Annotated in this window: 44 protein-coding genes, 1 rRNA gene and 1 pseudogene (1 of these 46 running past the window's edge); 12 read left to right on the forward strand and 34 right to left on the reverse strand. The window is 73.2% G+C overall.

From position 1 onward, the window contains the following. The 4 genes from BM076_RS27900 to thyX all read right to left on the reverse strand — a co-directional run. A 16S ribosomal RNA gene (locus BM076_RS27900) occupies positions 1 to 79 on the reverse strand; the annotation flags it as partial. Between the two features lie 380 nt (positions 80 to 459). After that, positions 460 to 2,145, reverse strand: a complete 1,686-nt coding sequence (locus BM076_RS27905) for a ribonuclease J (protein WP_093716503.1) — start codon at positions 2,143 to 2,145, stop codon at positions 460 to 462. Between the two features lie 165 nt (positions 2,146 to 2,310). Next, the gene (gene dapA, locus BM076_RS27910) at positions 2,311 to 3,210 is read right to left on the reverse strand and encodes a 4-hydroxy-tetrahydrodipicolinate synthase (protein ID WP_093716504.1); all 900 of its coding nucleotides are present in this window, start codon (positions 3,208 to 3,210) and stop codon (positions 2,311 to 2,313) included. A 188-nt stretch (positions 3,211 to 3,398) separates the two neighbouring features. Beyond that, entirely contained in the window at positions 3,399 to 4,139 is a 741-nt protein-coding gene (gene thyX, locus BM076_RS27915; RefSeq protein ID WP_093716615.1) for an FAD-dependent thymidylate synthase, read from the reverse strand. A 198-nt stretch (positions 4,140 to 4,337) separates the two neighbouring features. Here thyX and BM076_RS27920 point away from each other — a divergent pair, with 198 nt between their 5' ends. Continuing rightward, a complete protein-coding gene (locus BM076_RS27920; protein WP_093716505.1) occupies positions 4,338 to 4,883 on the forward strand; it encodes a hypothetical protein in 546 nt (181 codons plus the stop codon). A gap of 81 nt (positions 4,884 to 4,964) precedes the next feature. On the opposite strand, the gene BM076_RS27925 is transcribed toward BM076_RS27920, so the two are convergent. The 6 genes and pseudogenes from BM076_RS27925 to BM076_RS27950 all read right to left on the reverse strand — a co-directional run. After that, positions 4,965 to 5,441 (reverse strand): tetratricopeptide repeat protein, encoded by a 477-nt coding sequence (locus tag BM076_RS27925; protein WP_093716506.1) that lies wholly within the window; start codon positions 5,439 to 5,441, stop codon positions 4,965 to 4,967. Between the two features lie 25 nt (positions 5,442 to 5,466). After that, the gene (dapB, locus tag BM076_RS27930; protein ID WP_093716507.1) at positions 5,467 to 6,222 is read right to left on the reverse strand and encodes a 4-hydroxy-tetrahydrodipicolinate reductase; all 756 of its coding nucleotides are present in this window, start codon (positions 6,220 to 6,222) and stop codon (positions 5,467 to 5,469) included. 93 nt (positions 6,223 to 6,315) lie between these two features. After that, positions 6,316 to 7,692, reverse strand: coding sequence for a M16 family metallopeptidase (locus BM076_RS27935; protein WP_093716508.1), 1,377 nt, complete (start codon positions 7,690 to 7,692; stop codon positions 6,316 to 6,318). After that, on the reverse strand, positions 7,689 to 9,914 hold the full coding sequence (locus BM076_RS27940; RefSeq protein ID WP_093716509.1) for a polyribonucleotide nucleotidyltransferase: 2,226 nt from the start codon (positions 9,912 to 9,914) through the stop codon (positions 7,689 to 7,691). Before BM076_RS27940 ends, BM076_RS27935 begins: the two co-directional genes overlap by 4 nt. 297 nt (positions 9,915 to 10,211) lie before the next feature. Next, positions 10,212 to 10,499: a 30S ribosomal protein S15 gene (rpsO, locus tag BM076_RS27945; RefSeq protein WP_033173003.1), complete on the reverse strand. Its 288-nt coding sequence runs from the start codon at positions 10,497 to 10,499 to the stop codon at positions 10,212 to 10,214. 203 nt (positions 10,500 to 10,702) lie between these two features. Beyond that, positions 10,703 to 10,942: pseudogene (locus BM076_RS27950) on the reverse strand (phosphotransferase-like protein); the annotation flags it as partial. A gap of 260 nt (positions 10,943 to 11,202) precedes the next feature. On the opposite strand from BM076_RS27950, the gene BM076_RS27955 reads away from it, so the two are divergent. From BM076_RS27955 to BM076_RS27975, 5 genes are all read left to right on the forward strand, one after another. Further along, complete coding sequence (locus BM076_RS27955) at positions 11,203 to 14,874, forward strand: SCO5717 family growth-regulating ATPase (protein ID WP_245796448.1); 3,672 nt, start codon at positions 11,203 to 11,205, stop codon at positions 14,872 to 14,874. Between the two features lie 262 nt (positions 14,875 to 15,136). Beyond that, the gene (locus tag BM076_RS27960; protein ID WP_093716511.1) at positions 15,137 to 16,066 is read left to right on the forward strand and encodes an ABC transporter ATP-binding protein; all 930 of its coding nucleotides are present in this window, start codon (positions 15,137 to 15,139) and stop codon (positions 16,064 to 16,066) included. Next, the gene (locus tag BM076_RS27965; protein ID WP_093716512.1) at positions 16,063 to 16,896 is read left to right on the forward strand and encodes an ABC transporter permease; all 834 of its coding nucleotides are present in this window, start codon (positions 16,063 to 16,065) and stop codon (positions 16,894 to 16,896) included. The genes BM076_RS27960 and BM076_RS27965 overlap by 4 nt, the downstream gene beginning before the upstream one ends. Before the next feature lie 7 nt (positions 16,897 to 16,903). Next, complete coding sequence (locus BM076_RS27970) at positions 16,904 to 18,166, forward strand: sensor histidine kinase (protein WP_093716513.1); 1,263 nt, start codon at positions 16,904 to 16,906, stop codon at positions 18,164 to 18,166. Next, a complete protein-coding gene (locus tag BM076_RS27975) occupies positions 18,163 to 18,870 on the forward strand; it encodes a response regulator (RefSeq protein WP_265737117.1) in 708 nt (235 codons plus the stop codon). The genes BM076_RS27970 and BM076_RS27975 overlap by 4 nt, the downstream gene beginning before the upstream one ends. 46 nt (positions 18,871 to 18,916) lie before the next feature. On the opposite strand, the gene BM076_RS27980 is transcribed toward BM076_RS27975, so the two are convergent. From BM076_RS27980 to rimP, 13 genes are all read right to left on the reverse strand, one after another. Next, complete coding sequence (locus BM076_RS27980) at positions 18,917 to 19,480, reverse strand: DinB family protein (protein WP_093716514.1); 564 nt, start codon at positions 19,478 to 19,480, stop codon at positions 18,917 to 18,919. 58 nt (positions 19,481 to 19,538) lie between these two features. Further along, positions 19,539 to 20,552: a bifunctional riboflavin kinase/FAD synthetase gene (locus tag BM076_RS27985; protein WP_093716515.1), complete on the reverse strand. Its 1,014-nt coding sequence runs from the start codon at positions 20,550 to 20,552 to the stop codon at positions 19,539 to 19,541. Between the two features lie 192 nt (positions 20,553 to 20,744). Beyond that, on the reverse strand, positions 20,745 to 21,470 hold the full coding sequence (locus tag BM076_RS27990) for a phosphatase domain-containing putative toxin (RefSeq protein WP_177246654.1): 726 nt from the start codon (positions 21,468 to 21,470) through the stop codon (positions 20,745 to 20,747). Between the two features lie 229 nt (positions 21,471 to 21,699). Further along, positions 21,700 to 22,638: a hypothetical protein gene (locus tag BM076_RS27995; protein ID WP_093716619.1), complete on the reverse strand. Its 939-nt coding sequence runs from the start codon at positions 22,636 to 22,638 to the stop codon at positions 21,700 to 21,702. Continuing rightward, positions 22,635 to 24,992, reverse strand: coding sequence for a PEP/pyruvate-binding domain-containing protein (locus tag BM076_RS28000; protein ID WP_245796450.1), 2,358 nt, complete (start codon positions 24,990 to 24,992; stop codon positions 22,635 to 22,637). The genes BM076_RS27995 and BM076_RS28000 overlap by 4 nt, the downstream gene beginning before the upstream one ends. A 254-nt stretch (positions 24,993 to 25,246) precedes the next feature. After that, positions 25,247 to 29,377, reverse strand: coding sequence for a serine protease (locus BM076_RS37695; RefSeq protein WP_245796452.1), 4,131 nt, complete (start codon positions 29,375 to 29,377; stop codon positions 25,247 to 25,249). 256 nt (positions 29,378 to 29,633) lie between these two features. Beyond that, entirely contained in the window at positions 29,634 to 30,530 is an 897-nt protein-coding gene (gene truB, locus BM076_RS28015; RefSeq protein ID WP_093716516.1) for a tRNA pseudouridine(55) synthase TruB, read from the reverse strand. Further along, the gene (gene rbfA / locus BM076_RS28020) at positions 30,527 to 31,063 is read right to left on the reverse strand and encodes a 30S ribosome-binding factor RbfA (RefSeq protein WP_093716517.1); all 537 of its coding nucleotides are present in this window, start codon (positions 31,061 to 31,063) and stop codon (positions 30,527 to 30,529) included. The genes truB and rbfA overlap by 4 nt, the downstream gene beginning before the upstream one ends. 34 nt (positions 31,064 to 31,097) lie before the next feature. Then, complete coding sequence (locus BM076_RS28025; RefSeq protein ID WP_093716518.1) at positions 31,098 to 31,391, reverse strand: DUF503 domain-containing protein; 294 nt, start codon at positions 31,389 to 31,391, stop codon at positions 31,098 to 31,100. 129 nt (positions 31,392 to 31,520) lie between these two features. Beyond that, positions 31,521 to 34,622 carry a translation initiation factor IF-2 gene (infB, locus tag BM076_RS28030; RefSeq protein WP_093716519.1) on the reverse strand — a complete coding sequence of 1,034 codons (3,102 nt, stop codon included), beginning with the start codon at positions 34,620 to 34,622 and terminating at the stop codon, positions 31,521 to 31,523. A gap of 161 nt (positions 34,623 to 34,783) precedes the next feature. Then, the gene (locus BM076_RS28035; RefSeq protein ID WP_093716520.1) at positions 34,784 to 35,062 is read right to left on the reverse strand and encodes a YlxR family protein; all 279 of its coding nucleotides are present in this window, start codon (positions 35,060 to 35,062) and stop codon (positions 34,784 to 34,786) included. 150 nt (positions 35,063 to 35,212) lie between these two features. After that, complete coding sequence (nusA, locus tag BM076_RS28040; RefSeq protein ID WP_093716521.1) at positions 35,213 to 36,208, reverse strand: transcription termination factor NusA; 996 nt, start codon at positions 36,206 to 36,208, stop codon at positions 35,213 to 35,215. A 2-nt stretch (positions 36,209 to 36,210) separates the two neighbouring features. Beyond that, positions 36,211 to 36,789 (reverse strand): ribosome maturation factor RimP, encoded by a 579-nt coding sequence (rimP, locus tag BM076_RS28045; protein ID WP_093716522.1) that lies wholly within the window; start codon positions 36,787 to 36,789, stop codon positions 36,211 to 36,213. 147 nt (positions 36,790 to 36,936) lie between these two features. On the opposite strand from rimP, the gene BM076_RS28050 reads away from it, so the two are divergent. From BM076_RS28050 to BM076_RS28060, 3 genes are all read left to right on the forward strand, one after another. Beyond that, positions 36,937 to 37,530, forward strand: coding sequence for a hypothetical protein (locus BM076_RS28050; protein WP_177246655.1), 594 nt, complete (start codon positions 36,937 to 36,939; stop codon positions 37,528 to 37,530). A gap of 70 nt (positions 37,531 to 37,600) precedes the next feature. Further along, entirely contained in the window at positions 37,601 to 38,074 is a 474-nt protein-coding gene (locus BM076_RS28055) for a ferritin-like domain-containing protein (RefSeq protein WP_093716523.1), read from the forward strand. 40 nt (positions 38,075 to 38,114) lie between these two features. Continuing rightward, positions 38,115 to 39,059: an aminoglycoside phosphotransferase family protein gene (locus tag BM076_RS28060; protein ID WP_093716524.1), complete on the forward strand. Its 945-nt coding sequence runs from the start codon at positions 38,115 to 38,117 to the stop codon at positions 39,057 to 39,059. A gap of 29 nt (positions 39,060 to 39,088) precedes the next feature. On the opposite strand, the gene BM076_RS28065 is transcribed toward BM076_RS28060, so the two are convergent. The 8 genes from BM076_RS28065 to BM076_RS28100 form a co-directional block, all read right to left on the reverse strand. Then, positions 39,089 to 40,810, reverse strand: coding sequence for a proline--tRNA ligase (locus BM076_RS28065; RefSeq protein WP_093716525.1), 1,722 nt, complete (start codon positions 40,808 to 40,810; stop codon positions 39,089 to 39,091). 114 nt (positions 40,811 to 40,924) lie between these two features. Beyond that, positions 40,925 to 41,458, reverse strand: a complete 534-nt coding sequence (locus tag BM076_RS28070; protein WP_093716526.1) for a GNAT family N-acetyltransferase — start codon at positions 41,456 to 41,458, stop codon at positions 40,925 to 40,927. Positions 41,459 to 41,601: 143 nt separating this feature from the next. Then, positions 41,602 to 42,447: a GNAT family N-acetyltransferase gene (locus BM076_RS28075; protein ID WP_093716527.1), complete on the reverse strand. Its 846-nt coding sequence runs from the start codon at positions 42,445 to 42,447 to the stop codon at positions 41,602 to 41,604. 121 nt (positions 42,448 to 42,568) lie between these two features. Then, a complete protein-coding gene (gene ispG, locus BM076_RS28080; protein WP_093716528.1) occupies positions 42,569 to 43,723 on the reverse strand; it encodes a flavodoxin-dependent (E)-4-hydroxy-3-methylbut-2-enyl-diphosphate synthase in 1,155 nt (384 codons plus the stop codon). A 101-nt stretch (positions 43,724 to 43,824) separates the two neighbouring features. Continuing rightward, complete coding sequence (locus BM076_RS28085; RefSeq protein ID WP_093716529.1) at positions 43,825 to 45,141, reverse strand: M50 family metallopeptidase; 1,317 nt, start codon at positions 45,139 to 45,141, stop codon at positions 43,825 to 43,827. Further along, complete coding sequence (gene dxr, locus BM076_RS28090) at positions 45,138 to 46,424, reverse strand: 1-deoxy-D-xylulose-5-phosphate reductoisomerase (protein WP_093716530.1); 1,287 nt, start codon at positions 46,422 to 46,424, stop codon at positions 45,138 to 45,140. The genes BM076_RS28085 and dxr overlap by 4 nt, the downstream gene beginning before the upstream one ends. 158 nt (positions 46,425 to 46,582) lie before the next feature. Further along, positions 46,583 to 48,523, reverse strand: coding sequence for an acyl-CoA dehydrogenase family protein (locus tag BM076_RS28095; protein ID WP_093716531.1), 1,941 nt, complete (start codon positions 48,521 to 48,523; stop codon positions 46,583 to 46,585). 183 nt (positions 48,524 to 48,706) lie between these two features. Continuing rightward, a complete protein-coding gene (locus BM076_RS28100) occupies positions 48,707 to 50,167 on the reverse strand; it encodes an aldehyde dehydrogenase family protein (protein WP_093716532.1) in 1,461 nt (486 codons plus the stop codon). A 212-nt stretch (positions 50,168 to 50,379) separates the two neighbouring features. Between BM076_RS28100 and BM076_RS28105 the strand changes: the two genes are divergently transcribed. Then, positions 50,380 to 50,859 carry a CU044_2847 family protein gene (locus BM076_RS28105; protein WP_143120662.1) on the forward strand — a complete coding sequence of 160 codons (480 nt, stop codon included), beginning with the start codon at positions 50,380 to 50,382 and terminating at the stop codon, positions 50,857 to 50,859. A gap of 7 nt (positions 50,860 to 50,866) precedes the next feature. On the opposite strand, the gene BM076_RS28110 is transcribed toward BM076_RS28105, so the two are convergent. Next, a complete protein-coding gene (locus BM076_RS28110) occupies positions 50,867 to 52,411 on the reverse strand; it encodes a PucR family transcriptional regulator (protein WP_093716534.1) in 1,545 nt (514 codons plus the stop codon). A 121-nt stretch (positions 52,412 to 52,532) separates the two neighbouring features. After that, entirely contained in the window at positions 52,533 to 54,911 is a 2,379-nt protein-coding gene (locus BM076_RS28115; protein ID WP_093716535.1) for a type IV secretory system conjugative DNA transfer family protein, read from the reverse strand. A gap of 314 nt (positions 54,912 to 55,225) precedes the next feature. On the opposite strand from BM076_RS28115, the gene gabT reads away from it, so the two are divergent. Both gabT and BM076_RS28125 read left to right on the forward strand, forming a co-directional pair. Further along, the gene (gabT, locus tag BM076_RS28120; protein WP_093716536.1) at positions 55,226 to 56,557 is read left to right on the forward strand and encodes a 4-aminobutyrate--2-oxoglutarate transaminase; all 1,332 of its coding nucleotides are present in this window, start codon (positions 55,226 to 55,228) and stop codon (positions 56,555 to 56,557) included. Positions 56,558 to 56,715: 158 nt separating this feature from the next. Continuing rightward, a complete protein-coding gene (locus BM076_RS28125; RefSeq protein WP_143120663.1) occupies positions 56,716 to 57,570 on the forward strand; it encodes a phosphatase PAP2 family protein in 855 nt (284 codons plus the stop codon). Here the strand turns inward: BM076_RS28125 and BM076_RS28130 are convergent. Further along, positions 57,542 to 57,671: the final stretch of a CoA-acylating methylmalonate-semialdehyde dehydrogenase gene (locus BM076_RS28130; protein WP_218160124.1), read on the reverse strand. Its footprint extends 1,403 nt past the window's final position; 130 of the gene's 1,533 nt are visible here — the last part of the coding sequence; its start codon lies beyond the right edge, outside the window; its stop codon occupies positions 57,542 to 57,544. The genes BM076_RS28125 and BM076_RS28130 overlap by 29 nt on opposite strands.

The raw sequence follows: 57,671 nt of genomic DNA on the forward strand, positions 1-57,671 counted from the left end.
AAATGGTTCATCGTTCGACTTGCATGTGTTAAGCACGCCGCCAGCGTTCGTCCTGAGCCAGGATCAAACTCTCCGTGAATGCTTACTCGCATCACAGGAAGAGCGGCACCACGAGGAGGAATAATCCCCGGGTGCACAGCGTCCTCGCTGTTGTGTTACTTCAAAGGAACCTCGTCCCGATACAAACGAGACGGGGTATCAACATATCTGGCGTTGACTTTTGGCACGCTGTTGAGTTCTCAAGGAACGGAAGCTTCCATCGGAACCGTTTCACCGGCCCCTCCGGGCTTTCCCTTCGTGTCTCCGACTCTATCAGAAGCTTTTCCGTCGGAATTACCAACCCCGTTTCGAGCACACACGTTTCCGCGGGTCTCGTCGAGGCGGTTGTGCCAACGTACTGGAGCGGGCCCACGGATGCAAATCCGTGGGCCCGCTCCTGGTCCGTGGGTTGACGAGGCGTCAGACCTCGACGACCACCGGGAGGATCATCGGACGCCGGCGGTAGGTGTCGGAGACCCATTTGCCGACCGCGCGGCGGATGAGCTGCTGGATCTGGCGGGCTTCCATCACCCCGTCGGAGGCGGAGCGGGAGAGCCCCTCCTCGATCTTCGGGATGACGGCGGCGAATGCCTCGTCCTCGATTCCGGATCCGCGGGCGTGGATGTTCGGTCCGCCGACGATCTTCCCGGTGGTCGAATCGACCACCACGAAGACGGAGACGATGCCCTCCTCGCCGAGGATGCGGCGGTCCTTGAGGGACGACTCCGTGATGTCGCCGACGGACAGGCCGTCGACGTACACGTAACCGGCCTGGACCTTGCCCGCGATTTTGGCGACGCCGTCCACGAGGTCGACGGCGACACCGTCCTCGGCGATGACGCAGTTGCTCTTGGGGATGCCGGTGAGCTGTCCGAGGTCGGCGTTGGCCCGCAGGTGGCGCCATTCGCCGTGGATCGGCATCAGATTCCGCGGCTTGCAGATGTTGTAGAAGTACAGCAGTTCGCCGGCCGAGGCGTGTCCCGAGACATGGACCTTGGCGTTGCCCTTGTGGACGACATTGGCGCCCCACCGGGTGAGACCGTTGATCACGCGGTAGACCGCGTTCTCGTTGCCCGGGATCAGGGAGGAGGCGAGGATGACGGTGTCGCCCTCGACGATCCTGATCTGGTGGTCCCGGTTGGCCATCCGGGACAGGGCGGCCATGGGTTCGCCCTGGGAGCCGGTGCAGACCAGGACGACCTTCTCGTCCGGCAGGTCGTCGAGGACCTTGACGTCCACGATGAGGCCGTGCGGCACCTTGAGGTAACCGAGGTCGCGGGCGATGCCCATGTTCCTGACCATGGAGCGGCCGACGAAGGCGACCTTGCGTCCGCGTTCGTGGGCGGCGTCCAGGACCTGCTGGATGCGGTGCACATGGCTGGCGAAGCTCGCCACGATGATCCGCTTATCGGCCTTGGCGAAGGTCTGCCGGAGCACCTGCGAGATGTCCCGCTCGGGTGCGACGAAGCCCGGCACCTCGGCGTTGGTTGAGTCGGCGAGGAGCAGGTCGATGCCCTCCTCACCGAGCCGCGCGAAGGCGGGCAGGTCGGTGAGCCGGCCGTCCAGCGGGAGCTGGTCCATCTTGAAGTCGCCGGTGACGACGACCATGCCCGCGGGGGTGCGGACGGCGACGGCGAGGGCGTCCGGGATGGAGTGGTTGACGGCGATGAACTCGCAGTCGAAGGGGCCGATGCGCTCGCGGTCGCCCTCCTTGACCTCCAGGACGTACGGCCGGATGCGGTGTTCCTGGAGCTTGGCCTCGATCAGCGCGAGCGTGAGCTTGGAGCCGATCAGGGGGATGTCGTCCTTCTCCCGCAGGAGGAAGGGGACGGCTCCGATGTGGTCCTCGTGGCCGTGGGTCAGGATGATGCCGACGACGTCGTCGAGGCGGTCCCTGATGGAGCTGAAGTCCGGCAGGATCAGGTCGACGCCCGGCTGCTCCTCCTCGGGGAAGAGCACTCCGCAGTCGACGATCAGCAGCTTGCCGCCGAATTCGAAGACCGTCATGTTGCGGCCGATTTCGCCGAGGCCGCCGAGCGGGGTGATACGGAGGCCGCCGTCGGGCAGGGTCCGCGGGGGGCCGAGTTCGGGGTGCGGATGGCTCAAAAGTCTCTCCTCACCACGCGCGCCGGCAGGGCCTCTTCCGGGCGTTGGCGCGCGTGACATCGTCAGTTGTTCCGTGTGCGTGTGTACGGGTCGTGCTGGTCGTGCTGGGTATCGGGTGCTGCTCGTTCGGTTGTTCCGTCGTATTAAGTTGTGAAGTCTGTGTGGTCACAGGTGTACCCCGCCGGCGGCGAGATCCCTCCTGAGCTGCTCGGTGGCGGCCTCGTCCAGTTCCACGAGGGGGAGGCGGAGCGGTCCCGCGGGCAGTCCGCGCAGCGCGAGGGCGGTCTTGGTGGTGATGACGCCCTGGGCGCGGAACATGCCGGTGTAGACCGGCAGCAGTCGCTGGTGGATCTCGGTGGCCTTGGTGACGTCGCCGCTGGTGTACGCGTCGAGGAGGGCGCGCAGTTCCGGCGAGACCAGGTGGCCGACGACGGAGACGAAGCCGGTGGCGCCGATGGCGAGCAGCGGCAGATTGAGCATGTCGTCACCGGAGTACCAGGCGAGGCCGCTGCGGGACAGGGCCCAGCTGGCCGCGGCGAGGTCGCCCTTGGCGTCCTTGTTGGCGACGATCCTGGGATGTTCGCCCAACCGGACGAGGGTCTCGGTCTCGATCGGGACGCCGCTGCGGCCGGGGATGTCGTAGAGCATCACGGGCAGGCCGGTGGCGTCGGCGATCGTGGTGAAGTGCCGGTACAGACCCTCCTGCGGGGGCTTGTTGTAGTACGGCGTGACCGTCAGCAGGCCGTGGGCGCCGGCGGTCTCGGCCTGGCGGGCGAGTTCCGCGCTGTGCGCGGTGTCGTTGGTGCCGACGCCGGCGACGACGAAGGCGCGGTCGCCGACGGCCTCGACGACGGCCCGTACCAGGCGGTCCTTCTCGGTGTCGCTGGTGGTGGGCGACTCTCCGGTGGTGCCGTTGACGACGAGGCCGTCGTTGCCCGCGTCCACGAGGTGGGCGGCGAGCCGCTGCGCGCCGTCGAGGTCGAGGGCGCCGTCGGCGGTGAACGGCGTGACCATTGCGGTCAGGACCCGCCCGAAGGGGGCCGCGGGGGTGGAGGTCGGAGCCATGGGTCCACGCTACTCGGTGTGTGTACGGGCATGCAGCCTCGGGACCTGCGCAAAGGACTCCGGCGGTGCCTGCTCGGGGGTTCAAGCAACGCCGGAGTCCGTTTCAGCAGCCTAGATGAACTTCACGAATGCCTGCAATCGGAACACTTCGGACATTGCGCTGCGGTCGCGCCGATCGCTTCCGGCCGTTACGGTGCGACCCGCCCGTTCGCGTTGAACGCGGCGTGCGTGAGCGGCATCAGCCGCGCCCAGTGCTCCTCCATCAGCTCGCCCACCATCTCGATCTCGCGCTGCGGGAAGGACGGGGTCGTCGCCAGCTCGTGCTGGGTGCGCAGGCCGAGGAAGTGCATCAGCGAGCGCGCGTTGCAGGTCGCGTACATCGAGGAGAACAGTCCCACCGGGAGTGTCGCGCGGGCGACCTCGCGCGCCACGCCGGCGGCCAGCATCTCCTGGTAGGCCGCGTACGACTGCTCGTAGGACTGCTCCATCGCCGCGACCGTGGCCTTGTGCTGCTCTTCCGTGCCGTGCACGAATTCGTACTTGCCCGGCCGTCCCTGCTGGACGAGCTTGCGCTCCGGGCCCGGCACGTAGAAGACCGGCTGCAGCTCGCGGTAGCGGCCGGACTCCTCGTTGTACGACCAGCCGACGCGGTGCCGCATGAACTCGCGGAAGACGAAGATCGGGGCGCTCACGAAGAACGTCATCGAGTTGTGCTCGAACGGGCTGCCGTGCCGGTCGCGCATCAGGTAGTTGATCAGACCCTTGGACCGCTCGGGGTCCTTGGTCAGCTCTTCGAGGGACTGCTCTCCGGCGGTGGAGACACGTGCCGCCCACAGGACGTCGCCGTCCGACGCGCTGTGCTTGACGAGTTCGACGCTCACGTCGTCGCGGAACCGGACGGGGACGGCGGTCGCGGTGGTGGTCTCGATCGGCACCGGAAGTCCTTCCTGCTTGGCTGCTGCTGTGCGGCGTCAGCCTATTCGCTCCCTATGACAGTGTTCGTCGGCCGGGCCGTGTCCCGAACGGCCGCCCCGAGGTGGCCGATGCGCCGGGCGGCGGCTAGCCTCACCCGTCGTAGCCCCCCGCTCGTGCCCGAAGCTGCCGGAAACCCGAAGAGGATTCTCCGCGTGTCCCTCCCCCGCAATTCCACCACCATCTTCGCCGACGACATCGCGGCCGGACGCGCGCTGCCCCACGCGGCGCAGGACCGCTGGATGCGGCCGTACCGTCCCGGTCCCTGGCGGGTCGCGACCGCCGCGCTGGCGCTGGTCCTGGCCTCGTACCTGATGTTCGCCGCGCTGATCATGGCGGCTGCGGGCAGCGGTCAGGGCGCGGTGACGTGCGTGCTCGCGGGGATCGTGGTGATCGCCCTGACGCTGCGGCTGCTGCGGGTGGGCGTGTGGGTGAGCGGCAAGGGCCTGCGGCAGGTGGAGTTCTTCTCGACCTCGACGGTGTCCTGGAGCCAGGTCGTGGCGGTGCGCACCGCGCAGCAGCCGGTACGGGTGCTGGGGCTGCCGCGCAGTGTGCAGGGGCAGGCGCTGGTGATCACCCGGCGCGGCGGCAAGCAGCTCAAGCCGCTGCTGACCGACCACAACGCGGACTTCCTCGGCCGGGTCGAGGCGTTCGACCTCGCGGCCGACGCGATCGAGGGCTGGGCGGCCGAACTGCGCTGAGCGCGCCGCGCAGCTTCACCCGCCCGGGCGCACGCCCGGAAATTGTTGACGGACCACGCCGCCCGGCGCCGCCGGGCGGCGTTAGGCGCGCTCGCGGACCTCGCGGACCTCGCGCACCTCGCGCCCGTCGTGCAGGGCGATCGCCCGCTGCATCGCCTTGCGGGCGCGCGGGGTGTCGCGGGCGTCGAAGTACGCCACGGCCAGCCGGAACCAGTTGCGCCAGTCGTCCGGCGCGGCCTCCGTCTCGGCCTGCCGCTTGGCGAACACCGCGTCCGCCGACGCGCGGTCGATCCGGCCGCTGGGCGTCCGTACCAGCTCGTCCTCGGGCAGTCCGCCCTCGGCCTCCAGCTCCCGGCCCAGCCGGCCGGCGTGCCGGGCGAACTGCGTGGTGTGCCACAGGAACCAGGCGCCGATCAGCGGCAGGACGAGCACGGCCAGGCCGAAGGCGACGGTGACCGGGCGGCCGTCCGCGATGAGCAGCACGCCCCGGTCGCCGACCAGCACGAAGTAGAAGACCAGTACGACCGCGGAGACGGCGTAGCTGAGTTTGGCGCGCATACGGTTCGGTCCTCCCGGTCCCGGATCAGCCCTCGTCCGTCAGGAAGTGTTCCAGGCCGAAGGTGAGGCCCGGGACGCCGGGCACGGTACGGGCGGCGAGCAGGATGCCCGGCATGAAGCTGCTGTGGTGCAGCGAGTCGTGCCGGATGGTGAGCGTCTCGCCCGTGTCGCCGAAGACGACCTCCTGGTGGGCGAGCAGACCGCGCAGCCGTACCGAGTGCACCGGCACGCCGTCCACGTCCGCGCCGCGGGCGCCGTCCAGGGCGTGCGTGGTCGGGTCCTGCTGGGGCGCCCGGCCGGCCTCGGTGCGGGCCGCCGCGATGAGCTGCGCGGTACGGGTGGCGGTGCCGCTGGGGGCGTCCGCCTTGCGGTTGTGGTGCAGTTCGATGACCTCGACGCTCTCGAACCAGCGGGCCGCCTGCTGGGCGAAGCGCATGGTCAGGACGGCGCCGATGGAGAAGTTCGGGGCGATGAGCACGCCGGTCGCCGGCGAACCGGCCAGCCACGTACGCAGCGTGTCCAGTCGCTCCGGGGTCCAGCCGGTGGTGCCGACCACGGCGTGGATGCCGTGGCCGACACAGAACTCCACATTGGCCATCACCGCGTCGGGGTGCGTGAGCTCGACGGCGACCTGCGCGCCCGCCTCGGTCAGGGTCTCGAGGCGGTCGCCGCGGCCGAGCGCCGCGACGAGGTCGAGGTCGTCGGCGGCCTCGACCGCGCGTACCGCCTCGGAGCCGATCCGGCCCTTGGCGCCGATGACGGCCACACGGAGCTTGCTCATCGCTGTTCGGTCCTCGTCCTTCGGTGTCCGTCGTGTTGGTCGTGTCCGTCGTGTTCTGTCGCGTTCGTGTTCTGTCGCGTTCGTGTTCTCGCGCTAGGCGAGGGCGTCCCGCAGCCGGGCGGCCTGCTTGTCCTTCACGGGCCCTATGACGGCCAGCGAGGGCCGCTGTGCCAGTACCTCACGGGCCACCGACCGGACGTCGTCCGGGGTGACCGCGGCGATCCTGGCGAGCAGGTCGTCCACCGACAGCTGCTCGCCCCAGCACAGCTCGCTCTTGCCGAGCCGGTTCATCAGCGCGCCGGTGTCCTCGAGCCCCAGCACCGTGGAACCGGAGAGCTGGCCGACGGCGCGGGCGATCTCCTCGTCGGGCAGGCCGTGCTCGGCGACCTGCGCCAGCTCGTCCCGGCAGATCTTCAGCACCTCGGGCACCCGGCGCGGCTGGCAGCCCGCGTAGACGCCGAACAGGCCGCAGTCCGCGAAGGAGGACGTGTACGAATACACCGAATACGCCAGGCCGCGCTTCTCGCGCACTTCCTGGAAGAGCCGGGAACTCATGCCGCCGCCGAGCGCGGTGTTGAGCACGCTCAGCGCCCAGCGGCGCTCGTCGTTGCGGGACAGGCCCGGCATGCCGAGCACGACATGGGCCTGTTCGGTGCGCCGGTCGAGCACTTCGAGGCGGCCGGCGGCGCGGATCGTACGGCCGCCGGAGCGCGGGGCGCGCGGGACGGCGTCCGGGTCGCGCAGTGCGCCGGCGTCCTCGAAGGCGCGGCGGACCTGCCGGACGACCGCGTTGTGGTCGACATTGCCCGCGGCGGCGACGACCAGCCGGGTCGGGTCGTAGTGCTTCCGGTAGAAGCGGGCGACCTGGTCGCGGGTGAGGGCGTTGATGGTGTCGACGGTGCCGAGGACCGGGCGGCCCAGCGGGGTGTCGCCGAGCATCGCGGTGGTGAACAGGTCGTGCACCTGGTCGCCGGGGTCGTCCTCGGTCATCGCGATCTCCTCCAGGACGACACCGCGTTCCGCGTCGACGTCCTCCTGGCGGATCAGTGAACCGGTGAGCATGTCGCAGACCACGTCGATGGCCAGCGGCAGATCGGTGTCGAGCACCCGCGCGTAGTAGCAGGTGTACTCCTTGGACGTGAACGCGTTCATCTCGCCGCCGACCGCGTCCACGGCGGCGGAGATGTCCAGCGCGCTGCGCCGCGCGGTGCCCTTGAAGAGCAGGTGCTCCAGGTAGTGGGTGGCGCCGCCGAGCACCGGGGTCTCGTCGCGGGAGCCGACGCCCGCCCAGATGCCGAAGGTGGCCGAGCGGACGGTGGGCAGCGTCTCGGTGACCACGCGCAGGCCGCCGGGCAGCACGCTGCGCCGTACGGTCCCGACGCCGTCGGTGCCCGGGAGGAGGGTCCGCGTGCGGACGGCCCGCCCCTTGGTGGAGGGGCGGGCCGTCACGGCGGTGGAGCGGGTCGTCACTTGGCCGACTCGTCCTTCGCGTCGCCGTCCTTCGCGTCGTCCTCGCCCTCGATGACCGGGATCAGGGAGAGCTTGCCGCGCTGGTCGATCTCGGCGATCTCGACCTGCACCTTGGCGCCGACGCCGAGCACGTCCTCGACGTTCTCGACGCGCTTGCCACCGGCGAGCTTGCGGATCTGCGAGATGTGCAGCAGACCGTCCTTGCCGGGCATCAGCGAGACGAACGCGCCGAAGGTGGTGGTCTTGACGACCGTGCCCAGGTAGCGCTCGCCGACCTCGGGCATCGTCGGGTTGGCGATCTGGTTGATCACCGCGCGGGCCGCCTCGGCCTGCGAACCCTCGGTGGCGCCGATCAGCACCGTGCCGTCGTCCTCGATGGAGATGTCGGCGCCGGTGTCCTCCTGGATCTGGTTGATCATCTTGCCCTTGGGGCCGATGACCTCGCCGATCTTGTCCACCGGGATCTTGATGCTGATGATCCGCGGCGCGTTCGGGGACATCTCGTCGGGGACGTCGATGGCCTCGTTCATCACGTCGAGGATGTGCAGGCGCGCGTCACGGGCCTGCTTCAGCGCGGCGGCCAGCACGGAGGCGGGGATGCCGTCGAGCTTGGTGTCGAGCTGGAGCGCGGTCACGAAGTTCTTCGTGCCGGCGACCTTGAAGTCCATGTCGCCGAACGCGTCCTCGGCGCCGAGGATGTCGGTCAGCGCCACGTAGTGCGTCTTGCCGTCGATCTCCTGCGAGATCAGGCCCATGGCGATACCGGCGACGGGGGCCTTCAGCGGCACACCGGCGTTCAGCAGCGACATGGTGGAGGCGCAGACCGAGCCCATCGACGTGGAGCCGTTGGAGCCGAGCGCCTCGGAGACCTGACGGATCGCGTAGGGGAACTCCTCGCGGGTCGGCAGGACCGGGATCAGGGCGCGCTCGGCGAGCGCGCCGTGACCGATCTCGCGACGCTTGGGCGAACCCACGCGGCCGGTCTCGCCCACGGAATACGGCGGGAAGTTGTAGTTGTGCATGTAGCGCTTGCGGGTCTCGGGCGCCAGGGTGTCGAGCTGCTGCTCCATCCGGAGCATGTTGAGGGTGGTGACGCCCAGGATCTGGGTCTCGCCACGCTCGAACAGCGCGGAGCCGTGCACCCGCGGGATGGCCTCGACCTCGGCGGCCAGCGTACGGATGTCCGTGACGCCGCGGCCGTCGATGCGGATCTTGTCCTTGATGACCCGCTGGCGGACCAGCTTCTTGGTCAGCGAGCGGTAGGCCGCGGAGATCTCCTTCTCGCGGCCTTCGAACTGCGGCAGCAGCTTCTCGGCGGCCAGACCCTTGACGCGGTCCAGCTCGGCCTCGCGGGCCTGCTTGCCCGCGATGGTGAGCGCCTGCGCCAGCTCGCCGGTGACGGCGGCCTCCAGCGCCTCGAACACGTCCTCCTGGTAGTCCAGGAAGATCGGGAACTCGCCGGTCGGCTTGGCGGCCTTGGCGGCCAGCTCGGACTGCGCCTTGCACAGCACCTTGATGAACGGCTTGGCGGCTTCGAGACCGGCCGCGACGACCTCCTCGGTCGGCGCCTCGGCGCCGCCCTCGACCAGGCGGATCGTCTTGTCGGTGGCCTCGGCCTCGACCATCATGATCGCGACGTCGCCGTCCTCCAGCACCCGGCCGGCGACGACCATGTCGAACACGGCCTCCTCCAGCTCGGTGTGGGTCGGGAAGGCCACCCACTGGTTCTTGATCAGCGCGACGCGGACGCCGCCGATCGGCCCGGAGAAGGGCAGGCCCGCCAGCTGCGTGGAGCAGGAGGCGGCGTTGATGGCGACCACGTCGTAGAGGTGGTCGGGGTTGAGCGCCATGACCGTGGCGACGATCTGGATCTCGTTGCGCAGGCCCTTGACGAAGGACGGGCGCAGCGGGCGGTCGATCAGCCGGCAGGTGAGGATGGCGTCCTCGGAGGGGCGGCCCTCGCGGCGGAAGAAGGAGCCGGGGATCCGGCCGGCCGCGTACATGCGCTCCTCGACGTCCACCGTGAGGGGGAAGAAGTCGAAGTGCTCCTTGGGCTGCTTGGAGGCGCTGGTGGCCGACAGCACCATGGTGTCGTCGTCCAGGTAGGCCACGGCGGAGCCGGCGGCCTGACGGGCCAGCCGGCCCGTCTCGAAGCGGATGGTGCGGGTGCCGAAGGTGCCGTTGTCGATCACGGCCTCGGCGTAGTGGGTCTCGTTCTCCACTATGGGGATTCTCCTCGTCCTTGCCCGCAGGGCGTTTCCCTGGCGGGCCATCGGTGGAGGGGCGTCCTGTGCCGGTGCCGGTCTTCGATCGAAGCCTCCGGGTCGTGTTGTCCGGGGGCCACTACCGAGGACCGGCCATTCGGCGATGCAGGAGGACGCTCCTCCTCATACTTGATAACCATTGCACCAGACGACGGAGACATCACGCATGCGGCATGTCCGGTGCATACGGCGATCCGGTGCATACGGCAAAGGGAGCGGCCCCCTGTGACGGGAACCGCTCCCCTGCACGGCGTCTTAGCGAACGCCCGCGGCGCCGGCACGGATGCCGAGGCGCTCGCGGAGCTCACGGAAGCGCGTGATGTCCTTCTTGGCCAGGTACTGCAGCAGACGGCGGCGCTGGCCGACCAGGATCAGCAGACCACGACGCGAGTGGTGGTCGTGCTTGTGGGTCTTGAGGTGCTCGGTCAGGTCCGAGATCCGGCGGGACAGCAGAGCGACCTGGACCTCGGGGGAGCCCGTGTCGCCTTCCTTGGTACCGAACTCGGCGATGATCTGCTTCTTGGTCTCGACGTCGAGCGACATACGGACTCCTCAGGTGTCGGTGGCCTCCGAGCGCCCCCGGTATTCATCGCGGGGGAAGCTTCGTGAACTCGCGAGGCGCGGTCACCGGGCGTACAGCGTGTGAACGCACAGGTGACCGGCACCCAGAGTACCAGCCTGCGCCGGTCCGCTTACCCGCGGGTCACCTGGGGACGGCGGCGGTACGGCGTTCGCGCAGCAGCCGGAAGGCGGTCGACGACGAGGTCGTTGCCCGCGACGGCGCGGTGGAATCCCATTCGGGTGCGGTTGAGAATGCCGTCCACCGCTTCGGGGGCCACTTCTTTTGTGGCGCGCATCGCACCGAAGCCGTCGACCGCCAGGTGGAACCAGGGGTCGCCGTCGAGGATGGTGAGGAGTTCGCGCGCGATCGAGGACTTGCCCGAGCTGGAGGTCCCGTTGAGGAGGACGATCCGGCCGTGGCGCACACCGTAGATCGTACCGGGGTGGGTGGGGCACAGGGTGGGTGAGGGTGGCGTGCAAGGGGCAGTGACCCTGGAGGGCGGCCCTGACATCAGGTGGCTACCGGCGATTAGTCTTGCCCCTGACGGGGAGGGGGATCGGACATGGGATGCGTGGTTATGCGCGCCGAGGTGCGGTCCCGCGACGGTGTCCCGGGCGTACGGACGGCTCCCGTGGGGGCGGCTCCGGTACGGGGACACGGTGAAGCAGCAGACCAGGAGGCATTGTGAGCAGCGATCGGGACGACAACCGCGTGGGCGGGGCCGGCCCTGTCGAGGACCGGGTCGACGCGGACTACACGGGCGAGTTCAGCCTGGGCGACGCGGCGCCTGCCTGGTACATGGGCGACGCGGGGCTCTCCGCGGACGCCGACTCCGACTCCGATGAGGACGAGGCCGGGGCGGATGCCGGGGCCGGGGCCGGGGCCGAGGCTGACGGTGAGGAAAAGGCCGAGGCCGGCGGCGAGGCGCCGGAGGGTGCCGCAGGCGGTGCCGATTCCGTGACGCCGTCGTCTGCGTCTTCGTCGTCCTCGGCTTCGTCTTCGTGGTCGGCCGCCGGGGTGCCGTCGCTGCCGGCGCCGTCCGCGGAACCGTCGTGGTCCGCCGCGGACGTGCCGTCGATCCCGGTGCCGCGTCCCGCGGCGGCCGAGGCGCGCGGCACCGGGCCGGTGGGCGGCCGGGGCGGCGAGCCCGACGCCACGGTGCGCTTCTCCGCCGCCGCGCTGCGCCGCGAGGTCGAGGAGCGCGAGGCCCGCGACCGGCGGACCCCGGACGGCGCGCCGTCCGGCGGGGACCGCTCCGGGACGGAGACGGCGGACGTACGGGAAACGCCGAAGGCGCCGGAGGCCGTGGCCGCCGGGGACGGTCCCGCGGACGCGGCGTCCGCACCGTCGGGGAGTACGGGGAGTACACCGTCGGAGCCGAAGTCGTCGGAGGCCGGGCCGTCGGAGGCCGGGCCTGCCGCCGCCGCGAAGCCGTCGCAGCAGCCGGAGGCGTCCATGCCGTCCAAGTCGTCGGAGCCGGAGCCCGAGGAGGCGCCGCGAGCGCCGGTCTGGGTGCCGCTGCCGGGCGCCGAGGCGAACCCGTGGGCGCCCGTCGCGCCGCGCGGCCCCGTCCCGCCGCTCCCCCCGGACTTCGAGCGCGCGGAGCCCGCCCAGGCCGCACCGGACGCCTCCCCCGACGCTCGGCGCCAGGGCTACGGCTATCCGCCGGCCGCGGAGGCTCCGGCCGCTCCCGTGCACCCGGGCGGTCCCAATCCCCCGGCGCCGCAACAGGGTTACGGTTTTCCGCCGGCGCCTGAAGCTCCTGCGGCGCCGCCGCACCCGGGCGGCCTCAACCCGCCCGCACCCCAGCAGGGTTACGGTTTCCCGCCGGCGGCCCCGGCCGCGCCCGCCGCTCCCCTCCACCCCGGTGGTCCCAATCCCCCGGCGTCGCAACAGGGTTACGGATTCCCCCCGGCGCCCGAGGCACCCGCCGCACCCCTGCACCCGGGCGGGCCCAACCCGCCCGCACCCCAGCAGGGGTACGGTTTCCCGCCCGCCGCCGAAGCCCCGGCCGCACCCGTACACCCCGGTGGTCCCAATCCCCCGGCCCCGCAACAGGGTTACGGTTTCCCGCCCGCGGCTCCGGTCGCTCCCGCCGAGCCGGCCGACGCGGGTCCCGGGCCCGCGACATTGATGAGTTTCCCGCCGCCGACCGGGCAGCCGGTGCATCTTCCGGCGCGGCAGGAGCAGCCGCCCGCGCCGCAGCAGGCGCAGCCCGTGGCGCCCGTACAGCCCGAGCCGCCCGCGCCCACCGCGCCGCCGGGACAGCCCGTACCGCCGACCGGTTACGCCCAGCCGCAGCCGCAGCCGGGTGCGCCGCAGGCACAGGGGTACGGTTTCCCGCCGCCCGTACAGCAGCAGGCGCCCGCCGCTGTGCCCGCCCCGCCCGTACCCGCTCCGGAGCCCGCGCCCGTAGCCGCGCCGCAGGACGCGGCGCCGGAGGACGCGCCGCCCGCGGAGACGAATCTGCCCGCGCCCGCGGCGCCGACCGGATTCGGGGCGCCGCCGCAGGCCGGGCCGCAGCCGTACACGGCGGGGCCGGTGCCGACCGGGCTGCCGCACGGGCAGTTCGGGGCGCCGCAGCAGCCCGCGCCGCCGCAAGCCGGGGCCGGGAGCCCGGCCGAGGGCAGCGGCTACGGTTTCCCGCAGCACGCCCAGCCCGGCCAGGACCAGGCGGCGCCGCTCCAGCCGCTGCCGCAGCAGGGCGGTTACGGCTTCCCGCAGGCGCCGCAGCAGGGCCAGGCGGCGCAGCCGCCGCAGGCCGAACAGCCGCAGCCCGGACCGCAGGCACAGCCGCCACAGGCACAGCCGCAGCCCGCCGCGCCCGTGGACCCGCGGATGGGCGGCTGGCCGACCGTCACGCCCGACCAGCGGCAGCCCACCACGCAGGGCGGCACGCCGCTCGGCTACACGGCGGCCGTCGAGCTGTCGTCGGACCGGCTGCTGCGCAATCCGCCCAAGGCGAAGCGCGCGGGCGCCAACGCGCAGCCGTCGCGGTTCAAGATCGGCGGCAAGAAGGAGGAGGCGGAGCGGCAGCGCAAGCTGGAGCTGATCCGTACGCCGGTGCTGTCCTGCTACCGGATCGCGGTGATCAGCCTCAAGGGCGGCGTGGGCAAGACGACCACGACGACGGCGCTGGGCTCCACCCTCGCCTCGGAGCGGCAGGACAAGATCCTGGCGATCGACGCCAACCCGGACGCGGGCACCCTGGGCCGCCGGGTGCGGCGCGAGACGGGGGCGACGATCCGCGACCTCGTCCAGGCGATCCCGTACCTCAACAGCTACATGGACATCCGGCGGTTCACCTCGCAGGCCACCTCGGGCCTGGAGATCATCGCGAACGACGTGGACCCCGCGGTGTCGACGGCGTTCAGCGACGAGGACTACCGGCGGGCGATCGACGTGCTGGGCCGGCAGTATCCGGTGATCCTCACCGACTCCGGCACCGGTCTGCTCTACAGCGCGATGCGCGGCGTCCTCGACCTGGCCGACCAGCTGATCATCGTCTCGACGCCGTCGGTCGACGGTGCCTCCAGCGCGAGCACCACGCTGGACTGGCTGTCGGCGCACGGCTACGCGGAGCTGGTGTCGCGGAGCATCACCGTGATCTCGGGGGTCCGCGAGACCGGAAAGATGATCAAGGTCGACGACATCGTGGCGCACTTCCGGACGCGCTGCCGCGGCGTCCAGGTGGTGCCGTTCGACGAGCACCTGGCCGCGGGTGCCGAGGTCGACCTCGACATGATGCGGCCCAAGACCCGCGAGGCGTACTTCAACCTGTCGGCGATGGTCGCGGAGGACTTCGTGCGCGCCCAGCAGGCGCAGGGACTGTGGACGGCGGACGGCGCCAACCCGCCGCCGCACCAGGCACCCCCGATGCCGGGCCAGGGCGGCTACCCGCCGTACGGCGCCGGCGCGCCCGCCAACTACCCCCCGCAGCAGGGTTACCCCGCGCCGGGGCCACAGCAGGGCGGATACCCGGCGCCCGGTCAGCCGGGGCAGCCGCAGCCCGGTCAGCCGGGACCGTACGGCGGGCAGCCGCAGGCTTATCCGCAGCCCGGGCAGGGCGGTCCGGCGGCGCAGCCGCAGCAGGGACCGTACGGTGCACAGCCGGCGGCTCCCGGGCCGTTCCAGCCGCAGTCGCCGCAGCCGCACGCCCCGCAGCCGCAGCAGGGCTGGCCGCAGCAGCCGGGTCAGCCGGAGCAGGCCGGTCAGCCGGGCCAGCCCGGGCAGCCGTACGGTGTCCCGCCGCAGGGCCAGCCGCAGGCACCGGCACCCGCACCCGCACCGCAGAATCAGGAGGCGCCGCAACTCCCGCCGGGCTACGGCTTCCCGCCGCCGCCCGCCCAGCAGTGACCGGCGGTCCCCGGCCGACCCGCCCCTAGGGGATCCACGAATGGGCTCAGGGCCGCCACCAGGCATCGTCGCTGGTGGCGGCCCTCCTGTCGGCACAGGTCGCAGGCGCGCGGCGGTGTGTACAACAGCAGGTGTACGGGTCGTCAGCCCGTGGTGGCACAGCGGCGGATCGCGAATCCGCCCGTGGGCCGTCGCCGCGGGCGGCCCGGCGAAGAAGGATGGAATCACACCTTCCCGCTGACGCACCGCCGAGGACGATCCGATGATCGAAGCCCACGCCCTGACCAAACGCTACGGCGAGCGCACCGCCGTGTCCGATCTCAGCTTCACCGTGCGGCCCGGCGTCGTCACCGGCTTCCTCGGGCCCAACGGCGCGGGGAAGTCCACGACGATGCGGATGATCCTCGGCCTGGACGCGCCGACGTCGGGCCGGGTCACGGTCAACGGCAAGCAGTACGCCGAGCACCGCGCCCCGCTGCACGAAGTGGGCGCGATGTTGGAGGCGCGGGCCATCCACACCGGCAGGACCGCGTACAACCATCTGCTGGCGCTCGCCGCCACCACCGGGATCCCGCGCCGCCGGGTGGACGAGGTGATCGAGATCGTTGGCCTCGGCCAGGTGGCCCGCAAGCGAGCGGGCGGCTTCTCGCTCGGCATGGGCCAGCGACTCGGCATCGCGAGCGCACTGCTCGGCGACCCGGCGACGCTCGTACTGGACGAGCCGGTCAACGGCCTGGACCCGGAGGGCATTCTCTGGATCCGCAATCTGCTCAAGGACCAGGCGGCGGAGGGCCGTACGGTGCTGCTCTCCTCGCACCTGATGTCGGAGATGGCGCTGACCGCCGAGCATCTGATCGTCATCGGGCGCGGCCGGCTGATCGCCGACACCTCGGTGGCCGACTTCGTCAGGACCGCGGCCGGGGCCTCGGTGCGGGTGCGGACGGACGAGGCGGAGCGGCTGCGGCAGTTGCTCGTCGGACACGAGGTGTCGGTGGCGTCGGTGGACCGCGGTGTGCTGGAGGTGACCGGGCTCAGCAGCGACCGGATCGGCAGGATCGCCGCCGACCAGGCGATAGCGCTGGCCGAACTCACCCCGCAGCAAGCCTCGTTGGAAGAGGCATTCATGGAGATGACCCGGGACGCCGTGGAGTACCAGGCGCCCGCGCGCGAGCCGGAAGGACTGGCGGCATGAGCACCCTCACCCTCGACAGGGCGCCGGAGGCGCGGCGCGCCGAGCCGCGCGGCCAGGTCACCTTCGCCCGTGTGCTGCGGTCCGAGTGGATCAAGATGCGGACGCTGCGGTCCACCTTCTGGACGATGCTCGCGGCCGTGGTCGCGCTGATCGGCTTCGGCATCCTGTTCGGCGCCGTCGACGCCAACCGCTGGCCGCACATGTCGGCGCACGAGAAGGCCACCTTCGACCCGATCGGCACCAGCCTCCAGGGCTTCTTCCTGGCGCAGCTCGCGATCGGTGTGCTGGGTGTGCTGATGATCAGCGGTGAGTACGCGACGGGCATGATCCGCGCGTCGCTGTCGGCAGTGCCGCGCCGGCTGCCGGTGCTGTGGGCGAAGGCCGGGCTGTACGCGGTGGTCACCTGGGTGCTGATGACGGCCGGGTCGCTGATCGCGTTCCTGTCCGGGCAGGCGCTGCTGTCCTCCCGGCACATAGGGGCCTCGCTGAGCGATCCCGGGGCGGTCCGGATGGTGCTGGGCACGGGCCTGTACCTGACGGTCGTGGCGCTGCTGGGGGTCGCCGTCGGCGCCCTGGTGCGCAACACGGCGGGCGGCATCGCCACGGTCTTCGGCCTGCTGCTGGTGCTGCCCGCGCTCGCCGAGGCGCTGCCCTCGTCGTGGGCGGACCACATCAACCAGTACCTGCCGAGCAACGCCGGACAGTCCCTGACGGCGCTGCACCACGAGGCGCACACACTGGCGCCGTGGCCCGGATTCCTGGTGTTCTGCGCGTACGCGGTGGCGGCCCTGGCGGGCGCGGCGGTGCTGCTGAAGCGGCACGACGCGTGACGGCGTCATGACGTCCGTGCAGGCGTCCCCGGCCACCGCAGCCGGGGACGCCCTCGGGACCGTGCGGGCGGTGGCCGCGCGGATCAGGGAGCGGGTGCGGCGGCGGCTGCCCGCGGTGGCGGTGGACGCGCTGTTCGCCGCGGCGCTGTTCGCGGGTGTGTGCGTGCTCTCGCACGAGGTGCTGCGGGCGCGCCCGGTGTCGTTCCTGCTGGTGCAGACCGGGCTCACGCTGCCGCTGGTGTGGCGGCGCCGGGCACCGCTGCCGGTGTTCTGCTGTGTGGCTGCGGCGGCCTTCGGGCAGTGGCTGGCGGATCTGCAGACGCCGACGGACGTGGCGCTGCTGGTGGCGCTGTACACGGTGGCGGCGGCCTGCGACCGGCGCCGGCTGATGGTGGCCTTCGCCATACTGGAGGCCGGCATCGTGCTGGCCACGGTGGCCTGGGCGGAGCATCACCGGGGTGTGGCGACCTTCGCGTCACTGTCGGCGATGGCGGTCACGGCCGCGGTGTTCGGCGGCAACACGCGCAGCAGGCGCGACCACCTGGCGTTCCTGGAGGACCGGGCCGTGCGTCTTGAGCGGGAGCGGGACCAGCGGGCGCAGCTCGCGGTGGCCGACGAACGGGCCCGTATCGCCCGGGAGATGCACGACATCGTCACGCACAATCTGTCGGTAATGGTGGCCCTGGCGGACGGCGCGGTCTTCGCGCAGGGCCGCAGCCCGGACCGGGCGGAGACCGCGATGCGGCAGGTGTCGGCGACGGGGCGGCAGGCGATCACCGACATGCGGCGCTTCCTCGGGGTGCTGCGGGCCGACGAGCCGGACGCGCTACGGCATCCGATGCCGGGCATCAGCCAGTTGGAGTCGCTGGCCGACCAGGTGCGGGCGGCCGGGCTGCCGACGGTGCTGACAGTGACGGGCGATCCCGGCCCGGTGCCCGCGGCGGCGCAGCTCACCGTCTACCGGCTGGTGCAGGAGGCGTTGACGAACACGCTGAAACACGCGCCGGCCGGCACCCGGGCCGAGGTCCGGATCGGCTGCGCCCCGGACACGCTCACCGTCACCGTGACCGACGACGGACCGGTCCCGGCCGCGGCCGCTACGGGACGCCCGGGGGCGGACGGCGCGGCCCGCTCCCCCGGGCACGGCATCCCCGGGATGCGGGAGCGCGCGGCGGCGTACGGCGGTTCGCTGACCGCGGGCCCGGTGCCCGGCGGCGGCTGGCGGGTCACGGCCGTCCTGGTGCTCGGCGCCCCGCCGGAGGCGCTGTGACCACGCCCGCGACGGACCAGGCCGACGAGGGGCGGCGTGCGGCCATCAGGGTGCTGCTGGTCGACGACGAGCCGCTGCTGCGGATGGCGTTCACGATGGTGCTGGAGGCGCAGTCCGACATGCGGGCGGTCGGCGAGGCGGGCGACGGCGCGCAGGCCGTACGGCTCGCCGAGACGCTGCGGCCGGACGTGGTGCTGATGGACGTCCGGATGCCCGGCACCGACGGCATCGAGGCCACCACCCGGATCGTGGAGCGCTGCCCGCACTCCAAGGTGCTCATCCTCACCACCTTCGACCTGGACGAGTACGCCTTCGCGGGGCTCAAGGCGGGCGCGTCGGGCTTCCTGCTGAAGAACGCGTTGCCCGAGGAGTTGCTGGGCGCGATCCGGTCGGTGGCCGCGGGCGACGCGGTAGTGGCGCCGCGCATCACCCGAAGGCTGCTGGAGAATTTCGCGCACCAACTCCCGTCGGCGGCCGACGGTTCGGCGGAGGACGAGCGGCTGGCCCGGCTGACGGCCCGTGAGCGGGAAGTGCTGGTCGAGGTCGGCCGCGGCCTGTCCAACACCGAGATCGCGGGCGCGCTGCACCTCGCGGAGGCCACGGTGAAGACGCACCTCAGCCGGATCCTGGTGAAGCTGGAGCTGCGCGACCGGGTGCAGGCGGTCGTCTTCGCCTACGAGACGCGCCTGGTCCGGCCCGCGTGATCCGTCCGGCCCGCCCGCGGCCGTCGTCCGGTCACGGGGGCCGTGGTCACAGGCCGGTGGCGCCGTCGATCCGTTCCCTGAGCAGATCGGCGTGGCCGTTGTGCCGGGCGTATTCGGCGATCAGGTGGACCAGGATGAAGCGCAGCGAGATCTCCCGGCCGGTGACCGGCGAGCGGCAGGTGGTGTCCAGGGAGGGTGCTTCGGCGACGATGATCCTGGCCCGGTTGCGTTCGGCGCGCCAGAGCGCGAAGGCGGCCTCGACATCGCCGTCGAGCTGGTCGAAGTCCACGTTCGGCTCGTCGTCGGAGTAGTGCAGCATCGGCAGGTCCTCGCCCGCGAAGTGCTGCCGGAACCACCAGCGTTCGACACCCGCGAGGTGCCGCACCAGGCCGTGCAGGCTCAGCCCGGACGGCGGGACGGCGCGCTGCGAGAGCTGGGCGGCGGCCAGCCCCCGGCACTTCAGCTCGAAGGTGGCGCGGTGCCAGTCGAGAAAAGCCGTCAGGATCTCCCGCTCGCCGCCGGTCGTGGGCAGCGGCGGCCGGTCGTCGCCCGCGGCCCTGGGCGAGTGCTGCACATTCGAGTGGGTGGGGACGTACGCCTGTTCCGACATGCCGCCAAGTGTGGCAGCGGCCTGTGACAGTGCCCCGGCCCCGCGGGGACGAGCCGGGCTATTCGACCGCGGGTCCGGCGCCGCCCGCGGCGTCGGCGGGCTCGGCGGCATCAGCTGGTTCGGCCGCATCAGCGGCGTCCACCAGTTCCCTGGCCCGCTTCACGTCGTCGGCCATCCGCTCCAGCAGCGCGTCGATGGTGTCGAACTTCTCCATGCCGCGCAGATAGGCGAGGAAGTCCACGGCCACGTGCAGGCCGTACAGATCGAGGCCGACGCGATCGATCGCGTACGCCTCGACGGTGCGGGCGGTGCCGTCGAAGGTGGGATTGGTGCCGACCGAGATCGCGGCGGGCATGGCCTCGCCGTCGACGTGCAGCCAGCCCGCGTAGACGCCGTCCGCGGGGATGGCGGTGTGCGGGAGGGTCTCCACATTGGCGGTGGGATAGCCCAGTTCACGGCCGCGCTGCGCGCCGCGCACGACCACGCCCTCGACGCGGTGCGGGCGGCCGAGGATCTCGGCGGCGCCCTCCACGTCGCCCTGGCCGACCAGCCGCCGGGTCAGCGTGGAGGAGAAGGGCTCGCCGCCGCCCGCCTCGCCGCGCACGAAGAGGTCCACGACCTCCAGCTCGTAGTCGTACTTCAGGCCGAGCGCGGAGAGGAATTCGACGTCGCCCGCCGCCTTGTGCCCGAAGCGGAAGTTGGGGCCCTCCACGACATGCTTGGCGTGCAGCCCGTCGACGAGCACGGTCTTGACGAATTCGCTCGGCGACAGCTTGGAGAATTCGCTGGTGAAGGGGATGATCAGCAGCGCGTCCACGCCGAGCGCGGCGACCAGTTCGGCCCGCCGGTGGTGGGCGGACAGCAGCGGCGGGTGGCTGCCGGGGCGGACCACCTCGCTCGGGTGCGGGTCGAAGGTGACGACGACCGAGGGCAGCCCCAGCTCCCGGGCGCGCTCCACGGCACGCCCCATGATCAGCTGGTGACCGCGGTGGACCCCGTCGTACGAGCCGATGGTGACGACGCTGCGTCCCCAGTCACCGGGAACGTCCTCCAAGCCCCGCCAGCGCTGCACTTTGACGCTCCCGCTTTCTCGCCGTTTTCGCCCGATGACCAACCGCATACCGACCGCACGACCGCTCCCATGCCTGAGCGCATGCGCGACCGCGCCGTCCTATCCTGCGGGTCCAAGCCTGCCATGCCCATGCGCGGCCGTGCCCATCGGCACGGAATCCGTACCGCACGACACACCGCGGGGGCGGCCGGATCAGAGCGAGGCCATGATCCGCCGGGGCGCGTCCATCAGGCGGCTGACGCCCTGGACGAGCAGCGGCGGCTGGTCGGTGTCGTCCCGCGACACGTTGAGCGCGTAGTAGACCTGCTCGATGGAGGGCGGTCCGACCGCGAGGATGCGCAGCGCGGCCTGCCGGCTGTCGGCCTGTCCGGTGCGGACCAGATACGCGGCGGTCATCGAGCCGGTGCGGCCCACGCCGGCGCCGCAGTGCACGAAGACCGGCCCGTCGGAGGTCTTCACGACCTTCAGGAAGGCGTCGACCTGCTGCTCGGTCGGGGTCTGGCCGTCGCGGACCGGCAGCCGCACCGCGTGCAGGCCCGCCTGCTCGGGCAGTGCCAGCTCCGCCGGGGACAGGTCCTCGGCCCTGAGGTCCACGACGGTGCGGATGCCGCGGTCGGCCAGTTCCCGGTAGCCGGCGGCGCTCGGGGCGGAGCCGCGCCACACATGGGGGTCGACGGCCAGGAAGTGATTGATGCCCGCGACCTTGCTCCCGCCGGAACCGGCGTTGTCGTGCCGGGCCCACGCGGAGACGGCCAGCATGCCGCCGGCCGAGGCGGCCCACAGCACGCCGTAACCGAGCAGGCAGCCCAGCAGCACCTTGGTCACCCGGCGCGCCCACAGTCGTACGGCCGGCCGTGGCGCGAGCGGGCCGCGGGCGGGGGCAGGACCGGAGGACGGGACATGGGGCGGGGCATCCACCAGGACGCCGGTCGGGGCCGGGACGGGGCCCGGTATCGGGAGAGCGGCCGATTCGGACAAACGGGGGTCACCACCTGGGGAGCACGAGCCTGGGGACGGGTGCCGCCGTCCCTCCCCGAGGGCGACGGTCGTCCCGCAAGGCTAACCGCTGCTCCGGTCGGCGTCGCGTAAAAGCTCACCGGCCCGGCTTCCGCCCCGGTGCACGACCCCCGCGCGGCGCCTCCGCCGCTCAGTGCGACACCCCCGCCTCGCCCGCGCCGAGGATCTTGGCGGTGGCCCGGTTCACGCCCGCGTCGGTGATGCAGCCGCGCAGCCGCATCATGTCGTGGGAGCTGAGCGCCGGGCGGATGGTGCCCGCGAAGACGCCGTTGGCGAGCTGCCCGAGGCTGGCGTCGGTGTTGAGCGACGCGGTGGAGCGCCGGCAGCCCTCCCACAGGTCGCGGGCCGCCAGCTCGCGGGCGTGCGCGTCCTGGGTGCCGTGCACCTGGATCTGGAAGACGACGGTGCTGGCCGCGGCGTTCGGCCGGGCCTCCTCGCGGGTCTCGGTGGCGTCGGAGAGCGCGTAGACCAGGAAGACCAGCAGCGCGACCCCGCCGACCGCGCCGAGCGCGGTGAGCAGCGGGCGCAGCGGCCGGGACGGCGGTACGGCCGGGCGGTCCTCCAGCTGGGTGATGACGCCGTGCACGCCGCCCGCGGGGGCGGCGAGCGGGGCGAGGCGGCCGGCCAGCCGCCGTTCGGCGCCCGGCCGGGTGGTGACGGCCGCGATCCGCTGGATCAGCCAGGCGACGCCGGACAGGGCGGCGCCGGTGACCATGAGGATCGGTACGAAGACGAAGGTGCGATTGCCGCTGTCGGCGCCGTCGCGGCCGTCGCCGAAGGGGGTGCCGCTGCCGTTGCCGAGCCAGCGGAAGGGGTTCGCCGAGGTCTCCCTGGCGTGCTCCAGGCGGCGCCGCACTTCTTCCATCCGGGCGTCTGCGTCGCTGAGCCGCCGCTCCAGGCGGCCCATCCGGCCGAGCAGGATCACGCAGACCAGGAAGCCCTCGACGGCCAGCAGCAGCACACCGCAGATCACCGCGCGCTGCCACTCCCAGCGGTAGAGGTAGATCACCAGGTAGACGGCGGCGGCGAGGGTGGACAGGCCGCCGAAGAGGTAGCTGATGAGTTTCATGCGACGGCCCCCTTCCGCGGCTCGTCCCGGGCCGCGTCCTCGTCGTCGTCCTCGTTCTCGTTCTGCCTGCCCGGCTCTTCGTGTCCGCCGGAAGCGCCGGACCCGGTGGAAACGCCTGGGGCGCTGGGAGAACCGGAAGCGCCGGAGGCGGTGGGAGCACCTGGAGTGTCGGCCGGCCCGGCCGCCTCGCCCTCCGGCGCGGCCTCCGTCAGCTCCACCGCCCCCGTACCGCCGTCCACCACGAGCCCCGTGCCCGGCCCGAAGCGGCCCACGGCGTCGGGCACGCCGACGACGGTCGGCACGTGATACTCGCGGGCCAGCACCGCCAGGTGCGACAGAACGCTGCCGGTCTCGGCGACCAGTCCGGCCAGGTCCGGCAGCAGCGGCGCGAGCGCCGGGTCGAGGGACCGGACGACGAGCACCGGGTGCGGCGGCCGTACGCCCTGGCCGTCCCACGCCGTGCCCGCGCCCTGGCCGCCGCCCGCGCCCTGGCCCTCGCCGGTACGGCCACGGGCCAGCGTCACGGCCTGCGGCCTGCCGTCGGCGAGCCGGAAGACGGCGGGCAGCGCCGGGGTCTCCGGGCGCGGGGTGCGCTCGACGAGGTCGATCGGGCGGCCGCGGCCCTCGCCGACGCTCAGCAGTTCGTCCCAGCGCAGCAGCGCGATCTTGCGCCGCTCGCCGACCAGGCAGTGCGCGTCCATCCGGGTGCCGACCTCGCGGACCATGGTGGCCTGCATTTCCTGCACCCACCGGATGCGCAGCCGCAGGCCCTCGCGGACGCCGAGGAAGCCGACGCCGCGCGGCACGCCGTTCCACCCGACGTTCTCGGGCAGCGGGCCGCGCTCGCCGAGGGTCGGCGGCAGCAGGGTGAGCAGCACGGGGTGGTGGGCGATCAGCTCGGCGTCGGTCGCGCCGCGGCTGCGGCCCTCGGCGAGCACGGCGAGCGCCTCGCCCGCGGCCGTCGTACCGGCGCTCCGGCCGCTGCCCGCGTCCAGCAGCGCGCCCGCCAGCGATTCCTGCGCGTGCAGCGCCGACAGGGCGTTGCGGCCCCAGGAGACGGCGTTCAGCAGTTCGCCGCTGAGCATCTCCTTGGGCGCCCGGAAGTCGTGCAGCTGCCGGTCGATGTCGGCCATCAGGTCCTGGGCGAGCAGCGGCAGCGCGGTGCGCAGCCGGCCGACCCGCCAGGCGGCGCCGGCGCGGCGGGCGCCGGGGGCGGGGTTGATGAAGTTCAGCACCGGGTGGGCGGGCGGTGTCACCCCGAGCAGCCGCAGGTCGGCGGCGGCGCGGCCGTCCACCGTGCGGGCCACGGGGAGCTTGCGGAGTTTGCGCCGGGACGCGGCGCCCGCGATGTCCAGGGCGAGGGTCAGGCCGTGCGCCATGGGCGCCAGCCACAGGTCCTCCTCCAGCGGCTGGAGGACGCCGGGCAGGGTCTCGCTGACCGGGCCGGGGCCGAGCAGCCGGGCGCCGCGCGGCGGCCGGGCGGACATCGCGGTGATCGGCCGGGCCTGGAACAGCCACAGCCGCCCGTCGGGGCCGAAGCCGAATTCCATGTCCTGCGGGCCGCCGTAGACCTTCTCGGCCTTGCGGGCCAGCCGTACCAGCTGCGCCAGCCGGTGCCGGCCGAGCGGCGGCTCCTCGGCTTCCGCAGTTCCAGGAGTGGCCGGCGCGGCGGCGCGGCCGGGCCGCAGCCGGGAGAGCAGCCGGGCGCCGTGGCCGCCCTCGGCGCCGGGTTCGGTCCGCAGCAGTCGGCCGCGGCGGGTGAGCTGGTAGCGGACGCCCTGCGTACTGCCGTCGACCAGCCGGTCGGGGCCGCCGTGGACGGCGCTGATCAGGATGCGGTCGTAGCGGCCCTCGACGGGGTCGGCGCCGAACATCACTCCGCCGGCGGCGGCGCGCAGCATGGGCTGGACCAGGACGGCCATGTCGCCGCCGGACCCGGTGCCGCTCCCGGCGGCGGCCGGCGCCGGCGGGAAGGGCGCGGGCGCGAGGTCGGCGGAGTCCAGCACGGTGCGGACGGCGGCGGTGAAGGCGTCCCAGCCGCGTACGTCGAGCACGGACTCGAAGCGGCCCGCCATGGACGATTCGGCCGTGTCCTCGTGCGCGGAGGAGGACCGTACGACCAAGGCGCCGGTGTCGGGGCCGCTGAGCCGTGTCCATGCCTCGCGCAGGGCGGCGGGCCCGGTGGGCGCGCCGGGGGCGCGGGCGGAGGGGACGAGGGCGAAGCCGGGCAGAACCGGCAGGCCCTCCGCCGCCGCCCGTGCCAGATTGGCCGCCTTGGCCCCGGCGAGCGCGGGGTCGTGCGCCAACGGCGAGTCCAAGGGCACCACTGCCAGCTCTTCGGCGTCGATGCGCATACGCGCTCCTTCCGCGACTGCCGCCCGGTACGCGTCCGCACGCGGCTTGTGGCCGGGACGGACGCGCCTCCTCGGTTACAACGTCACTTCACCCGGGAGACCTTCCCCATCCACCAACGTGACGTCGTGAATTCCTCGGAGGTTGACTCCGGGCGGCGCAATGGTCGTTTTTCGGCCGGATCCGTGCCGCTGTGTCACGAAGGCGTGACCCGTCGTGAGCGGGGCCGTCGCCGCGCGGCCGGCGTGCGGCCTGCTCAGGCGACGGTCTCCAGTCTGCGGCGGGCGCTCGGGCCGATCACCGCGTCCCAGGTGCCGCCCGTATCGAGCCATTCACGGACCAGGCGGCCGAAGTCGGGGCAGGAGGCGGCCAGTTCGACGATCCTGCCGTCGAACTGCGCGGCGCCTTCCGGGGTGCGGCCGAGCAGCAGACCGACCCGGTGCACCAGGTCGCGGGTGAGGACGGGCGGTGTGCGGTGGCAGCCGTCGGCGGCGGCGCCGAGCAGCGCGTCCAGCACCGTGGGGTCGCGCTCGACGGCCAGCGCCATGTCGAGGAGTTCCCTGCGCAGCGGCCGGGACAGGTGGGTGCCGGGCGCGGCGAGCACCGGCAGCAGGGCGCGGCGGACCTCCGGCGGGTGGTCGGTCAGCAGCGCGGTGGCCAGCGGCAGCAGGACGGCGCGCACACCGGGGCCCTGTTCCAGCCGCAGGTCGAGATAGCGGGCGACGTCGGCGGCGCCCTCCGGATGGTGCAGCAGGTGGTCCCGGACGAGGGCGGCCGCGCGCCGGGCGAGCGCGGGGGTGGTCACCCCGGCCAGTTCGTCCAGCACCTCCGCGGCGCCGCCGTCCCGGCCGGGGGCGCGCAGCCGGGCGTGGAAGGCGGCGAGCACCGGCTCCGGGTGGGTGCCGAGCGCCGCGGCCAGGTCGGCCGCGGGGAGTTGGGGGTCGCCCGCCGCGAACCGGTCGAGGGCCGCGCCGAGATGGCGCGAACGCGTCGCCGGATCGCGGACCAGCAGTCCGAGCGCGGCGCCGTGCAGGGTGCAGTCGCCGGGGCGGGCGAGGATCACCAGGGCGGCGTAGCGCAGCAGTTCACGGTCGGCCGCGGACCGCACGTGGGGCGCGGCGCGGCGGCCGTACGAGGCTGCCGCGACATGGCGGTCGGGGCGCGGGTCGTGCGCCCAGCGGTCCACGGCCCGGCAGACGGCGGACGGCTCGTCCTCGGCGAGGGCGGCGAGCACCTCGTCGGCCCCGGGGTGGCCGGCGGCCACCAGCGCCTCGGTCAACTCGTCCACGGCCAGCCGCCGGTGGGTGTGCAGCAGCGCCTGCGCGGCGGACGCGACGGTCAGCCGCGGCTCGTCGCCGCCGGGGGCGGTCTGCAACGGCCGGTCGTCGTCGAACCAGCCGCACACCGCGGGCAGCGCCGTGTCCGGTGCCTCGGCGAGGAGTTCGGCGACGGCGGGCAGGAAACGGCTGTCGGGGTCACCCGGCTCGCCCGGCACCGGCGGCCGGTCGGCGGGCAGCAGCAGCCGCAGCAGCTCCAGCCGTTCCTCCAGCGGCAGCGGCACCCGCCGCCAGAAGGCCGGGCCGAACTCCCCGAGGCCGCCGAGCCCTTCGGGCGTGAAGCCGCCGCGCTCCACCGACCGTACGGCGACCCGCTCGGCCAGCAGCCGCAGCACTCCCCGGTAGTTGCGCGCGTCGCCGAGCCGGGTCAGCACCTCCGCCACCAGGTGCGCCGCCCACCACACTGCGTCCCCGCGCCGCGCGGCCACCCCACTGGCCTGCGGCCCGCCCGCCCGACTCCGCTCGCCGTCGCCGCCCGTCGCGGGTTGCCCCGCGGGCGGCGGGCAGGGACCGGTGGCGCCGGCGCCGGAAACGCCGCCGTACGGCGGAACGGGAAGCCCGGCCGACGGCCCCTCGGGCGGCCACAGGTCCGTGCCATCAGCCGCGGGAACGCCGCCGCCGGGCGGTGGCTCCGCGCCGGGCGGTCCGGGGTCGGCGGGGGCGCATGGTCCCCGCTGGTCCAGGGCGTTGAGGGGGCGGGCTCGGCGGTGGGAGCGGGGGTTGGGGACGGTGTCGGTGTCGAAGTAGGCGGAGGAGGGGGGTGGGCCGAGGGCCGTACGGGGGACGGGGCCGTCCGGGACGGGCGGCGGGGGGATGTGGCGGGTGGGGGCGGTGGCCTGGTGGTCCAGGCAGTGGATGAGGCGGCGCAGGTGGTGGGTGAGCGGGTCGGGCGGGGTGAGGAGCATCGACTGGAGCACAGGGCCGAGCCGGTGCCGCGGCACGGGCAGCGAGCGGGGCTCGGAGGGCGGCGCGACCGGCGGCGCGGGCGGGACCGGCGGCGGCCGGCCGGCCAGCGTGCCCGGTGGCCGCGACGGCAGCCGGACCGGCGCCTCGGCGCCGCCCGCGGGCGCGGCGAACCAGCGGTGCACCAGCGCGTGCAGGGCCGCGTCCAGGTCGAGGTGGAGGCCCTGGAGCCAGTCGGCGACCTCTTCGTGCGCGAAGCGGTAGCCGGCCCCCGCGGGCACCAGCAGCCCTTCGGTGAGCACCGCGGACGCCCAGCCGGTGCGCCACGGGAAGAGGTCCTCGAAGGACTCCCGGTCCAACTCCCCCTGCCCCGGCCCCAGGCAGCGCCGCGCCGCCTCGTGCACCTGCCCCGCCACCCGCGCCGCGAGCCGCCGTACGCCGCTGCCCCGTACCGGCTGTTCGGCCTGCGCCGCCAGCCGCACCGCGATCCGCAGGCACACCAGGTCCAGGTGCGCGGAGAAGATCTCCGCCCGGGTGGGCGCGGCGCCGCCGGGCGGGCCGCCGCCGTCCGCCGTGCCGCCGGGCAGCGCCGCCCTGATCTCCGACAGCAGCCGCAGCGCCAGCGGATGCGCCGCGTCGGCCGGCCGCAGCGCGTCCGCCGCCAGGCCGTACGCGGCGCGGGCGCGGGCCGCCTGCGTCTCGGTCAGGTCCCCCAGCCGCAGGCAGGGCGGCAGCGCCCGCGCCACCCGCTCGGCCGCGGACGGCGTGTCCGGGCCGCCGGTACCGGTCGGGCCCGACGCCGCGACCCGGCCGACGGCCTCCGGACCCTCGGCCGCCCCGGAAGGCGACCCGAAAACGGCCCCGGAAGCGGCGCCGCGCGCTGCGGTCCCCGGCGCGGGTCGCCGCTGCGGCGCGTACGCCATGCCGACAGGCAGCAGCGCGCCCGCGCGTTCCCAGAATTCCGGGCGGCAGCCGACGATCAGCCGGACGTCGCCCGCGCGGAGCCAACTGGCCGTGCCCGCCGTCCAGTCGGCGAGGGCGTGGGCGAGGACTGGGGGCATCTCCTCGGGGGCGTCGAGCAGGACCAGCAGGGGGCGGCCCGCGGCCCGCGCGAGGTCCGCGACGGCGTCGGGCGAGGCGAAGGGCGGTTCGCCGCCGCCCGCGCCGGGGCCCGAGGCGGCGCAGACGATCCGCGCGGCGGTCCGCAGCGAGCGTTCGACGGCGTCCTTGACACCGCCGTCGCCCGGGCGCAGTTCCGCGCCGCGCAGCCACACGGTGGGCGCGGGTTCCGCGCCGCGGGCGCGGCGCGCGGCCAGCGCGGCCAGTTCGGTGCTGCGGCCGGTGCCGGGGTCGCCGACAAGACCCAGGACGAGCGGCGCGGCGGCGCCCCGCAGCGCCAGGAACTCCCCCAGCGCGTCCGCCACTTCGGGCCGTTCGACGGGCTCGCGCCACTGCCCGGGACCGGCCGCCGAGCCGACCGACGTGCCGGTGAGCTGGAGCGCGCCGGCCAGATTGAGGTGCGGCCCGTACGCGGGCACCGTCGCCGCGTTCCTGGCCAGCAGCGCGGCCAGCGGCTCCGGCGTACCGGCACCCGCCCGCAGCGGTACGGCGAAACCGGCCGCCCGGTGCCCGGCGTGCAGCGCCGTCGCGACGACCGCGAGCACCGCCCCGGTCGTCGCGTCGATCAGCGGCGCGCCCGAAGCCTGCGGCGCGACCCGGCTCATGTCGGTGCCGTCCAGGCCCAGTTCGTAGACCCCGTCGAGCAGATGGAAGCGGTCGGTCGCGGTGTACGTGACGGACGCGGTGCCGAGCACGACGCCGCCGGTCCACTGCGGCGCCCTGAGCCGGATCCGCCGCTCGGGGTCGGCCGGGCCGCCGGGCGCGATGGACAGCGGCGGCAGGCTCAGCCCCTCGGTGGCGACCAGTGCGAGCCCGGTCTCGGGGAGTGCCGTGATGGCCTCCGCCTCCACCAGGCACACCTGTTCGCCGGGCGCGTGCAGGACGAGCCGGGCGAGTCCGTCGACCGCCTCGTGGCTGGTGATCATCGTGCCGCCGGAGTCCGCGAGGAATCCCGTCCCCCGTGGCCGTCCCGCCAGGTCACAGACGCGCACCAGCGCGCCGTCCACCTCGGCCCCGCGCACCGTCATCGGGCACCTCCCCCGCCGACCCGCCCCGTTTCGTCCCGCTTCGACGGTAGGTGCGGCGGAATCGTCCGCCTAGATCACCTGGCGAAAGCGCCCCCTTGTGCTCCCTTACTTCACTCCGAGCGCCCGCCCATTGGGGTGATTTCCGGGTGCCGGATGGATAGGGAGTGGTGGGGGGACCGAGGGGGATCGTGGAGCGGGGCCGCTCAGGGGACAGACGGCCCCGTCCCACGGTGCGAGGGGGAAAAAGGGGGGACGGCTACTCCGGGAAGACCGCCACGATCTTCACCTGGCCGTCCTTCTCCTCCACCAGCGCCAGAAAGCGCCCGTCGGGACCGAACACGGCCGTCGGCCCGGCCGCGAGGGCGGGCGCCTTGATCCGTACGCCGTTGGCCAGCAGACGCGCCTGCTCCGCGTCCACGTCCCAGCGCGGGAAGGCGGCCGCGGCGGCGTTCTCGATCGGCAGGACGGCGAAGGACTCCTCCAACTGCTCCAGGGTGCGCGCGCCGTCCAGCCCGTACGGGCCGACGCGGGTGCGGCGCAGCGCGGTCAGATGGCCGCCGACGCCGAGCCCGGCGCCCAGGTCGCGGGCGAGGGCGCGGATGTAGGTGCCGGAGGAGCAGACCACCGTGACGTCGAGGTCGACGGCGCCGGGCGCGTCCGCGGGCGCCGGGCGTACGTCCTGGACGGTGAAGGAGGACACGGTCACCGGCCGGGCGGCAAGTTCGAACTCCTCGCCCTCCCTGACCCGGGTGTACGACCGCACCCCGTTGACCTTGATGGCGCTGACCTTGGACGGGACCTGCTGGATCGGGCCGGTCAGCGCGGCGATCCCGGCGTCGATCCGGTCCCGCGTGACGCCCGAGGCGTCGGCGGAGGAGGTGACCTCGCCCTCCGCGTCGTCGGTCACCGTGCTCTGCCCGAGCCGGACGGTGGCGACGTACTCCTTCTCGGTGAGCGCGAGGTGGCCGAGCAGCCGGGTGGCCTTCTCGACGCCGATGATCAGCACACCGGTCGCCATCGGGTCCAGGGTGCCGGCGTGGCCGACACGCCGAGTCCCGGCCAGCCGTCGCATCCGCGACACCACACCGTGCGAGGTGAGCCCCCCGGGCTTGTCGACGACGACGAGCCCGGAGGGTGCGGTTGTACGCGTCATGCGCTCGCGGGCCCGCCCTCGGTGTCGGAGGTGCCGCCGGAGGTGTCGTCCGAGGCGCCGTCGGACGCGTCGGCGATGTCGACGTCAGCGTCGTCATCATCGTCAGCGTCGTCGTCGGACGGCTTGCGGTACGGGTCCGCCTCGCCCGCGTACTGCGCGTCGGTGGCGGTCTTGCGGACCTCCTCGTCGGCCGCGCGGGCCTTGGCGAGCAGGTCGTCGATGGTCTTGGCGTTGTCCGGCAGGGCGTCCGCCACGAAGGCCAGCGTCGGGGTGAAGCGCACCCCGGTCTGCCGTCCGACCTCGGAGCGCAGCACTCCCTTGGCGCTCTCCAGGGCGGCGGCGGAGGCGGCGCGCTCCTCGTCGTCCCCGTAGACCGTGTAGAAGACGGTCGCCTCCCGCAGGTCGCCGGTGACACGGGTGTCGGTGATCGTCACATAGCCCAGCCGCGGGTCCTTGATGCGCCGCTGAAGGGTCTCCGCGACCACGACCCGGATGCGGTCGGCCAGCTTTCGCGCCCGCGCGGTGTCGGTCATCGTCTTCTTCTCTCTGTGTCCTTGGGCATTGTGCTCACTCGTCGTCGCCGTGGACGCGCTGCCGTGCCGACAGCAGTTCCACTTCGGGACGGGCGGTCATCCAGCGTTCGCACCGGTCGAGTACGTCCTTGAGGTGTCCGAGGTCCCCCGACACCACCGCGATTCCTATCTCGGCCCTGCGATAGAGGTCCTGGTCACCGGTCTCCGCCACGCTCACCGCGAACTTGCGGTGCAGCTCGGCGACGATCGGACGGACGACGGACCTCTTCTCCTTCAGGGACCGTACGTCACCCAGGAGCAGGTCGAAGCACAATGTGCCTGCATACATGGGTACGACGGTACAGGCGACGGCCGGGGCCGATCGACGGGATTTCCCCGCCGGCCGGTCCCGGCCGCGATGTCCGGGTCCTGCCCTCACCCGGCCGTGCGGCGGACACCGCACGGCCGGGTCACGGCGTCAGCCGCGCGGCTTCTCGCGCATCTCGTACGTCGCGATGACGTCGTCGATCTTGATGTCGTTGTAGTTGCCGAGGTTGATACCGCCCTCGTAACCCTCACGAATCTCGGTGACGTCGTCCTTGAAGCGGCGCAGGCCGTCGATGTTGAGGTTCTCCGCGATGACCTTGCCGTCGCGGAGCAGCCGGGCCTTGGTGTTGCGCTTGACCTCGCCGGAGCGGACCAGCACACCGGCGATGTTGCCGAGCTTGGAGGAGCGGAAGACCTCGCGGATCTCCGCGGTGCCCAGCTCGACCTCCTCGTACTCCGGCTTGAGCATGCCCTTCAGGGCCGCCTCGATCTCCTCGATGGCCTGGTAGATCACCGAGTAGTACCGGACGTCGACGCCCTCGCGCTCGGCCATCTGCGCGGCACGGCCGGCCGCGCGGACGTTGAAGCCGATGACGATGGCGTCGGAGCCCGTCGCCAGGTCGATGTCCGACTCGGTGACCGCACCGACACCGCGGTGCAGCACCCGGATCTCGACCTCTTCGCCGACGTCGAGCTGAAGCAGCGAGGACTCGAGGGCCTCCACCGAACCGGACGCGTCGCCCTTGATGATGAGGTTGAGTTCCTGGACCAGACCGGCCTTGAGCGCCTCGTCCAGATTCTCCAGGGAGAACCGGACGCCCTTGCGGGCGAAGCGGACGTTGCGCTCGCGCGCGGCCCGCTTCTCGGCGATCTGCCGGGCGGTGCGGTCCTCGTCGACGACCAGGAAGTTGTCGCCGGCGCCGGGCACGTTGGTCAGACCGAGCACGAGGACAGGAGTCGACGGGGTCGCCTCCTCCACGTTCTCGCCCTTGTCGTCGAGCATGGCCCGGACACGGCCGTACGCGTCGCCGACCACCATCGTGTCGCCGACCCGCAGCGTGCCGCGCTGGACCAGGACGGTCGCCACGGCGCCGCGGCCGCGGTCGAGGTGCGCCTCGATCGCGATGCCCTGCGCGTCCTGCTCCGGGTTGGCCCGCAGGTCGAGCGAGGCGTCCGCGGTCAGGACCACGGCCTCCAGCAGGGAGTCGATGTTCAGACCCTGCTTGGCGGAGATGTCGACGAACATCGTGTCGCCGCCGTACTCCTCGGCCACCAGACCGAACTCGGTGAGCTGTCCGCGCACCTTGGTCGGGTCGGCGCCCTCGACGTCGATCTTGTTGACCGCGACCACGATCGGCACGTCGGCCGCCTTGGCGTGGTTGAGCGCCTCGATCGTCTGCGGCATCACACCGTCGTTGGCCGCGACCACCAGGATCGCGATGTCGGTGGACTTGGCGCCGCGGGCACGCATGGCGGTGAACGCCTCGTGACCCGGGGTGTCGATGAAGGTGATCGCGCGCTCTTCGCCGTTGACCTCGGTGGCGACCTGGTAGGCACCGATGTGCTGGGTGATGCCGCCGGCCTCGCCCGCGACCACGTTGGTCTTGCGGATCGCGTCGAGGAGGCGGGTCTTTCCGTGGTCGACGTGACCCATGACGGTCACGACCGGCGGACGGGAGACGAGCATCTCCTCGCCGCCCTCGTCCTCACCGAATTCGATGGAGAACGACTCGAGCAGCTCGCGGTCCTCCTCCTCCGGGCTGACGATCTCCAGCACGTAGTTCATCTCGCCGGCGAGCAGCTCCAGGGTGGAGTCGGACACCGACTGGGTCGCCGTGACCATCTCACCGAGGTTGAGCATCACCTGGACGAGCGACGCCGGGTTGGCGTTGATCTTCTCGGCGAAGTCGGTGAGCGAGGCACCGCGCGACAGCCGCACGGTCTGGCCGTTGCCGCGGGGCAGCAGCACGCCGCCCACGGACGGGGCCTGCATGGCCTCGTACTCCTGGCGCCGCTGGCGCTTGCTCTTGCGACCGCGCGCCGGACGGCCACCGGGGCCACGGCCGAACGCGCCCTGCGTTCCACCACGGCCGCCCGGGCCGCCGGGACGTCCGCCGAAGCCGCCGGGACGAGGACCGAAGCCGCCGCCACCGCCGGGAGCACCGCCACCGGGACGCGGGCCGCCGAAGCCGCCACCGCCGCCGGGACGGCCGCCGCCACCGGGACCGGCCGGACGGCCGGCGAAGCCGCCGCCACCGCCGGGACGGGCACCGGGACCGCCGGGACGGCCGCCGGGGCCGCCACCGCGACCGCCGGGACCGGGACGGCCGCCCGGGGAGGGCGCGGGCCGCTGCGGCATCATGCCGGGGTTCGGGCGCGGGCCCGAGGACTGCGGGCGGGGCATGCCGCCGGGCGACGGACGCTGTCCGCCGGCACCGCCGGGCGCACCGCCGGGACGCGGCGCGCCACCGGGACGCGGCATGCTGCCCGGGGCGCCCTGGCCGCCGGGACGCGGCGGACGCTCGTCACGGCGCTCGCCGCCGGGACGCGGGGCGCCGCCGGGGCGCTGCATACCGGTGGAACCGCCGGACGTGAACGGGTTGTTGCCGGGGCGCGGACCCGCCGGGCGGGCGCCGCCGGGGCGCGGGGCGCCCTGGCCGGAGCCGGCCGGACGCGCGGGGCGCGCGCCGCCGTCACGCTGGCCGGGACCGCTCTGGCCGGGCGCCGGGCGGGCGCTCGGACGCGGGCCGGGGGTGGCACCGCCGCGCGGGGCGGACGGGGCCGCCGGAGCGGCCGGCGGGGCCTGGAACTCGGCCGCGGGCACCGGAGCCGCCGGAGCGGGCTTCGGGGCGGCCGGGGCCGGGGCCGGCTTGGGGCCGGGGCGCGGGGCGCTCTGGCCGGGCGCGGCCGGCGCACCGGCGCTGGGGGTGGCCGGGGCCGCGGGCGCGGCCGGGGTCACGGGACCGCCCGCGGCGGCCGGCTTCGGCGCCGGGGCAGCAGGACGGGCCGGCGCGCCCGGGGTGGGCGCGGCCGGCTTGGCGGGCGCGCTCTTGCGCGGCGCCGCGGGCTTCGCAGCGGACTTGGTGTTGCCACCGGGCCCCTGGAAAGCGTCGGTCAACTTACGGACTACCGGCGCCTCGATCGTCGAGGACGCCGAACGGACGAATTCGCCGAGTTCTTGGAGCTTGGCCATGACGACCTTGCTCTCGACTCCCATCTCCTTGGCGAGTTCGTATACCCGGACCTTAGCCACTTCGCTCCTTTTAGGTCCGGGGTGATCGTCCGCCGGACCGTCGCTACTTCATGGGCGTACTCATCGCGTACTCATCGAGTGCTCATCGCAATCTCGACCTACTTCCATCTCGCGAGGTACCTGACCGCACGGTGTCCCGTGCCGTACTTCATTTCTCTTACTTACGGGGCTGCCCGCTCGACGAACCGGCGCAGTTCCGCGGTGTCGGGCGTGACCGGTCCTTTGAAGGCCCGGTTGAACGCCCGGCGGCGGACCGCCAGGTCTAGGCAGGCAAGGGCGGGGTGCAGATAAGCTCCCCGACCGGGCAGCGTACCGCGATGATCGGGAACACAGGTGTCACCGTCCACCACCACACGCAGCAGCTCGCTCTTGGCCGTACGCTCCCGGCAGCCGATGCAGCTTCGCTCCGGGCATGCTGGGGTGCGCGTCCGACCAGACACTCTTCAGTCTACCTCCCCGCGCCGACGTCACCCCTTCGAGTGCGCCGACGCACGGTTGTTCGTTTCATGCCCGCCGGTAACGGGACGTATGCACCCGGCTCCGGATCGGCCGGGGACGGGCCGCCGGCCGGCTCCGGACCGGGTTCGTGATCAGTCCTGCGGCGGCTGCTGCTCGGTGTCCGGGCGGATGTCGATCCGCCATCCGGTGAGCCGGGCGGCGAGCCGGGCGTTCTGCCCTTCCTTGCCGATCGCCAGCGACAGCTGGTAGTCGGGCACGGTCACCCGGGCGGACCGGGCGGCGGCGTCCACCACCTCGACCTTGGAGACCCGGGCCGGGGACAGCGCGTTCGCCACCATCTCGGCAGGGTCGTCCGACCAGTCGACGATGTCGATCTTCTCGCCGTTCAGCTCGGCCATCACCGCGCGCACCCGGGCGCCCATCGGGCCGATGCAGGCGCCTTTGGCGTTCAGCCCGGAGCGGGTGGAGCGGACCGCGATCTTGGTGCGGTGGCCGGCCTCGCGGGCGATGGCCTCGATCAGCACCGAGCCGTCCGCGATCTCCGGGACCTCCAGCGCGAAGAGCTTCTTCACCAGGCTGGGGTGGGTCCGCGACAGGGTGACGGACGGGCCGCGCACCCCCTTGGCGACGCGGACGACGTACGCGCGCAGCCGGGTGCCGTGCTTGTAGTCCTCGCCCGGCACCTGTTCCTGCACCGGCAGGATCGCTTCCAGCTTGCCGATGTCGACCAGGACGTTCTTGGGGTCCTTGCCCTGCTGCACCAGGCCCGCGACGATGTCGCCCTCGCGGCCGGCGTACTCCCCGAAGGTGACGTCGTCCTCGGCGTCGCGCAGCCGCTGCAGGATCACCTGCTTGGCGGTCGACGCGGCGATCCGGCCGAAGCCGCTGGGGGTGTCGTCGAACTCGCGCGGCTCCGCGCCCTCGCCCCCGGCCTCCTCCTGGTCCTCCTTGGCCCACACCGTCACGTGTCCGCTGGTGCGGTCCAGCTCCACCCGGGCCCTGCGCAGGCTGCCGGGCTCGCGGTGGTACGCGATGAGGAGCGCCGACTCGATCGCCTCGACCAGCAGGTCGAACGAGATCTGCCTCTCCTGCACCAGGCCCCGCAGGGCCTTCATGTCGATGTCCACGGCTACGCCTCCTCGTCGTTCTCGTCGTCGTTCTCGTCGATCTCCACGTCGCCGCCGATGTCGTCATCGGCGATGTCGTCGTCCGGTACGTCGTCCCCGGCCGCGTTCTTGCGGTTGAACTCGACCTCCACGCGGGCCTTCTCGATCTCCGCGAAGTCGGCGCGGGCCGGCTTGGGCTTGCGGCCCTTGACGCCGGGGACCTCCAGGTCGAGGCCCGTGTCGTCCACCGTCATGATCCGGGCGGTCAGCTCGCCGCGCTCCTTGAGCCGGAGCTTGACCAGGCGGCCGGTGTTGCGGCGGAAGTGCCGGGGTTCGGTCAGCGGCCGGTCGGTGCCCGGGGAGGTGACCTCCAGGACGTACTCCGACTCGCCCATCGCGTCCGCGGCGTCCAGCGCCTGCGAGATCTCCCGGCTCAGCTCCGCGACCGCGTCGAGCTGCACGCCCTCGTCGGAGTCCACCACGACCAGCAACTGCCGCCGCTTGCCCGCGGCCGTCACCGTGACCTCCTCCAGATCCAGTCCCGTCCGGCCGACGAGCGGTTCCAGCAGCCCGCGCAGCCTCTCGCTCTGGGTGGTGCTCATCCGGGTGACTCCTCGGCCGCGTGTGCTGTTGTGATGGAAGATCGCGTGTAAAGGAGAGATTACCCGAGTTTCCACACGTCGCCGCGCCATCGTCGGTCGCCGGGAGGCGGCGCCGAGGGGTGCGCGGCGCCCCTCTACACTCGCCCAATGATCCCGGACGTGCCGCGGCTGAGCAGGCGGAGTGTGGTGGCGGTGGTGGCGGTGTCGACCGTGTCGACGATGGCCGCCGGCGCCGGCTGTTCCGGGGGCGGTGACGGCTCAGGCAGCGACGGCGCCGGGCACGCGTCCGCGCCGCCGCGCCCCGGTGAGACGGCACGGCGGCAGGCGGCGGCGGACAGCGCGGCGCTGCTCGTACGGTACGACGCGGTGGCCGCCGCGCATCCGGCGCTGGCCGCCCGGCTGGCCCCGCTGCGGGCCGAAGTGGCCCAGCACGTAGGGGCGTTCGGCGGCAGGGCGGCGCCCGTACCGACCGCGTCACCGACCATGTCGTCAGCCGCGTCACCGAGCACCGGAACGCCGAAGGCGTCCGCGACGGCCCCGGCCACCACCGCTCCGTACACACCGCCGTCGTCCCCGGCCGCCGCGCTGAGCGCCCTGGCCCGCGAGGAGCGGCGGCTCGCCGACCGCAGGGCCGCGGCGCTGCTGACCGTGCCGGGCGAACTGGCCCGGCTCCTCGCCTCGGTCGCGGCGGCCGGCGCCGGCCACGCGGCACTGCTGACCACGAAGGGGGCGGCCAGATGACCACGGCCGGTACGGACGACGCGAACGGCCCGGGCAGCGCGACCCCGCAGAGCGCCGAGGGGGCGGCCCGATGACCACGGGCGGTACGAAAGGCACGGCCCGTACGAAGGGCACGGCCGGTACCGGCAACGCGGTGCTCGACGCCGTGCGGGCGGCGCTCGCCGCCGAGTACGCGGCGGTCTACGGCTACAGCGTCGTCGGCGGCCGGGTCGCCGAAAGCCGCGAGGCCGAGGCCCGGCAGGCGTACGACGCGCACCGCGCCCGGCGCGACGTCCTCGGCCGTACGGTCGTGGACCTCGGCGGCACCCCGGTGACCGCCGCCGCCGGGTACGAGCTGCCCTTCGCCGTGCCGGACGCCGCCGCGGCGCTGCGGCTCGCCGCCTATCTGGAGGACCACGTCGCGGGTGTGTACGGCGATCTGGTGCGCGCCGCGATCGGCGACATCCGGCGCGACGCGGCGAGCGCGCTGCGCGAGGCGGCGGTGCGTGCCGTGCGCTGGCGCGGCGGCAGCGTAGCCTTCCCGGGGTTGGCGGAACGGAGCTGATCACCGGCTCCCGCACACTTCACGGAGGGAACGCACACGGATGGCTTCAGCAGCACACCACGGGGGGCCAGGAGCCGTACGACTCGATCCGCCGGAGCGGCTGGTCCGCACCGTCGGGGCCTGGGAGGGCGAGGCGGGCCGGGTGTGGCTGGCGGAACTCCCGGACCGGGTCGGGCGCCATCTGGAGCGGTGGGGGCTGACCCCTGAGCGGGTCTTCGCGGCGGGCGGCCAGATCAGCATGATCGTGCTGGTCCGCACGGCGGACGGCACACCTGCCGTGCTCAAGATCGGCATGGTGAACCGGGAGACCGAGCACGAGCACGCGGCGCTCGCGCACTGGGACGGACGCGGGGCCGTACGGCTGCTCGACGCCGACCCCGCCGAGGGGGCGCTGCTCCTGGAACGGCTCCAGGCGGATGTGTCCCTGCGGTCGCTGGCCGAGCCGAAGGCGATGCTGGAGGCGGCGGACCTGCTGCGGCGGCTGTGGGTTCCGCCGGGCGAGGGGCACCCCTTCACCTCGGTCGCCGACTACACCGGGGCGCTCGTCCCCTCGCTGCGCGAGCGGCGGGAGCGGGACTTCGCGGCGGAGGTCCGCCCGCTCATCGACGAGGCGCTGGAGGTCTACGGCGACCTCGTGGCGGGGCCGGCGGAGGACGTACTGCTGCACGGGGACTACCACCACGGCAATGTGCTGGCCGGTGAGCGGACCCCGTGGCTCGCCATCGACCCCAAGCCGCTGGTCGGCGAGCGGGCGTACGACCTCGCGTGGCTGGTACGGGACCGGCTCTCCACGCTCGCCGCCCAGCCCGGATCACGGGCCGCCGCGCGGCGCCGGCTGGCCAAGCTCGCCTCGTCCCTGGAGGTCGACCCCGACCGGCTGCGCGGCTGGACCCTCTTCCGCTCCGTCGAGGCCGGTGTCTGGTCGCTCTCGGTCGGCGACCAGGAGGACGGCGAGCTGCTGCTGGAATTCGCCTCCTGGCTGTGACGGCCCGGCCGTGACCGGCCGGGGCCCGGTCAGCTGCGGGCGGCGGTGCCGGTGGAGGTCAGGCGGGTGACGGCCTCGTCGAGGGTGACGTCGGCGCGGTCGCCGGTGGCGCGGTCGGTGAGCTCCAGCAGGCCCTCGGCGGCGCGGCGGCCCGCCGTCAGGAGGGTGGGCACGCCGATGAGGTCGGCGTCGGTGAGCTTGACGCCCGGGGAGAGTCCGGGGCGGTCGTCGAGCAGGACCCGCAGGCCCGCCGCGTGCAGGCGGGCGGCGGCGTCCTCGGCCAGTGCGGTCGGTACGGCCTTGCCCGCCGCCACGACGTGCACGTCGGCGGGGGCGACCTCGCGGGGCCAGCGCAGTCCCTTGGCGTCGGCGGTCTGCTCGGCGAGCGCCGCCACCGCGCGGGAGACGCCGATCCCGTAGGAGCCCATGGTGACCCGGACGGGCTTGCCGTCCCGGCCGAGGACGTCCAACTGGAAGGCGTCGGCGTACTTGCGGCCGAGTTGGAAGATGTGGCCGATCTCGATGGCCCGGTCGAGCCGCAGTCCTGTGCCGCAGCGGGGGCAGGGGTCACCGGCCTCGACGGTGACGACGTCGAGGTAGCGGTCGACGGTGAAGTCCCGCCCGCACACGACACCGGCCGCGTGCCGGCCTTCCTTGTTGGCGCCGGTGATCCACGCGGTGCCGGGTGCGACCCGGGGATCGGCGAGGTAGCGGATGCCGAGGCCCTGGGGGCCGATGTAGCCGCGGACGAGGTCGGGCCGCTCCGCGAAGTCCTCGGCGGTGACGATGTCCACGGCGGCGGGCGCGAGGTGGTCCGCGAGCTTGCCGAGGTCCACCTCGCGGTCGCCGGGCACGCCGACGGCGGTGATCTCGCCGTCGACCTTGACCAGCAGGTTCTTCAGCGTCGCGGAGGCGGGCACACCGTAGCGGGCGGCGAGTTGCGCGACGGTCGCGGTGCCGGGGGTGTCCATCTCCTCGACGGGCCCGTGCTCGGCGGCATCCGCACCCGTATCCGCCGCGGCCCGCGCCGTATATGTGACCGCCTCCGTATTGGCGGCGTAGTCGCAGCCGGGGCAGTCGGCGAAGGTGTCCTCGCCCGCGGCGGCGGGCGCGAGGAATTCCTCGGAGGCGGAGCCGCCCATGGCGCCGGAGACGGCCGACACGACGCGGAAGTCGAAGCCGAGGCGTTCGAAGATCCGGATGTACGCCTGCCGGTGCGCCCGGTAGGAGGCGGCGAGCCCTTCCTCGTCGGTGTCGAAGGAGTAGGCGTCCTTCATCTGGAACTCGCGTCCGCGCAGCACTCCGGACCTGGGCCTGGCCTCGTCGCGGTACTTGGTCTGGATCTGGAAGAGGGTCAGGGGCAGGTCCTTGTAGGAGGTGACCTGGTCCTTCACCAGCTGGGTGAAGATCTCCTCATGGGTGGGGCCGAGCACGTAGTCGGTGCCCTTGCGGTCCGTGAGCCGGAAGAGCAGATCGCCGTACTCGTCGGCGCGGCCGGTGGTCTCGTAGTGCTCGCGGGGCAGCAGGGCGGGCAGCAGCACCTCCTGTCCGCCGATCGCCTCCATCTCCTCGCGCACGATCCGGGCCACGTTGTCCAGCACCCGCTTGCCCAGCGGCAGCCACGTCCACATCCCGGCGGACGAGCGGCGCACGTATCCGGCGCGGACCAGCAGCTTGTGGCTGGTGGTCTCCGCGTCGGCCGGGGCGTCGCGCAGCGTCTTGAGCATCAGCCGGGACATGCGCAGGACCATGGCGTTCTCCGTGCTCTGGAGGGGAAGGTCCGGCGAGGATAGCGAGCGCGCGGGGCGCCCGGAAAACCGTTTTCCGCCCCCTTTGGCGAACCCGAACCCGCTCGCCCGGCTGTCTCAGCGCAGCAGCGGCAGCGGCGCGCCCATCACCGCGTACGGCCGGGCGGCGCTCGGGAAGTGCACCGGGCGGGCCAGGTCCCGGTAGCCGAGCGCCCGGTAGAGCCGGCGGGCCGGGCTGTCGCCGTCGATCGCGGACAGGATGCTGCGCGGCTCGGTCGCGGTGTCGGTGATGTCGGTGATCAGCCGCCGCCCGATCCGGTGGCCCTGGAAGTCGGGCAGCACGTGCAGTTCGGTGATGACGAAGGCGTCGTCGAGCCATTCGTCGTTGCCCTCCCGGCGCAGATACGGCTGCACGACGCTGGACCACCAGTGGGCGCGGTCGTTGGGCATCCCGTAGACGAAGCCGACCAGCCGGCCGTCGTCGGTGAGGGCGCCGAGCGCCCGCGCGCCGGGGTGGCCGAGGTGCCGGAGCACGATCTGCCGCCGGATCGCGACCTCGTCCGGACCGAGCCCGAAGGCGAGTGCCTGTACGGCGAGGGCCTCGTCGACGCGCGCGCCGAGGTCGACGGGGCCGACCACCACGTTCTCCATGGGCCGGGACACTACCGGCAGCTCCGGCCGGGGACGACCGCGCCTCCGGTCACCCGCCGCGCGGCGGCCGGAAAACGGGGCGGAGAACGGGGCGGCGGCGAACCGGCCCAAGGGTCCGCCGAGGAAGCTCAGAACCGCACGCCTCAGAACAGCACGCTCATGAAGGCGCCGACCTCGCTGAAGCCGACCCGCTGGTAGGCGGCGCGGGCCGGGGCGTTGAAGTCGTTGACGTAGAGGCTGGCGACCGGGGCGACATCGCGCAGCGCGAAGTGCAGCACGGCGGCCATGCCCGTCTCCGACAGTCCCTGGCCGCGGAATTCGGGGTCGACCCAGACGCCCTGGATCTGGCAGGTGTGCCGGGTGACGGCGCCGATCTCGGCCTTGAAGACCACCCGGCCGTCCTCGATCCGGGCGAACGCCCGGCCGGTGGAGACCAGTTCGGCGACCCGGGCCTGGTAGAGCAGGCCGCCGTCGCCGGCCAGCGGCGAGACCCCGACCTCCTCGGTGAACATGGCCACGCACGCGGGCATGATCACGTCCATCTCGTCGCGCCGGACCCGGCGCACCAGCGGGTCGGGGGTGATGTCGGCGGGCAGCGCGCGCGTGGTCATCAGCGGCTGGTGGGCGCGGACCTCGCGGGCCGGTCCCCAGTGGGGTTCCAGCTGTGACCACAGGTCGGCGGTGGCCTCGGCGGGCCCGACGATCGAGGAGCAGCGGCGGCCCGCCCTGCGGGCCCGGTCGGCGAAGGCGCGGACCGCGTCGGGGGTGGCGCACAGCGGGACGAGATTGGCGCCCGCGTAGCAGAGCGAGGTGAGCCGTCCGCCGCTGTACCAGCCCCACATCTCGCCGCCGAGCCGCCACGGGTCGAGCCCGGCGACATTGACCCGGGAGGCGACGAAGGCGTTGGCCACCGGGTCGCGGTTGAGCACCGCGAGGGCGGCGTCGAGATCACCGGGTTCGAGGACCTTGGCGGTCGATGTGGTCAACACGTGGGCGCCTCCACATCGCGGACATGGGGTGATCTGCGCACTTTACCGCGCGCGGACGTGCCGCGCCCCGCGTCCGGCCCGCCGGGGGCGGGGGACGCGGGGCACCGGGGCTGCTCGGCGGTCAGGAGACGCTCACCTGCGGCTCCCCCGACATGGCGCCGTCGGCCTCCATCTGCTCGGCGATCTTCATCGCCTCCTCGATCAGCGTCTCGACGATCTTGGACTCGGGCACGGTCTTGATGACCTCGCCCTTGACGAAGATCTGGCCCTTGCCGTTGCCGGAGGCGACACCGAGGTCGGCCTCGCGGGCCTCGCCGGGGCCGTTGACGACGCAGCCCATGACGGCGACGCGCAGCGGCACCTCCATGCCGTCGAGACCGGCGGACACCTGGTCGGCGAGCTTGTAGACGTCGACCTGGGCGCGGCCGCAGGACGGGCAGGAGACGATCTCCAGGCGGCGCTGGCGCAGGTTGAGCGACTCCAGGATCTGGATGCCGACCTTGACCTCTTCGGCCGGGGGCGCGGACAGCGACACCCGGATGGTGTCGCCGATGCCCTCGGAGAGCAGCGCGCCGAAGGCGACGGCGGACTTGATGGTGCCCTGGAAGGCGGGGCCCGCCTCGGTGACGCCGAGGTGCAGCGGGTAGTCACAGGCGGCGGCGAGCTGCCGGTAGGCGTTGACCATGACGACCGGGTCGTTGTGCTTGACCGAGATCTTGATGTCGCGGAAGCCGTGCTCCTCGAAGAGCGACGCCTCCCACAGCGCGGACTCGACCAGCGCCTCGGGGGTGGCCTTGCCGTACTTCTTCAGCAGCCGCGCGTCCAGCGAACCGGCGTTGACGCCGATCCGGATCGGCACCCCGGCGTCGGAGGCCGCCCGGGCGATCTCCTTGACCTTGTCGTCGAACTGCTTGATGTTGCCGGGGTTGACGCGGACGGCCGCGCAGCCGGCGTCGATCGCGGCGAAGACATATTTCGGCTGGAAATGAATGTCCGCGATCACCGGAATCTGCGACTTCTTGGCGATCGTCGCGAGCGCGTCGGCGTCGTCCTGGGTGGGGCACGCGACGCGGACGATCTGGCAGCCGGACGCGGTCAGCTCGGCGATCTGCTGGAGCGTGGCGCCGACATCGGAGGTGCGGGTGGTGGTCATCGACTGGACGGATACGGGCGCGTCTCCGCCCACGGGAACCGTTCCGACCTGGATCTGACGGCTCTTGCGGCGTTCGGCGAGCTTGATCGGAACATCTGGCATCCCGAGCGAAATCGCGGTCATTGCGTGGCATCCCCAAGGTGTGGATCGAGGTCCCGGCGTGGGCGGGCTCCGGTATCCGAGGTTACGGCACCCCGCCCGCGGCCTGCGCGCGCCTCATCCCATTACGAACTCAGTTTGACGGGGTTGACCACGTCGGCGATCAGTACCAGCAGGGTGAAGGACACAAAGATTCCGGCCACGACATAGGCGATCGGCATCAGCTTGGCGACGTCGAACGGCCCGGGGTCGGGTTTGCGGAAGACCTTCGCGGCGTGCCTGCGCACCGATTCCCACAGCGCGCCCGCGATGTGGCCGCCGTCCAACGGCAGCAGCGGGAGCATGTTGAACAGGAACAGCGAGAGGTTGAAGCCCGCGATGAGCATCACGAAGGTCATGATGCGGTTGACGGCGGGTTCGTGGAGCGCGGCGACCTCGCCGCCGACGCGGGCGGCGCCGACCACGCCCATCGGGGAGTCCGCTTTGCGCTCCGCCCCGTTGAAGGCCGCGTTCCACAGGTCGGGGATCCGCTTGGGCAGGCTGATCAGGGAGTCGACGCCTTGCCGGGCCATGTCTCCCATGTGGTCGATGGAGTCGGTGAAGCCCAGCGGCTGGATGTGGCTGGCGGGGCTGAAGCCGAGGAAGCCCGCCTTGACGGTGCCGTCCACGTAATTGCCGTCGCCGTCGGTCTTGGCGACGGTGTTGGTGGTGATCGTCGGGTAGAGGGTGACCCGCTGCCCGTCGCGCTCCACGACGATCTCCGCCTTGCCGATGCCGTCGCGGATGTCCTTGGACAGCGCGTTCCAGTCGTGCACCGGCCTGCCGTTGAACTCCACGATCTTGTCGCCGGCCTTCAGGCCCGCGGTCTTGGCGGGCGCGACCGGGTCGGAGGGCCGGCACGGGTTGTCCGCGTCGCGCTTGGTGGTGTCGGCCTGGGAGATCACGCAGTCGCTGACCTGGCTGACCACGGTGGTGCGGGTGCTGATGCCGAAGCCCATGAAGACGCCGAGGAACAGCGCGACCGCCAGGATCAGATTCATGAAGGGTCCGGCGAACATCACGATGACGCGCTTCCACGGCTTGCGCGTGTAGAACATCCGCGTCTCGTCGCCCGGCTGCAGCTCTTCGTACGCCGCCGAGCGGGCGTCCTCGATCATGCCGCGCCACGGCGAGGTGGAGCGGGCGGTGACCCTGCCGTCCTCGCCCGGCGGGAACATGCCGATCATCCGGATGTAGCCGCCGAGCGGTACGGCCTTGAAGCCGTACTCGGTCTCCCCCTTGTGCCGGGACCAGATCGTGGGGCCGAAGCCGACCATGTACTGGGGCACGCGGATCTTGAAGAGCTTGGCCGTGGAGAGGTGACCCAGCTCGTGCCAGGCGATGGAGACCATCAGGCCCACGGCGAAGACCACTATGCCGAGGACCGTCATGAGTGCGGTCATACGCCTGCTGCCTCCGATGTCGACGCGTCCGTCTGCACGTCCGCGGTGGTGCCGTTCGCGAGTTCCCTGGCACGGGCGCGGGCCCATGCCTCCGCTTCGAGGACGTCCTCGACGGTCAGCCGAGTTCCCGAGCGCGGCACGCCGTGTTCCTCCACGACCTTGGCGATGGTGTCCACGATCCCGGTGAACGGCAGCCGGCCGGCGAGGAAGGCGTCGACGCACTCCTCGTTGGCGGCGTTGAACACCGCGGGTGCGGTGCCTCCGAGGCTACCCACATGTCGGGCCAAAGCGACGGACGGGAACGCGTCGTCGTCCAGCGGGAAGAATTCCCAGGTCGACGCCTTCGACCAGTCGAACGCGGGTGCGGCGTCCGGCACCCGGTCAGGCCAGCCCAGGCCCAGCGCGATCGGCATCCGCATGTCGGGCGGGCTGGCCTGGGCGAGCGTGGAGCCGTCGACGAATTCCACCATCGAGTGAATGTAGGACTGCGGGTGGACGACGACCTCGATCCGCTCGAACGGGATGTCGTAGAGCAGGTGGGCCTCGATGACCTCAAGGCCCTTGTTGACCAGGGTCGCGGAGTTGATGGTGATCACCGGGCCCATGTCCCAGGTGGGGTGGGCGAGCGCGTCCGCGGGCTTGACGTCGGCCAGCTCCGCGCGGCTGCGGCCGCGGAAGGGGCCGCCGGAGGCGGTGACGATCAGCTTGCGGACCTCGGCCCGGCTGCCGCCGAGCATGGCCTGGAAGAGCGCGGAGTGCTCGGAGTCGACGGGCACGATCTGGCCGGGCTTGGCGATCGCCTTCACCAGCGGGCCGCCGACGATCAGCGACTCCTTGTTGGCGAGGATCAGTACCCGGTCGGCCTCCAGGGCGGCCAGCGTCGGCCGCAGTCCGATGGAGCCGGTGATGCCGTTGAGCACCGCGTCGCACTCCAGCGTCGCCGCCTGCGTGGCGGCGTCGGGACCCGCGAGGATCTCCGGCTCGTTGCCGGCGCCGAAGTGCCGGGTCAGCGCCTGCCGTACGGCGTCGACCGCGGACTCGTCCGCGACCGCGACCGTCCGCACCCGCAGCTGGTGGGCCTGCTCGGCGAGCAGTTCCGCGCGGGTGCCCGCGGCGGAGACCGCCACGACGCGGAAGCGGTCCGGATTGCGGAGCACCACGTCGACGGCCTGGGTGCCGACGGAGCCGGTGGAGCCGAGGATCACGATGTCCCGCCGGCCGCCGGCCGCGGCCTGGCCGGTCAGGTGCGGGCGGTGGTGCGGGTCTGCGAGAGCGTCCGTCATGGGGCCATTCTGTCCTGCCGGGGCACCCGTACGCGCACCGGTCGGGATACGTCGGCCGGTGCGCGTACGGGTGTGCGGGTCGGTGCGGTCGTCGGGGCTTTCGGCTGTGCGCCGGCTGTGTACGGGCCGGTGCACGGGAAGGTGCGGGGGTGTACAGGTCAGTGCACGGGACGGTGCAGGTTGTCAGTGGTGGCGGGCCCCGGCTCGGCGTCGGCGATCCACGGGCCCTCGCGGCTGGGGTCGACGATGCCGGCCTCCAGCCAGGTGAGGTCGCCGTCGAGCACGGCCCGGGTGAGCCTGCGGTCGGCGCCGTCGGTGTTGGTCCACAGCCGGGCGAACAGTTCCTCGGTGCGGATCCGCGACTGCCGGCAGAAGGTGTCGGCCAGCCGCCTGGCCTCCTGGCCGTGCTCGCCGGTCGCGGCCAGGTGCTGGGCGCGTACGCACGCGGCGCTCATGGCGAAGAGTTCGGCGCCGATGTCGACGATGCGGGCCAGGAAATTCTGCTTGGTCTCCATCCGGCCCTGCCAGCGCGACATCGCGTAGAAGGTGCTGCGCGCCAGCTTGCGCGCGCTGCGCTCGATGTACCGCAGATGCCCGGCGAGCGGCCCGAACTCGGCGTACGAGGTGGGCAGTTGGCCGGGCCCGGCGACCAGTTTGGGCAGCCAGCGGGCGTAGAAGCCGCCCGCCTTCGCGCCGGCCTTCGCCTTGTCGCCGAGCGAGGTGTCGGGGTCGATGAGGTCGCCGGCCACGGACAGATGGGCGTCGACGGCCTCGCGGGCGATCAGCAGGTGCATGATCTCGGTGGAGCCCTCGAAGATCCGGTTGATCCGCAGGTCGCGCAGCACCTGCTCGGCCGGGACGGCGCGTTCGCCGCGGGCGGCGAGCGAGTCCGCGGTCTCGAAGCCGCGCCCGCCGCGGATCTGCACCAGCTCGTCGGCCATCAGCCAGGCCGCCTCGGAGCCGAAGAGCTTGGCGAGCGCCGCCTCGATCCGGATGTCGTTGCGGTCCTCGTCGGCCATCTGCGACGACAGGTCGAGCACCGCTTCCAGGGCGAAGGTGGTGGCGGCAATGTAGGCGATCTTCGCACCGACCGCCTCGTGCTCGGCGATCGGTTTGCCCCACTGTTCGCGGGCCGCCGACCACTCGCGGGCGATCTTCAGGCACCACTTCCCGGCGCCCGCGCAGACCGCGGGCAGCGAGAGGCGGCCGGTGTTGAGGGTGGTCAGCGCGATCTTCAGGCCCGCGCCCTCGGGGCCGATCCGGTTGGCGGCCGGGACGCGCACCCGGTGGAAGCGGGTGACGCCGTTCTCGATGCCGCGCAGGCCCATGAAGGCGTTGCGGTTCTCCACGGTGATGCCCGCCGAGTCCGCCTCGACGACGAAGGCGGTGATGCCGCCCTTGTGGTCCTCGTAGGTGTCGGCGCCGGTGTCGGGTTTCGGTACCCGGGCCATCACCACCAGCAGGTCGGCGATGACGCCGTTGGTCGTCCACAGCTTGACGCCGTCGAGCACGTAATCGTCGCCGTCGCGCACCGCGGTGGTCGCCAGCCGCGCCGGGTCGGAGCCGACGTCGGGCTCGGTGAGCAGGAAGGCGCTGATGTCGGTACGGGCGCAGCGCGGCAGGAAGGTGTCCTTCTGTTCCTGGGTGCCGAACATCTTCAGCGGCTGCGGTACGCCGATCGACTGATGGGCCGACAGCAGCGCGCCGATCGCCGGGCTCGCCGTACCGGCCAGGGCCAGCGCCTTGTTGTAGTACACCTGGGTGAGACCGAGGCCGCCGTACTTGGTGTCGATCTTCATCCCGAAGGCGCCGATCTCCTTCAGGCCGGTGATCGTCTCGTCGGGGATGCGGGACTCGCGCTCGATCCTGGCGCCGTCGACCTTCGTCTCCAGGAAGTCGCGGAGGACGCCGAGGAACGCCTCGCCCTTGTCCACCGCCTCCGGCGCGGGCTGCGGGTGGGGGTGGATCAGGTCGAGCCGGAACCTGCCGAGGAACAGCTCCTTGGCGAAGCTGGGCTTGTGCCAGTCCTGTTCCCTGGCGGCCTCCGCCACCTGACGGGCTTCGCGCTCTGAGACCTTGCGTGCGGTGGGTGCGGACACGGTTGCGTCACCTCCGGGTAGCCGGTTACCAACCGGTGCTACTTGTCCGTACTACCCCCGATCCGCCCCCTCGACCAGGTCACGAACAGGACGGGAGCGTGAGGGGGGCCCTGACGGGAACGGACGGAGCCGCCGCGCGGGGATTCCACGCGGCGGCTCCGGTGCCGGGGGCGTACGGCCGGGTCAGAGGTCCAGGCCGGTCAGGACGAGGACCCGCTCGTAGGTGTAGTCGTCCATCGCGTACTTGACGCCCTCGCGACCCGTGCCCGAGTCCTTGACGCCGCCGTACGGCATCTGGTCGGCGCGGTAGGAGGGGGCGTCGCCGATGATGACGCCGCCGACCTCCAGTTCCCGGTGGGCGCGGAAGGCGAGCTGGAGGTCGTGGGTGAACACACCGCTCTGGAGCCCGAAGCGGGAGTCGTTGACGGCGGCGAACGCCTCGTCGGCGCCGTTGACCCGGTGCAGCGACAGCACGGGGCCGAACGCCTCCGCGGTGGCCAGGACCGCGTCGGCCGGCAGGTCGGCGAGAACGGTCGGCGCGTAGCTGGTGCCCTCCCGGGTGCCGCCGGTCAGCAGTTTGGCGCCCTTGGCGACGGCCTCGTCCACCCAGGACGCGACCCGTTCGGCGGCGGCCTCGCTGACCAGCGGGCCGACGTCGGTGGCGTCGTCGCCCGGGTCGCCGACGGCCTGCTCCCGCACCTTGGCGACGATCTTCTCCGCGAGCGCGTCGAAGACGGCGGTGTCGGCGATGACCCGCTGCACCGAGATGCAGGACTGGCCGGCCTGGTAGTTGGAGAAGGTGGCGATGCGGGTCGCGGCCCAGTCGAGGTCGGCCTCGGACGACCAGTCGGCGAGCACCACGGCCGCGGCGTTGCCGCCCAGCTCCAGCGTGATGTGCTTGCGCGGCACCGAGTCCATGATCTGGTAACCGACGGTGTCGGAACCGGTGAAGGAGATCACCGGCAGCCGCGGGTCCTGCACCAGCGCGGGCATCTTGTCGTTGGCGACCGGCAGCACGCTCCAGGCGCCCTCTGGCAGCCCCTCGGTCTCGGCCAGCAGCTCGCCGAGCAGCAGCGCGGACAGCGGGGTCGCGGGCGCCGGCTTGAGGATGATGGGGGTGCCGACCGCGATCGCCGGGGCGACCTTGTGCGCCACCAGGTTGAGCGGGAAGTTGAACGGCGCGATGCCGAGCACCGGGCCGCGGCCGAAGCGGCGGGTCAGCGCGAGCCGACCGACGCCGCCCGCGTCGGTGTCCAGGCGCTGCGCCTCGCCGCTGTTGAAGCGGCGGGCTTCCTCGGCGGCCCAGCGGAAGACGGACACGGCGCGGCCGACCTCGCCTCGCGACCACTTCATCGGCTTGCCGTTCTCCGCCGTGATCAGCCGGGCGATCTCCTCCGACCGCTCGGCGATCCGCTTCGACACATGGTCGAGCGCGGCGGCCCGTACGTGCGCGGGCGTCGCCGAGAACGCGTCGGCCGCCGCTGCCGCCGCCGCGACCGCCTCCTCGACCTGGGCGTCCGTCGGCACGGCGACCCGGCCGACCGTCGCGCCGTCCCAGGGGCTGGTCACGTCGAAGGTGTCCGTGCCCTCGGCCTGCCGGCCCGCCAGCCAGAACGCGTGCGTGGCCGCTCCTGTGGTTGTCACGGTGGGTCCGCCCTTTCCGAGATCGAATGTGCTGCCGTCCCCGTCTCTCACCGTAGGCGGGCCGGGCCGGGCCGCACGTTGTCCACGACGTAGTACGTGCCCGCTGCCGCGCTCCGTAATGGCCGTAACGTCCCGCGGCCCCGGGCCCGGCAAAGCCGCCCGCCGTACGGGCGGGCGCCTCTATCCTGCTGACGGACGGGGAGGGGAACACCGTGACACAGAGCGTGACGATCGACCTGGGCGACGGTTCGACGGTGGAGGCCGAGGTCATCGGGGACCTCGCCTTCCGGCAGACCGGGGACGGCGCGGCCGGTACGGGGTACGGCGGCGACGATCCGTACGGCGATGTCGGGGTCGGCGCGGGCCGCAGGGCCGCCGCCCTCGGCTCGGCGGTGGCGCTCAGCCTCGGGCAGGTGCGGGACACCGTGCGCAGCGTGGGCCGCTGGGCGGCCGAAACGGTGACGGAGGGCGGCGCCGCCGGGTCGCCGGACTCCTTCGAGGTGGAGTTCGGCCTCAAGCTCGCCGTGAAGTCCGGGCAGCTCTTCGGCATCATCGCGGAGGCGGGCAGCGAGGCGGGCCTGACCGTGAAGCTGTCCTGGGACCTGGCCGCCCGCCGGGCCCGCGCCGAGGCGGAGGCCGCGTCCACTGATGCGGCGGACGCTACGGGGCCCGGCGGCGCCCCAGGGATCTGAGGACGGCTCAGCCCGCCTTCAGTGCCAGCCAGAGCTCCATGCGGACGTCCGGGTCGTCCAGGGAGCGGCCCAGGATCTCCTCGACGCGGCGCATGCGGTAGCGCAGGGTGTGGCGGTGGACACCGAGGTCCGCGGCGGCGGCGTCCCACTGGCCGTGGTGGGAGAGCCAGGCGTGGAGGGAGGCGACGAGGTCACCGCGGGAGGTCGCGTCGTGGTCGCGCAGCGGCCGCAGCAGGCCCTCGGCGAAGGCGCGGACGGCGTCGTCGGCGAGCAGCGGGAGGACGGAGCCGGCCCCGACCTCGCCGTGCTCGACGAGATTGCGGCCCCGGCGCAGCGCGACGGCCAGGGCGCGTTCGGCCTGCCGGTGGGCCTCGGGGACGTCGGCGGGGGCGACGGGCGCGGACAGGCCGGCGGCGAGCGTGTCCTCGGCCTCGGCGAGGTCGGCCGCGGTGGACAGGGCCACGGACTCCTCGGCGGCGAGCACCACGATCCTGGGGCCCTCGCGGACGGCGAGCAGCGCGTCGCCGGAGCGGGCGGCGACGGCCTCGGCGCGTTCGCCGAGCCGGGTGACAGCGTCGGCGCCGGGCGCCGAGTTCGGCTCGGCGGGTTCGGCGATGAGCACCCGCACGGGGTGGTCGAGCAGGGAGCCGTAGAGCGTGCTGGCGACCGCGCGGGCGTGCTCGGGTTCGCCGGCCAGCAGCATCCGCAACAAGGCGGCGGCGAGCCGCTGTTCGGCGTCCTGGAGGCTGCGGGACTGCTCCAGCGAGAGGGTCAGCAGGGCGACGGCGGCGTGCACGACGTAGCGGTCGGCGGTCTCCAGGCGCTCCTCGGTGCCGACGGCGAGGAAACCGCGCGGGCGGCGGCCGGTGCCCAGCGACTGGAGTTCGACGCGGTCCTCGGTGCCCGCCGGGCCCGCGACGGCGGCGCTGGCCGGGGCGGGGGTGTCGCGCAGCCGGTCGATCTCGCCGGCCAGCCGGGCGGCCCGGCGGCCCGCCCAGTCCGGGGCGGCGGCCAGGACGGCGCCGGAGGAGTCGTAGAGCGCGGCCCAGCCGTCGAGGTGCTGAGCGAGCCGGGACAGCAGGGCCGCGGTGCCGTCGGGGGCGAGCGCGGCGCGGGTCAGTTCGCGCTGGGCCTCGAAGCCCGCGGTGACGGCTTTGTACTGCTCGGCGGCGACGGCCGCGGAGACGGCCTTGCTGATCGCGATGAAGGGCGTCCTGCGCGGCACTTCGAACAGCGGCAGCCGGGCCTGTTCGGCCGCGGCGACCAGGGTGGGCGGCACCGCGTCGTGGCCGACCCCGACGCCGAAGCCGAGGCCGACGACACCGGCGGCGGCGAGCCGCGCCACGTAGTCGCGCATGTGCCCGGGGTCGTCCACGGCGAGCTTCATGCCGGTGGTGAGCAGCAGTTCGCCGCCCTCCAGATACGGTCCCGGGTCGTCCAGTTCGCTGGTGTGGACCCAGCGCACCTCGGTGTCGCCCAGCCGGTCGCCGCCGGCGCGGACGGCGAGCTTGAGTGCCGGGTGGTGGGCGAGCGAGGCGAGTGTGAGGGGCATGCGGACCTGGTACGGGAGGGGGCCGGAGGGGAGCCGGCCCGATGGTGACCGGCCGGATTTTGGCCGACCGGTAGTGGTCGCCGTCTTCAATTGTGCCGCACCGTACATTCCCCGGCCCGCCCTACCCGCGCAGGTCGACCAGGACCGGCGGCGCGCTGTTCCCGCCGGTCGTGGTCAGCGAGAGGACGGCGTGCCCGGCGGGCACGGTGTGGGCGAGGTCGGAGGCCGACCAGCGTTCGCGTTCCACCTCGCGGACGGTGACGGCGTCGGCGGCGACGACCCGGCCGGTGATCATGCGGCGGGCGACGCGGCTGGCGCGCTGGGCCATGGTGCCGGACTGGTCGACGCTGGTGACCTCGCGGGACTCCACCCGCGTGGTGCCCCAGGTCTCGGCGAAGAACCGGCCGTCCCAGGCGGAGATCCCGGCCAGCGCCATCCGGCAGCCGGCCGCGGCGACCAGCGGGCCGCGCAGCGGCTCGGGGACGTCGTCCAGGGTGCGCAGGCCGAGCGCCATGCCCGCCCGGGTGGTCGGCAGCGCGGCCAGGGCGCGGACGGTCCCCGCGGTGACGGCCTGCCCGATGTCGTCGACGACCAGGCCGGCGAAGCGGGCTCCGGCGCGCCGGTCGCGGACGGCGGCGGTGAACTGCGCGACCAGCAGCCTGACCAGGATGCGGGAGGCCGCGGGGTGGCCGCGCTCGGGCAGTTCGACCCGGACCCGGACGGGGTGGACCAGTGCCTCCATCGAGAACGGCCGGGGCGGTTCGGTGCCGCCGGGGGCCGGGTCGCCGAAGGACGCGGCGAAGGCGGGCCGGTCCAGGACGGCGATCCGGTTGGCGAGGTCGCTGCCGATGTCGCCGGGCCTGGCGGACTGCCGCAGCCGGGCGTCGAGTTCGCGCAACAGGTCGTCGCGGCCGGCCGCGGTCACCGCGCGGCTCAGCTCCTCGTACACCTCGGGCGCGCCGTCCAGCAGTTCGCGGAGCACCGGGACCGTGGGGAAGCGGCCGTGGGCGGCGGCGTACGGGCCGAGGAGCTGGCCGAGGGCGGCGGCGGCGCGGCGCTGCTCGGCCTCGGGGCCGTCGACGAGGGCCTCGGCGAGCAGCAGGGCGGCCCGGTCGGGGTCGGTGCCGCCGCCGTACAGGTCGAGGCTGTAGCGGCTGTCGGGGTCGCCGGGCGCGATGACGACGTCGTACGCCTCGTCGGGGCCGAGGTCGGTGTCGGCGTCCGCGACCACGATGACGGCGGCGCCGCCGGTGAGGGCCTGCAGGCACAGGGATTCGGCGACCGGGCGCAGTACGTGCCGGGTGCGGTCGGCGCCGGGCGGGCCGACGACGAGCAGTCCGGTGCCGAGCAGCGCGGGTTCCAGGGCCATGCCGGAGCCGCGGTATGCGAAGGAGTTGCGCTCGTCCTCGGCGCCGCGGCCGATCCTGACCTGGCCGCCGAGCAGGTCGTGCGGGGCCGTCCGGTGGGCGAGGTCGCGGTCGCCCGAGGGGTGCAGGCAGGCGCCGCCGCCGAGCCGCCGCACCTGGTCGGTGAAGGCGAGGACCTCGCGGGGGCGCTGCCGGGTGCGGTTCCACGCCTGCCGGATGCGGACGCAGTCGACGTCGTTCATCTTCCCGGCGCTCACCTCGCGGGCGAGCCGGTCGGCGGCGTCGGAGCGCCCGGCCGCGCGCAGTTCTGGCCAGTCGGCGGGGGTCGGGGCCAGTGGGTCGGGGGCCTGGACCTTGGGCCGGGGCGCGGCGTCCTTGGCCTGCTCGCCGTCCCAGTCGGTCAGGCCGAACCAGCCGCCGTACTTCGCGCACGGGTAGGCGATCAGCGCGGCGACGGCGGCGTAGATGGTGTACGTGACGGCCGCGGCCCGGTCGGCGTTGCCGCCGCCGCTGATCCAGGAGTACGGGAAGAGGTCGAGGACGGTGTCGAGGATGGGGACGTAGCCGGTCCAGCTGAGCTGCCAGACGAGGACGCCGACGGCCAGCGCGAACCAGCCGCGCCGGGCCCGGGTGTCCAGGAAGCGGCGGGCCGCCTCCGGCCAGGCGCCGAGCCGGCCGAAGAGCCACACCATCACGGCCGCCGACAGCACGCTGTAGAGGTTCTGGGTGAAGACCTCGGGGCGGGTGAGGTGACCGCTGAAGGACCAGCTGTGCGGGGTGAGGATGTGCAGCGGGAACTGCCACCAGGGCAGGAAGCCGTTGTTGCGCAGCGACCACACGAAGATGCCGGCGACCAGGCCGAGCAGGGCCCGGCCGAGCACCCGGCCGTCGGGGACGCGGTCGGGGTCGCGGGGCACGTGCCCGTAGGCGTAGATGCCGGGCGCGTCGGAGATCCGCGGGGTGCGCAGCCACGCTTCCGTGGCGGAGACGGGCGGCGCCTGCGCGGGGATCGGCGGTGGCGCGGCCGGCCGCGGCACGGGGCGTGCCGGGTGCGGCGGCCGCCCCGGGGCGGTGCCGTACGCGTGTTCCCCGGTGCCCCGGCCGTGTCCGGGACCGGCATCCCTGGCATCCATTGGACAGTTCGCCCCTTGCCCCTCGTCGCCGACGATGCGCTCAATGTAGTCGAGCGGCTACCGCCGTAAAAGGATCTTGGCGGCCGGGGAACGGCCCGGGACGGCCGCGGCGGGGCCCCGGACGGTCACGGGCGGCGGCGCGCGCACTGGCCGTTACGGCGCATCGCCGCGGGGCAGTGTTACCTATCGGCGTGTGCGGGCGGGCCGGGACCCGGCCTAACCTGCGGGAAAGAGCCGACAACGACCGTCCGGACACGACCGCACCGGCCGACAGGACCGACAGTGACGCCCCCGGCGTGAGGAGCACACCCGACATGACCGCACTTCCGCAGGAACGCAAGCTGGTGACCGCGATTCCCGGCCCGAAGTCCCAGGAGCTGTCCGCGCGGAAGTCCGCCGCGGTCGCGGACGGCGTGGGGGTGACGCTGCCGGTGTACATCACCCGCGCCGGCGGCGGCGTGGTCGAGGACGTGGACGGCAACCGGCTGATCGACTTCGGCTCCGGTATCGCCGTCACCTCCGTCGGCAACAGCGCGGAGGCCGTGGTGCGCCGGGCCGGCGCGCAGCTCGCGGACTTCACCCACACCTGTTTCATGGTGACGCCGTACGAGGGGTACGTGGAGGTCGCCGAGGCGCTGAACGAGCTGACGCCGGGCGATCACGCGAAGAAGACGGCGCTGTTCAACTCCGGCGCCGAGGCGGTGGAGAACGCGGTGAAGATCGCCCGTTCGTACACCAAGCGCCCGGCCGTGGTCGTCTTCGACCACGGTTACCACGGCCGCACCAATCTGACGATGGCGCTGACCGCGAAGAACATGCCGTACAAGGAGGGCTTCGGGCCGTTCGCGCCCGAGGTGTACCGGGTGCCGCTGGCGTACGGCTTCCGCTGGCTGACCGGCCCGGAGAACGCGGCGGAGGAGGCCGCGGCGCAGGCCATCGACATGATCACCAAGCAGATCGGCGCGGAGCACGTGGCGGCGATCGTGATCGAGCCGATCGCGGGCGAGGGCGGTTTCATCGAGCCCGCCAAGGGCTTCCTGCCGCGGATCGCGCAGTTCGCGAAGGACAACGGCATCGTCTTCGTGGCGGACGAGATCCAGACCGGTTTCTGCCGCACCGGCCAGTGGTTCGCGTGCGAGGACGAGGGCATCGTGCCCGACCTGATCACCACGGCCAAGGGCATCGCGGGCGGACTCCCGCTTGCGGCGGTGACCGGCCGCGCGGAGATCATGGACGCGGCGCACGCGGGCGGCCTCGGCGGCACCTACGGCGGCAACCCGGTGGCGTGCGCCGCGGCGCTCGGCGCGATCGAGACGATGAAGGAGCAGGATCTGCCGGCGAAGGCGCGGCGGATCGGCGAGATCATGACGGCCCGGCTGACCGCCCTCCAGGAGAAGTACCCGGCGGTCGGCGAGGTCCGCGGGCGCGGCGCGATGATCGCGGTGGAGCTGGTCGAGCCGGGCACCACGACGCCGGACGCGGCGCTGACCGGCGCGGTGGCGCGGGCCTGCCACGCGGCAGGGCTCGTCGTGCTCACGTGCGGGACGTACGGGAACGTGTTGCGTTTCCTTCCGCCCCTGGTCATCGGCGAGGATCTGCTGAACGAGGGCCTCGACATCATCGAGGCGGCCTTCGCCGGGGTGTGACCGGCGGTAAGGAATGGGGGGACGTGAAGAAGGTGTGCGGGCCTGATGGCGGACGGGTGATCCCGGGCCGCGCGGCGGCCCTGGTGACGTACGGTTTCAGCAGAACAACCCGCTCGCGACGGTCTCCGAAGGGGAGCGCCTCGGGCGACACCGCGCCGGTGTATCCCCAACACCGGCTCAGCAGTGCCCTCGCGCACGACACCGCCGGGATCGATGGTCCCGGCACTCCTCGCCGATCGGTCGGCCGTTCGTCCCACACCCCCCGGGGCGAGCGGTACGGCGATCGCCATGGCCGCCCCGGAACTCTCCCCCCTGTTCCGGGGCGGCTGACTTTTCTGCTGCTGCTGAGCGCCGTCGGCGCCGGGCTCTTCGCGCTGCTCACCTGGCAGGTCGAGACGGACGGGCGGATGGTCGGCCGGGACTGGAGCGTGCTCGGCTGGTTCCGCCGGCAGGACGCCGCGCACCCGGGCGCGCACGGCACCGCGCAGGTGATCAGCGACTTCGGCAACATCCAGGTGGCGGTGCCGGTGCTGCTGGCCGCGGTGGTGCTGGCCGGCTGGCTGGGGCGGCGGGCGGCCGTGGTCCGCTGGTGGCTGCCGCCGCTGGCCGCGGTGGTGACGATGGCCCTGCTGCCGGTCGCGGTGAACACGGTCAAGGCCGCGGTGCTGCGCCCCGCTCCCGGGCGGACCGTGCCCAGGACCGACGGCTACGGCTACTTCCCGTCCGGGCACGCCGGCACCTCGGCGGTGGCGTACGGGCTCGCGCTGCTGCTCCTGCTGCCGTACGTGCGCCGCCCGGCGGCCAGGACGGCGCTGACCGCGGGCACCCTGACGCTCCAGGCGGCCGTGGGTGTCGCCCTGGTGTGGTGCGACTTCCACTGGCCGCTGGACGTGCTGGCGAGCTGGTGCCTGACGGTGACGCTGCTGGCGTGGTTCGCGGCGGCGGCGCTGTTCAGCGGGCCGCCCGAGCCGGCCTCCGGTGACGTCAGCTGTTCGTCGGGAAGCCCAGATTGATGCCCCCATGTGAGGGGTCGAGCCAGCGCTGGGTGATCGCCTTGCCGCGGGTGAAGAAGCGCACCCCGTCCTCGCCGTAGGCGTGGGTGTCGCCGAAGAGC

The organism is Actinacidiphila alni, assembly GCF_900112845.1.
GTDB classification, from domain to species: domain Bacteria; phylum Actinomycetota; class Actinomycetes; order Streptomycetales; family Streptomycetaceae; genus Actinacidiphila; species Actinacidiphila alni.

Excerpts from the sequence above, each read along its gene's own strand:
- dapA (WP_093716504.1), bottom strand. The coding sequence starts at position 3,210 with ATGGCTCCGACCTCCACCCCCGCGGCCCCCTTCGGGCGGGTCCTGACC.
- BM076_RS27925 (WP_093716506.1), bottom strand. The coding sequence starts at position 5,441 with ATGCGCGCCAAACTCAGCTACGCCGTCTCCGCGGTCGTACTGGTCTTC.
- dapB (WP_093716507.1), bottom strand. The coding sequence starts at position 6,222 with ATGAGCAAGCTCCGTGTGGCCGTCATCGGCGCCAAGGGCCGGATCGGC.
- rpsO (WP_033173003.1), bottom strand. The coding sequence starts at position 10,499 with ATGTCGCTCGACGTCGAGACCAAGAAGCAGATCATCGCCGAGTTCGGT.
- BM076_RS27960 (WP_093716511.1), top strand. The coding sequence starts at position 15,137 with ATGATCGAAGCCCACGCCCTGACCAAACGCTACGGCGAGCGCACCGCC.
- BM076_RS27965 (WP_093716512.1), top strand. The coding sequence starts at position 16,063 with ATGAGCACCCTCACCCTCGACAGGGCGCCGGAGGCGCGGCGCGCCGAG.
- BM076_RS27970 (WP_093716513.1), top strand. The coding sequence starts at position 16,904 with ATGACGTCCGTGCAGGCGTCCCCGGCCACCGCAGCCGGGGACGCCCTC.
- BM076_RS27980 (WP_093716514.1), bottom strand. The coding sequence starts at position 19,480 with ATGTCGGAACAGGCGTACGTCCCCACCCACTCGAATGTGCAGCACTCG.
- BM076_RS27995 (WP_093716619.1), bottom strand. The coding sequence starts at position 22,638 with ATGAAACTCATCAGCTACCTCTTCGGCGGCCTGTCCACCCTCGCCGCC.
- BM076_RS28000 (WP_245796450.1), bottom strand. The coding sequence starts at position 24,992 with ATGCGCATCGACGCCGAAGAGCTGGCAGTGGTGCCCTTGGACTCGCCG.
- BM076_RS37695 (WP_245796452.1), bottom strand. The coding sequence starts at position 29,377 with ATGACGGTGCGCGGGGCCGAGGTGGACGGCGCGCTGGTGCGCGTCTGT.
- truB (WP_093716516.1), bottom strand. The coding sequence starts at position 30,530 with ATGACGCGTACAACCGCACCCTCCGGGCTCGTCGTCGTCGACAAGCCC.
- rbfA (WP_093716517.1), bottom strand. The coding sequence starts at position 31,063 with ATGACCGACACCGCGCGGGCGCGAAAGCTGGCCGACCGCATCCGGGTC.
- BM076_RS28025 (WP_093716518.1), bottom strand. The coding sequence starts at position 31,391 with ATGTATGCAGGCACATTGTGCTTCGACCTGCTCCTGGGTGACGTACGG.
- rimP (WP_093716522.1), bottom strand. The coding sequence starts at position 36,789 with ATGAGCACCACCCAGAGCGAGAGGCTGCGCGGGCTGCTGGAACCGCTC.
- BM076_RS28050 (WP_177246655.1), top strand. The coding sequence starts at position 36,937 with ATGATCCCGGACGTGCCGCGGCTGAGCAGGCGGAGTGTGGTGGCGGTG.
- BM076_RS28055 (WP_093716523.1), top strand. The coding sequence starts at position 37,601 with ATGACCACGGGCGGTACGAAAGGCACGGCCCGTACGAAGGGCACGGCC.
- BM076_RS28060 (WP_093716524.1), top strand. The coding sequence starts at position 38,115 with ATGGCTTCAGCAGCACACCACGGGGGGCCAGGAGCCGTACGACTCGAT.
- BM076_RS28065 (WP_093716525.1), bottom strand. The coding sequence starts at position 40,810 with ATGGTCCTGCGCATGTCCCGGCTGATGCTCAAGACGCTGCGCGACGCC.
- BM076_RS28070 (WP_093716526.1), bottom strand. The coding sequence starts at position 41,458 with ATGGAGAACGTGGTGGTCGGCCCCGTCGACCTCGGCGCGCGCGTCGAC.
- ispG (WP_093716528.1), bottom strand. The coding sequence starts at position 43,723 with ATGACCGCGATTTCGCTCGGGATGCCAGATGTTCCGATCAAGCTCGCC.
- BM076_RS28085 (WP_093716529.1), bottom strand. The coding sequence starts at position 45,141 with ATGACCGCACTCATGACGGTCCTCGGCATAGTGGTCTTCGCCGTGGGC.
- dxr (WP_093716530.1), bottom strand. The coding sequence starts at position 46,424 with ATGACGGACGCTCTCGCAGACCCGCACCACCGCCCGCACCTGACCGGC.
- BM076_RS28110 (WP_093716534.1), bottom strand. The coding sequence starts at position 52,411 with ATGCCCCTCACACTCGCCTCGCTCGCCCACCACCCGGCACTCAAGCTC.
- BM076_RS28115 (WP_093716535.1), bottom strand. The coding sequence starts at position 54,911 with ATGGATGCCAGGGATGCCGGTCCCGGACACGGCCGGGGCACCGGGGAA.
- gabT (WP_093716536.1), top strand. The coding sequence starts at position 55,226 with ATGACCGCACTTCCGCAGGAACGCAAGCTGGTGACCGCGATTCCCGGC.